This window comes from Stenotrophomonas sp. FW305-3-2-15-E-LB1, assembly GCF_058787375.1.
On record NZ_JBYSZR010000011.1, the window covers coordinates 1 to 57430 of the forward strand.

47 protein-coding genes and 6 tRNA genes (1 of these 53 cut by a window edge) are annotated in these 57430 nt (G+C 67.3%); 33 read left to right on the top strand and 20 right to left on the bottom strand.

Translation table 11 applies throughout. From position 1 onward, the window contains the following. Nucleotides 1–645: 645 nt before the first annotated feature. The 3 genes from prpE (at nt 646) to AC3WL7_RS10060 (ending at nt 4362) form a co-directional block, all read left to right on the top strand. The gene (gene prpE / locus AC3WL7_RS10050) at nt 646–2526 is read left to right on the top strand and encodes a propionate--CoA ligase (protein ID WP_079220772.1); all 1881 of its coding nucleotides are present in this window, start codon (nt 646–648) and stop codon (nt 2524–2526) included. A 226-nt stretch (nt 2527–2752) separates the two neighbouring features. Continuing rightward, nucleotides 2753–3256, top strand: coding sequence for a hypothetical protein (locus AC3WL7_RS10055; RefSeq protein ID WP_079220773.1), 504 nt, complete (start codon nt 2753–2755; stop codon nt 3254–3256). A gap of 50 nt (nt 3257–3306) precedes the next feature. Beyond that, a complete protein-coding gene (locus tag AC3WL7_RS10060; RefSeq protein WP_492750237.1) occupies nt 3307–4362 on the top strand; it encodes a suppressor of fused domain protein in 1056 nt (351 codons plus the stop codon). 78 nt (nt 4363–4440) lie between these two features. Here the strand turns inward: AC3WL7_RS10060 and AC3WL7_RS10065 are convergent, their stop codons facing one another. From AC3WL7_RS10065 to yczE, 4 genes are all read right to left on the bottom strand, one after another. After that, the gene (locus tag AC3WL7_RS10065) at nt 4441–5052 is read right to left on the bottom strand and encodes a glutathione S-transferase N-terminal domain-containing protein (protein ID WP_079220774.1); all 612 of its coding nucleotides are present in this window, start codon (nt 5050–5052) and stop codon (nt 4441–4443) included. An 85-nt stretch (nt 5053–5137) separates the two neighbouring features. Then, entirely contained in the window at nt 5138–5596 is a 459-nt protein-coding gene (locus AC3WL7_RS10070; RefSeq protein WP_004154513.1) for a cell wall hydrolase, read from the bottom strand. Between the two features lie 295 nt (nt 5597–5891). Then, the gene (locus AC3WL7_RS10075; protein WP_313420842.1) at nt 5892–7922 is read right to left on the bottom strand and encodes an oxidoreductase; all 2031 of its coding nucleotides are present in this window, start codon (nt 7920–7922) and stop codon (nt 5892–5894) included. A 105-nt stretch (nt 7923–8027) separates the two neighbouring features. Further along, nucleotides 8028–8669, bottom strand: coding sequence for a membrane protein YczE (gene yczE / locus AC3WL7_RS10080; RefSeq protein ID WP_492750175.1), 642 nt, complete (start codon nt 8667–8669; stop codon nt 8028–8030). A 556-nt stretch (nt 8670–9225) separates the two neighbouring features. Here yczE and AC3WL7_RS10085 point away from each other — a divergent pair. From AC3WL7_RS10085 to AC3WL7_RS10100, 4 genes are all read left to right on the top strand, one after another. Beyond that, complete coding sequence (locus AC3WL7_RS10085) at nt 9226–10320, top strand: OmpA family protein (protein WP_079220775.1); 1095 nt, start codon at nt 9226–9228, stop codon at nt 10318–10320. A 218-nt stretch (nt 10321–10538) separates the two neighbouring features. Then, on the top strand, nt 10539–11051 hold the full coding sequence (locus tag AC3WL7_RS10090; protein ID WP_079220776.1) for a hypothetical protein: 513 nt from the start codon (nt 10539–10541) through the stop codon (nt 11049–11051). Nucleotides 11052–11071: 20 nt separating this feature from the next. After that, the gene (locus AC3WL7_RS10095; RefSeq protein WP_492750176.1) at nt 11072–11881 is read left to right on the top strand and encodes a pseudouridine synthase; all 810 of its coding nucleotides are present in this window, start codon (nt 11072–11074) and stop codon (nt 11879–11881) included. A gap of 86 nt (nt 11882–11967) precedes the next feature. Beyond that, nucleotides 11968–12303 (top strand): hypothetical protein, encoded by a 336-nt coding sequence (locus AC3WL7_RS10100; RefSeq protein WP_108746030.1) that lies wholly within the window; start codon nt 11968–11970, stop codon nt 12301–12303. A 120-nt stretch (nt 12304–12423) separates the two neighbouring features. Here AC3WL7_RS10100 and kbl read toward each other — a convergent pair whose 3' ends face one another. Beyond that, the gene (gene kbl / locus AC3WL7_RS10105; protein ID WP_108758314.1) at nt 12424–13632 is read right to left on the bottom strand and encodes a glycine C-acetyltransferase; all 1209 of its coding nucleotides are present in this window, start codon (nt 13630–13632) and stop codon (nt 12424–12426) included. A gap of 196 nt (nt 13633–13828) precedes the next feature. On the opposite strand from kbl, the gene AC3WL7_RS10110 reads away from it, so the two are divergent. Beyond that, complete coding sequence (locus tag AC3WL7_RS10110; RefSeq protein WP_079220780.1) at nt 13829–14524, top strand: TorF family putative porin; 696 nt, start codon at nt 13829–13831, stop codon at nt 14522–14524. 93 nt (nt 14525–14617) lie between these two features. On the opposite strand, the gene tdh is transcribed toward AC3WL7_RS10110, so the two are convergent. Next, nucleotides 14618–15640, bottom strand: a complete 1023-nt coding sequence (gene tdh, locus AC3WL7_RS10115; protein ID WP_079225101.1) for an L-threonine 3-dehydrogenase — start codon at nt 15638–15640, stop codon at nt 14618–14620. Nucleotides 15641–16049: 409 nt separating this feature from the next. On the opposite strand from tdh, the gene AC3WL7_RS10120 reads away from it, so the two are divergent. The 7 genes from AC3WL7_RS10120 to AC3WL7_RS10150 all read left to right on the top strand — a co-directional run bounded on the left by AC3WL7_RS10120 (nt 16050) and on the right by AC3WL7_RS10150 (nt 24665). Continuing rightward, on the top strand, nt 16050–18212 hold the full coding sequence (locus AC3WL7_RS10120; RefSeq protein WP_492750177.1) for a S46 family peptidase: 2163 nt from the start codon (nt 16050–16052) through the stop codon (nt 18210–18212). A gap of 270 nt (nt 18213–18482) precedes the next feature. Continuing rightward, a complete protein-coding gene (locus AC3WL7_RS10125; RefSeq protein WP_079220782.1) occupies nt 18483–19127 on the top strand; it encodes a histidine phosphatase family protein in 645 nt (214 codons plus the stop codon). A 34-nt stretch (nt 19128–19161) separates the two neighbouring features. Further along, nucleotides 19162–20433 (top strand): bifunctional tetrahydrofolate synthase/dihydrofolate synthase, encoded by a 1272-nt coding sequence (folC, locus tag AC3WL7_RS10130; RefSeq protein ID WP_492750178.1) that lies wholly within the window; start codon nt 19162–19164, stop codon nt 20431–20433. A 79-nt stretch (nt 20434–20512) separates the two neighbouring features. After that, nucleotides 20513–21547: an SPOR domain-containing protein gene (locus AC3WL7_RS10135; RefSeq protein ID WP_200733261.1), complete on the top strand. Its 1035-nt coding sequence runs from the start codon at nt 20513–20515 to the stop codon at nt 21545–21547. A gap of 37 nt (nt 21548–21584) precedes the next feature. Beyond that, on the top strand, nt 21585–22334 hold the full coding sequence (locus AC3WL7_RS10140) for a CvpA family protein (protein WP_108746035.1): 750 nt from the start codon (nt 21585–21587) through the stop codon (nt 22332–22334). Nucleotides 22335–22364: 30 nt separating this feature from the next. Continuing rightward, nucleotides 22365–23831 carry an amidophosphoribosyltransferase gene (gene purF / locus AC3WL7_RS10145; protein WP_492750179.1) on the top strand — a complete coding sequence of 489 codons (1467 nt, stop codon included), beginning with the start codon at nt 22365–22367 and terminating at the stop codon, nt 23829–23831. A gap of 9 nt (nt 23832–23840) precedes the next feature. Next, complete coding sequence (locus AC3WL7_RS10150; protein ID WP_492750180.1) at nt 23841–24665, top strand: ferritin-like domain-containing protein; 825 nt, start codon at nt 23841–23843, stop codon at nt 24663–24665. Between the two features lie 110 nt (nt 24666–24775). Here AC3WL7_RS10150 and AC3WL7_RS10155 read toward each other — a convergent pair whose 3' ends face one another. Next, nucleotides 24776–26242: a T6SS phospholipase effector Tle1-like catalytic domain-containing protein gene (locus AC3WL7_RS10155; RefSeq protein WP_492750181.1), complete on the bottom strand. Its 1467-nt coding sequence runs from the start codon at nt 26240–26242 to the stop codon at nt 24776–24778. Nucleotides 26243–26469: 227 nt separating this feature from the next. On the opposite strand from AC3WL7_RS10155, the gene AC3WL7_RS10160 reads away from it, so the two are divergent. Continuing rightward, the gene (locus tag AC3WL7_RS10160) at nt 26470–27723 is read left to right on the top strand and encodes a zinc-dependent metalloprotease (RefSeq protein WP_492750182.1); all 1254 of its coding nucleotides are present in this window, start codon (nt 26470–26472) and stop codon (nt 27721–27723) included. 84 nt (nt 27724–27807) lie between these two features. On the opposite strand, the gene lpxH is transcribed toward AC3WL7_RS10160, so the two are convergent. The 10 genes from lpxH to AC3WL7_RS10210 form a co-directional block, all read right to left on the bottom strand. Then, nucleotides 27808–28554, bottom strand: coding sequence for a UDP-2,3-diacylglucosamine diphosphatase (lpxH, locus tag AC3WL7_RS10165; protein ID WP_492750183.1), 747 nt, complete (start codon nt 28552–28554; stop codon nt 27808–27810). A gap of 54 nt (nt 28555–28608) precedes the next feature. After that, on the bottom strand, nt 28609–29148 hold the full coding sequence (locus AC3WL7_RS10170; RefSeq protein ID WP_079220791.1) for a phosphatase PAP2 family protein: 540 nt from the start codon (nt 29146–29148) through the stop codon (nt 28609–28611). Further along, nucleotides 29129–30274 carry a glycosyltransferase family 4 protein gene (locus AC3WL7_RS10175; RefSeq protein ID WP_079220792.1) on the bottom strand — a complete coding sequence of 382 codons (1146 nt, stop codon included), beginning with the start codon at nt 30272–30274 and terminating at the stop codon, nt 29129–29131. The genes AC3WL7_RS10170 and AC3WL7_RS10175 overlap by 20 nt, the downstream gene beginning before the upstream one ends. A 123-nt stretch (nt 30275–30397) precedes the next feature. After that, nucleotides 30398–33349 carry a TonB-dependent receptor domain-containing protein gene (locus AC3WL7_RS10180; RefSeq protein ID WP_492750184.1) on the bottom strand — a complete coding sequence of 984 codons (2952 nt, stop codon included), beginning with the start codon at nt 33347–33349 and terminating at the stop codon, nt 30398–30400. A 326-nt stretch (nt 33350–33675) separates the two neighbouring features. Further along, a complete protein-coding gene (locus AC3WL7_RS10185; protein WP_492750185.1) occupies nt 33676–36594 on the bottom strand; it encodes a TonB-dependent receptor domain-containing protein in 2919 nt (972 codons plus the stop codon). Between the two features lie 348 nt (nt 36595–36942). Beyond that, nucleotides 36943–38469 carry an exopolyphosphatase gene (gene ppx, locus AC3WL7_RS10190; protein WP_079220795.1) on the bottom strand — a complete coding sequence of 509 codons (1527 nt, stop codon included), beginning with the start codon at nt 38467–38469 and terminating at the stop codon, nt 36943–36945. A gap of 165 nt (nt 38470–38634) precedes the next feature. Beyond that, entirely contained in the window at nt 38635–40722 is a 2088-nt protein-coding gene (gene ppk1 / locus AC3WL7_RS10195; protein WP_108746042.1) for a polyphosphate kinase 1, read from the bottom strand. Nucleotides 40723–40726: 4 nt separating this feature from the next. Beyond that, nucleotides 40727–42058, bottom strand: coding sequence for a phosphate regulon sensor histidine kinase PhoR (gene phoR, locus AC3WL7_RS10200; protein ID WP_492750186.1), 1332 nt, complete (start codon nt 42056–42058; stop codon nt 40727–40729). Nucleotides 42059–42162: 104 nt separating this feature from the next. Then, the gene (gene phoB / locus AC3WL7_RS10205; RefSeq protein WP_079220798.1) at nt 42163–42852 is read right to left on the bottom strand and encodes a phosphate regulon transcriptional regulator PhoB; all 690 of its coding nucleotides are present in this window, start codon (nt 42850–42852) and stop codon (nt 42163–42165) included. Between the two features lie 116 nt (nt 42853–42968). Continuing rightward, on the bottom strand, nt 42969–44615 hold the full coding sequence (locus tag AC3WL7_RS10210; RefSeq protein ID WP_492750187.1) for a M48 family metalloprotease: 1647 nt from the start codon (nt 44613–44615) through the stop codon (nt 42969–42971). A 142-nt stretch (nt 44616–44757) separates the two neighbouring features. On the opposite strand from AC3WL7_RS10210, the gene grxC reads away from it, so the two are divergent. The 6 genes from grxC to AC3WL7_RS10240 all read left to right on the top strand — a co-directional run bounded on the left by grxC (nt 44758) and on the right by AC3WL7_RS10240 (nt 49400). Then, nucleotides 44758–45048 (top strand): glutaredoxin 3, encoded by a 291-nt coding sequence (gene grxC, locus AC3WL7_RS10215; RefSeq protein WP_079225103.1) that lies wholly within the window; start codon nt 44758–44760, stop codon nt 45046–45048. Then, a complete protein-coding gene (locus AC3WL7_RS10220; protein ID WP_046986956.1) occupies nt 45045–45437 on the top strand; it encodes a carboxymuconolactone decarboxylase family protein in 393 nt (130 codons plus the stop codon). Before grxC ends, AC3WL7_RS10220 begins: the two co-directional genes overlap by 4 nt. Before the next feature lie 312 nt (nt 45438–45749). Further along, nucleotides 45750–46754 carry an isocitrate dehydrogenase gene (locus AC3WL7_RS10225; protein WP_079220800.1) on the top strand — a complete coding sequence of 335 codons (1005 nt, stop codon included), beginning with the start codon at nt 45750–45752 and terminating at the stop codon, nt 46752–46754. Nucleotides 46755–46920: 166 nt separating this feature from the next. Beyond that, a complete protein-coding gene (locus AC3WL7_RS10230) occupies nt 46921–47664 on the top strand; it encodes a cysteine hydrolase family protein (protein ID WP_492750188.1) in 744 nt (247 codons plus the stop codon). A 52-nt stretch (nt 47665–47716) separates the two neighbouring features. After that, on the top strand, nt 47717–48625 hold the full coding sequence (locus AC3WL7_RS10235; RefSeq protein ID WP_492750189.1) for a LysR family transcriptional regulator: 909 nt from the start codon (nt 47717–47719) through the stop codon (nt 48623–48625). A 25-nt stretch (nt 48626–48650) separates the two neighbouring features. Continuing rightward, nucleotides 48651–49400, top strand: a complete 750-nt coding sequence (locus AC3WL7_RS10240; RefSeq protein ID WP_200733271.1) for a sulfite exporter TauE/SafE family protein — start codon at nt 48651–48653, stop codon at nt 49398–49400. 3 nt (nt 49401–49403) lie between these two features. Here AC3WL7_RS10240 and AC3WL7_RS10245 read toward each other — a convergent pair whose 3' ends face one another. Together AC3WL7_RS10245 and AC3WL7_RS10250 are read right to left on the bottom strand one after the other, a co-directional pair. Next, complete coding sequence (locus tag AC3WL7_RS10245; protein WP_492750190.1) at nt 49404–50024, bottom strand: flavin reductase family protein; 621 nt, start codon at nt 50022–50024, stop codon at nt 49404–49406. 137 nt (nt 50025–50161) lie between these two features. Beyond that, the gene (locus AC3WL7_RS10250) at nt 50162–50920 is read right to left on the bottom strand and encodes a Bax inhibitor-1/YccA family protein (protein ID WP_492750191.1); all 759 of its coding nucleotides are present in this window, start codon (nt 50918–50920) and stop codon (nt 50162–50164) included. 180 nt (nt 50921–51100) lie between these two features. On the opposite strand from AC3WL7_RS10250, the gene AC3WL7_RS10255 reads away from it, so the two are divergent. From AC3WL7_RS10255 to AC3WL7_RS10285, 7 genes are all read left to right on the top strand, one after another. Next, nucleotides 51101–51177: transfer RNA gene (locus tag AC3WL7_RS10255), tRNA-Pro, on the top strand. 37 nt (nt 51178–51214) lie between these two features. After that, nucleotides 51215–51291, top strand: a tRNA-Arg gene (locus tag AC3WL7_RS10260). Nucleotides 51292–51422: 131 nt separating this feature from the next. Then, complete coding sequence (locus AC3WL7_RS10265; RefSeq protein ID WP_079220807.1) at nt 51423–52151, top strand: hypothetical protein; 729 nt, start codon at nt 51423–51425, stop codon at nt 52149–52151. Nucleotides 52152–52336: 185 nt separating this feature from the next. Next, a tRNA-His gene (locus AC3WL7_RS10270) sits at nt 52337–52413 on the top strand. Nucleotides 52414–52492: 79 nt separating this feature from the next. Further along, nucleotides 52493–52568: transfer RNA gene (locus AC3WL7_RS10275), tRNA-Lys, on the top strand. A 138-nt stretch (nt 52569–52706) separates the two neighbouring features. Next, nucleotides 52707–52782: transfer RNA gene (locus AC3WL7_RS10280), tRNA-Lys, on the top strand. Nucleotides 52783–53019: 237 nt separating this feature from the next. After that, a complete protein-coding gene (locus AC3WL7_RS10285) occupies nt 53020–53304 on the top strand; it encodes a hypothetical protein (protein ID WP_492750192.1) in 285 nt (94 codons plus the stop codon). A 21-nt stretch (nt 53305–53325) separates the two neighbouring features. On the opposite strand, the gene AC3WL7_RS10290 is transcribed toward AC3WL7_RS10285, so the two are convergent. Then, nucleotides 53326–53988 (bottom strand): DUF2306 domain-containing protein, encoded by a 663-nt coding sequence (locus AC3WL7_RS10290; RefSeq protein WP_492750193.1) that lies wholly within the window; start codon nt 53986–53988, stop codon nt 53326–53328. Nucleotides 53989–54110: 122 nt separating this feature from the next. Between AC3WL7_RS10290 and AC3WL7_RS10295 the strand changes: the two genes are divergently transcribed. The 4 genes from AC3WL7_RS10295 to clpX form a co-directional block, all read left to right on the top strand. Then, nucleotides 54111–54195 (top strand) — tRNA-Leu (locus AC3WL7_RS10295). Nucleotides 54196–54384: 189 nt separating this feature from the next. Next, nucleotides 54385–55680: a trigger factor gene (tig, locus tag AC3WL7_RS10300; RefSeq protein WP_079220810.1), complete on the top strand. Its 1296-nt coding sequence runs from the start codon at nt 54385–54387 to the stop codon at nt 55678–55680. Nucleotides 55681–55755: 75 nt separating this feature from the next. Beyond that, nucleotides 55756–56382, top strand: a complete 627-nt coding sequence (clpP, locus tag AC3WL7_RS10305; protein ID WP_079220811.1) for an ATP-dependent Clp endopeptidase proteolytic subunit ClpP — start codon at nt 55756–55758, stop codon at nt 56380–56382. A gap of 127 nt (nt 56383–56509) precedes the next feature. Next, a protein-coding gene (gene clpX, locus AC3WL7_RS10310; RefSeq protein ID WP_108758290.1) for an ATP-dependent Clp protease ATP-binding subunit ClpX crosses the window boundary here: on the top strand, nt 56510–57430 show its 5' portion. Its footprint extends 369 nt past the window's final position; only the first 921 of its 1290 coding nucleotides appear in the window; it begins with the start codon at nt 56510–56512; its stop codon lies beyond the right edge, outside the window.

A 57430-nucleotide genomic window follows, 5' to 3' on the forward strand; every position in this document is an offset into this window, starting at 1 on the left:
CGGCACATCTGTCAGATAGCGAATAAATCATCCACGCATGGCGTGGCTCTACTGTGTCGACTCCGACAGGCTGATGGCAGGTGTCGACCGTTGGTCGACACATCTGTCAGATAGCGAATAAATCATCCACGCATGGCGTGGCTCTACTGTGTCGACTCCGACAGGCTGCTGGTGGGTGCCGACCGTTGGTCGGCACATCTGTCAGATAGCGAATAAATCATCCACGCATGGCGTGGCTCTACTGTGTCGACTCCGACAGGCTGATGGTAGGTGTCGACCGTTGGTCGACACATCGGTCAGACATCGATATCCGACCCCGTGCCGACCAACGGTCGGCACCCACCAGAGCAGAGCGCCGTTCCATCAGCTCGCGGAGAACTGTCGAAGGCGGGGTGGGTCCGGTTGAGGGGGTGTGAGCGGCATGGATGCCGCGACCAAGCCCCCAGGGATGGGTTCACGGCGTCCCCCTCAACCGGACCCACCCCGCCATCCCTCAGCAGCCCCGCTTTTGACGTTGACGTTGCTTCTGCAGGTGCAGGGCGGCAGCCCTGCATGAAAAACCCCACCCCCTACCAAGGTAGGGCGGCCCGCGTGCCAGCGCGGGACTATCCTCGAATGCATGACTTTGTCTGGGAGGGCTGCGTCATGAATTACGAGGAAACCTACCGCCGCTCGATCGACGAGCCGGAGGCGTTCTGGGGCGAGGAAGCCAAGCGCATCTACTGGCATGTGCCGCCGAAGCAGGTGCTGGATTACAGCAATCCGCCGTTCCGCCGCTGGTATGTCGGGGGCGAAACCAACCTCTGCTACAACGCTGTCGATCGCCATCTCGTTGATCGGCCCGACCAGCTCGCGCTGGTGGCGGTCTCCACCGAAACCAACATCACCCGCGAAATCACCTACCGCCAGCTGTACCGCGAGGTGAACGACTTCGCCGCGGTGCTGCAGCGCCTGGGCGTCGGCCATGGTGACCGCGTGGTCATCTACATGCCCAACATGGCCGAAGCCGTGTTCGCCATGCTGGCGTGCGCGCGCATCGGCGCGGTGCATTCGGTGGTGTTCGGTGGCTTCGCCGCGCACAACCTGGCGCTGCGCATCGACGACGCCAAGCCGAAGCTGCTGATCGCCGCCGATGCCGGCATGCGTGGTGGCAAGGTCATCCCGTACAAGGCCATGGTGGACGCCGCCTGCGCCGAGGCGACCAGCCCGCCGCCGCACGTGCTGATCGTTTCGCGCGGCCTGGACCCGGCCGAGCCGCGCGTGCCCGGCCGCGATGTCGACTACGCCGCACTGCGCGCGCAGGTGGGTGAAGTGGACGTGCCGGTGAAGTGGCTCGAGTCCAGCGAACCCAGCTACCTGCTCTATACCTCCGGCACCACCGGCAAGCCCAAGGGCGTGCAGCGCGACGTGGGCGGCTATGCCGTGGCGATGGCGCAGTCGATGCAGACGGTGTTCGACTGCCAGCCGGGCCAGGTGATGTTCTCCACCTCGGACGTGGGCTGGGCCGTCGGCCATTCCTACAACGTGTATGGGCCGCTGATCGGTGGCTGCACCTCGCTGCTCTATGAAGGGCTGCCGACCAACCCGGACCCGGGCATCTGGTGGGCGCTGTGCGAGCAGTACAACGTGCGCACGATGTTCTCCTCGCCCACCGCCATCCGCGTGCTGAAGAAGCACGATGCCGACTTCATCCACCGCCACGACCTGGACGCGCTGAAGTACCTGTTCCTGGCGGGCGAGCCGTTGGATGAACCCACCGCGCACTGGATCAGCGAGGCGCTGGGCAAGCCGATCATCGACAACTACTGGCAGACCGAAACCGGCTGGCCGGCGCTGACGTTGTTGCCGGGGCTGGACATGAAGCCGGTACGCTTCGGCTCGCCGGGCTTCCCCAACCTCGGCTATCGCATGAAGGTGATCGACGAAAACACCGGCGAGGAAGTCGCGGCCGGGCAGAAGGGCGTGCTGGTGGTGACCCCGCCACTGCCGCCGGGCTGCATGAGCACGGTGTGGAACGACGATGCGCGTTTCATGCAGAGCTACTTCAGCCACTTCAAGGAACTGCTGTACAGCTCGCTGGACTGGGCCATCCGCGATGACGACGGCTACACCTTCATCCTCGGCCGCACCGATGATGTGATCAACGTGGCCGGGCACCGCCTGGGCACGCGCGAGATCGAGGAAGCCATCTCCGGCCACCCGCGCGTGGCCGAGGCGGCGGTGATCGGGGTCAAGGACGAGCTGAAGGGGCAGGTGCCGCTGGTGTTCGTCACCCTCAAGCAGGGGCTCAACGGCGAGGACCCGGCGCCGGTAGTGGCCGAGATGATGGCGGCGGTGACCGCCTCGCTCGGTGCGGTGGCCCGGCCGGCACACGTGCACGTGGTCAACGCGCTGCCCAAGACCCGCTCGGGCAAGCTGCTGCGGCGCTCGCTGCAGGCGCTGGCCGAGCAGCGCGACCCGGGTGACCTGTCGACCCTGGATGACCCCGGGGCATTGGAGGAAATCCGCCGCGCGCTGGGGCGGTAAGCGGTCTGGTAGCGCCGGGCCATGCCCGGCGAGCGCGAAGCGCGGAAAAGCCGCCAGGCATGGCCTGGCGCTACCCATCCGCCAAACATGCGCTAAGCTCGCCCTGTCATCGCTCTGCAACAGAGCCTGCGCTTCGGGGAAGCTGCGCCGGCGCTGACGATGGCGACCAAAGGGGGCGCGCCCGCCCGGGCGCGCAGATGAAGCGCATCAAGGATTGGGGGGATGCATGGCACTGCTGCACGCCAAGACGGCCGCTGGCCGCCAGGAGATCGAAGACCGTGGCCGGCGCCTGCCGGCGGGATTGCGTTCGATCCTGTTGATGGTCGATGGCCGCCGCGATGACAACGAACTGCGTGGCCTGCTCGAAGGCCTGCGCGCGCCGCCGGATGCGCTTCAGCAACTGGCGGCACTTGAGCTGATCGAAGTGGTCGGCGGCGCGGTCGAGCCGGTGGCCGCGCGTGCCCTCAGCAGCGGCCGCGAACAGGACCCGGCGCTGTACCAGCAGTTGTACGAGGCGATGAGCGAGGCAGTACGCCGCCATCTGGGCCTGAAGGGCTACTTCATGCAGCTGAAGATCGAGCGCTGCAAGGATGCGCTGTCGCTGGAGCGGCTGTGCCCGGAACTGCTGGATGCGGTGGCGAAGGCACGCAGCCCGGCACTGGCCCAGCGCTGGTGGCAGGAAACCCAGGTGCTGCTGTCGCCGGCGGCGGGCGAGGTCGTGCAGGCCTGACGTGGCGGGTAAAGTGGGCGGTGGATTCCACTGCCCTCGAGGATGCCTGCGTGCAGGACGAACACGACACCACCGACACGCCCGGTTGGGACGCCATCAATGCGGCGCTGGCACCGCTGTATGCCGGCCAGGAGCCGCGCCACTACGGCACTGCATTGCCCTACACGCTGGGTGGCCAGGATCCGCTGGACGGCATCAGCGTGTACTGGGCCGACGCCCCCGTGCCGCACTGGCACTACATCACCTACGGCTTCTCCGAGCTGTATGCGAAGGAAAGCAGTGATGCCGACACCAGCGGTTACGGCTTCGAGCTGACCTTCCGCCTGGCGGCCAGCGCCGGCGAGCATGCCGGCAGCACGCCGCCGGTGTGGCCGTTGAACCTGCTGCAGAACCTCGCCCGCTATGTGTTCGGCAGCGGCAACGTGTTCGAAGATGGCCACCATCTCGACGCCAACGGCCCGATCGCGCTGGAGACGGACACCCGGCTCTGCCATCTGGCCTTCATCGCCGATCCGCAGCTGCCGGCGCGCGATACCGCCAACGGGCACCTGCAGTTCCTGCAGCTGGTCGGCTTGACCGATGAAGAAATGGAGGCGATCCGGCGCTGGTCGACCCGCGGCGTGCTGCAGGCCCTGCAGCCGGCGATGCCGCTGTGGATTACCGACCTGCACCGCGGCAACCTGCTCGACGACCCCGCGTTGGCCGCGCAGGCACGGGAGGGCAGTGAGCGTGAAGGCTCGACCACCGGCATGCTGTTCATCGAGACCCTGGGGTGGCGGCAGGAGGCGGGCGTGACCACGCTGGTGCTGGGCGCCGGCCAGGTGCCAAGCGTGTCCGAGCTGCTGGGCCTGCGCCTGCGCCATGGCAAGCCGCTGGAGCTGGTCAGCCGCGAGCGGCAGTGGACGTTCGTTCCGGCCGATGGCGACAGCGTTGAAGAGATTGAAGGCGACAGCGCGTGCTGGATGCTGGATGAGGCGGGGCTGCAGGCGATGGCAGCCGTGCCGGCCGAACGCGGCCTGTACCCGGTGGGGTCAAGGCTGCGCATCGAGGTGGTGCCGACCCAGCTGCGCGACGGCAAGGGTGCCGTCATCCGCGAGATCGGCTGAGCACACCGGTGAAACCGCGGGGTCAGAGCCGTCTGCTGCGCAGACGGATCCGACCCCGCGTCTGGCCCCGTCCAGGCCTCAGGCCAGGCCTTCGGCCTTCAGCACGGCCTGCACGCCCGCGTCGGCTTCCATGCGGGTCTTGAACGCAGCCACGTTGTCCAGGCCGACCAGGTCGACCTTGGCGGCCGCAGCCCAGCGCAGGGTGATGTAGAAGTAGGGATCGGCGAAGCTGCGGAAGCCGGCCAGCCACGGCTTGTCGGCCAGCTGCTTGTCGGCGGTTTCGAACAGGCCGCGCAGGCGCTTGCGCGCAGCGGCGCGGATGGCGTCGAACTGGCCTTCATCGGCGATGAACTTGGCCGGCCCAAACAGCGGCGAGAACGCCGGGTGCACGTCCGAATTGACGAAGGACAGCCAGCGGGTGGCTTCGGCGCGCTGCTGTGCGCTGCCATCGCCGGCCAGGCCGGCCTGCGGGAAGCTGTCGGCGATGTAGCCCATGATGGCTGCGTTCTGCAGCAGGATGAAATCGCCATCGACCAGCGCAGGCACCGCGCCGGCCGGGTTGATCTTGAGGAAGTCCGGACCCTTCAGGGTGTCCTTGTCCAGCAGTTCCACTTCATAGGGCTGGCCGGTCCACTGCAGGGCGATGTGGTCGGCGGTGGAACAGGCACCAGGCTTGCTGTACAGCTTCATGGGGACTCCAGGCGGGTGTGGCGGGAAACGTCCACTATCCCAGAGCCTGCCGGCGTGCGGCAACGCTGCCGCCGGCAACAGATCGTTACGACTGGCGAGGCTTGAGGTTCTGCACCTTGTAGAAGGTGTGGTCGCCGATGGTCGCCACCTGGTAGGCATTGCGCCAGTTCGGGCTGGCAATGGACAGCGCGGCGAAGTGGCTGGCACCGGGGACGATCTCGCGGCGTTCGCCGGCCGGCAGCGCCCAGTTGCGCTCGGCGTCGAAGGCCACGTTCATCGCTTCGCTCCAGGCCGCGTCGTTGCCCAGCTGGGTGCCGGGGGAGACGATGGTCGGGGCGAACTGCTTGCGCGCGGTGACCACCTGGCACATCGAATCGCCCCACAGGCCGCTGTCGAGGCGGCGCAATGCGACTTCGGCGACGGCCTGCTGGCCGCGCAGGGTCTGGTCGCGGGCTTCCAGGTAAACGGTGGTGCTCAAACACAATGAATCAGCGGCCGGCTGCGGCAACAACTGCGACAGCCAGAGAATCCAGGCCAGTTTCATATAACTCCTTGCTCCGTGTGGGCCGCAGCCCGGGGTTCCAGCAGCGGGGGCTGCGGGCCGGGATACGACTTGGCGTCATGGGGAGGCGGCCATCGGGGCCGCCCCGTGGGCGGCCCCAAAAGAAACGATCATCCGATCGAGGGGGGCCGCGCCGGCTCACCGGGAACTGGCTGGTGAGCAGAAAGTCGGCGCAAGGTAGGGGGGGATTACCCAACGCATCCTGAATCGGCTTGCTTGACATTCAGGTTCGGGCGGAGGGACGGAAATCACATTCCGCCCCCCATTCAGGCCCGGACTACAGGGCAGCGGCCACCCGGCTGCCCTGATCGATTGCACGCTTTGCATCCAGTTCCGCAGCCACATCGGCGCCGCCGATCAGCTGCGCGGCGATGCCGGCGGCCTGCAGTTCGGCCTGCAGTGCGCGGTTCGGTTCCTGCCCGGCGCAGACCACCACATGGTCGACCGGCAGCAGCTGCTCACTGCCATCCACACGGATGCGCAGGCCATCGTCATCCACGCCCAGGTACTCCACGCCGCCGAGCATGCGCACGCCCTTGGCCTTCAGCGTGGCGCGGTGGATCCAGCCGGTGGTCTTGCCCAGGCGCGCACCGGGCTTGCCGGCGCTTCGCTGCAGCAGCCACAGCCGGCGCGGCGAGGCTTCCACCTGCGGGCTGGCCAGCGCGCCGCGGGCCTCGAAATGGCGGTCCACGCCCCATTCGGCCATCCAGCGCTGCGGGTCCAGTGAGGGCGAGGGGCCCGCATGGCTGAGGAACTCGCCGACATCGAAGCCGATGCCGCCGGCACCGATGATCGCCGCGTTGGGGCCGACGTCGACCCGCCCCAGCAGCACGTCCAGGTAGGTGACCACCTTGGCGTGGTCGGCACCGGGGAAATCGACCTTGCGCGGGGTGATGCCGGTGGCCAGCACCACCTCGTCGAAGCCGGCCAGGGCAGCCGCATCGGCGCGGGTATCCAGGCGCAGCTGCACGCCGGTTTCCTGCAGCTTGTGGCGGAAGTAGCGCAGGGTCTCGTGGAACTCCTCCTTGCCCGGGATGCGCTTGGCCACGTTGAACTGGCCGCCGATCTCCGCGCCGGCATCGAACAGGGTGACCTGGTGGCCACGCTCGGCGGCCACCGTGGCGCAGGCCAGGCCGGCCGGGCCTGCGCCGACCACCGCGATCTTCTTCGGCGCGGTGGTGGGGTGGTAGACCAGCTCGGTCTCATGCGCGGCACGCGGGTTGACCAGGCAGCTGGCCAGCTTGTTCTCGAACACGTGGTCCAGGCAGGCCTGGTTGCAGGCGATGCACGTATTGATCGCCTCGGCGCGGCCGGCACGGGCCTTGTTCGGCCACTGCGGGTCGGCCAGCAGCGGCCGCGCCAGCGACACCATGTCGGCGCCACCACCGGCCAGGATGCGCTCGGCCACTTCGGGCATGTTGATGCGGTTGGTAGCGACCAGCGGCACCTTCACGTGCGGCTTGAGCTTGGCGGTGACCCCGGCGAAGGCCGCGCGTGGCACCGAGGTGGCGATGGTCGGGATGCGCGCCTCGTGCCAGCCGATGCCGGAATTGATGATCGTCGCGCCGGCGGCTTCGATGGCCTGTGCCTGCTGCACGATCTCTTCCCAGTTGCTGCCGTCATCGACCAGGTCGACCAGCGAGAGCCGGTAGATGATGATGAAGTCCGGGCCGCAGGCCTCACGGATGCGGCGCACGATCTCCACCGCGAAGCGCATGCGCTGGCGCGCGTCGCCGCCCCAGGCATCGGTGCGCGTGTTGGTGCGCGGGGCGATGAACTCGTTGATGAGGTAGCCCTCCGAGCCCATCACTTCGACGCCGTCGTAGCCGGCCTCGCGGGCCAGCTTCGCGCTGCGGGCGTAGTCGGCGATATGGCGTTCGACGCCACTGGCCGACAGCGCGCGCGGAGTGAACGGGTTGATCGGCGCCTTCAGCTTGGACGGCGCCACCGACAGCGGGTGATAGGCATAGCGGCCGGCATGCAGCAGCTGCAGGCAGATCTTTGCGCCGTGCTGGTGCGCGGCGGCGGTGAGCTGCTTGTGCGGGCGCACTTCCCAGGGCCACGACAGCTTGCCGCCGAACGGCTTCAGCCAGCCAACCACATTCGGGGCGAATCCACCGGTGACGATCAGGCCGACGCCACCTTCGGCGCGTTCGGCGAAATAGGCGGCCAGGCGCGGGAAGTCGCGCGCGCGATCTTCCAGGCCGGTGTGCATCGAGCCCATCAGCACCCGGTTGCGCAGCTGGGTAAAGCCCAGGTCCAGCGGGGAGAACAGGTGCGGATAGGCGGTTTCGTTGGCTGGCGACATGGTCGATACGCTTGCGTACGGAAGCGCGCAGGGTGCCGCGAAACTGCGGCCGGGGCAAGGGCTGCCGCAGCGTCGGGTAGCGCCGGGCCATGCCCGGCGGCGCGGTCATCCGTGGCCGCGCTGCGCGCTCGCCGGGCGTGGCCCGGCGCTACCCCCCACCGGGCGGCCGATGCCGAACCAGCCCAACGTCAGGCCGCACAGCGGGCCGATCAGCACGGCGAAGGCCAGCGTGCCCAGGCCGATGTTGCCGCCCAGCCACCAGCCCACCGCGAGGGCACTGCCTTCGATGAGGGTGCGGACCTGCCAGATCGGCCGGCCGGTGCGCGCGTGCAGGCCGGTCATCAGCCCGTCGCGTGGGCCGGGGCCGAGGCGTGCGCCGATGTACAGGCCGGTGGCCAGTGCGATCAGCAGCAGGCCGGCGCAGAACAGCAGCAACTGCCAGGCCAGGCCGGCTGCCGGTGGCAGCAACCACAGGCCGAGCTGCGCGGACGGACCGATCAGCAGCACATTGAGCACGGTGCCCACGCCAGGCTTCTGCCGCAGCGGCCACCACAACAGCAGCACCACCAGACCGACCAGGTTGGTTACGAGGCCAAACGAAAGCGGCGAATGCAGGGTAATCCCCTGTGAAAGCACGTCCCACGGCGCCACGCCGATGGCCGCACGCACCATCAGGGCGATGCCGAATCCGTACAGGAACAGGCCGGTGACAAGCTGGAGCAGGCGCAGGGGGAGGGCGGTGGGCATGGGGGTTCCGGGGGAGGGGGAATCTGTTCCCACCGTAGTCCTGCTCTGGCCGTCGTTATAGATACAGATGCGGAGCAATGCACGTGTACAGCGGCAACGCGGCCAGTGACGTGAATGGCGTTAACCCGGACCCGCGGTTCACGACGCTGCAAAGGCCGGGGCGGGAAAGAAGAAAATCGCTCGACGCCGGGGCATTCACCCCTTGGCCTGCGAACTATGTGCCCGCCTCATTTGGTTCCTCACGACAATGGGCGCGCGCTGAATCTCCCGATGCAGCACTCCGGCAAACCCGTCGCTTACTCCCCTTAATCCCCTCCAAACCCTTGTCGCACGGGGGTCTTGCGGATTTTCATGATCCTGTATAGGGTTTCAATGTCGGACCGGTGGCTGGTCGGGTGCGACGCTTCACATGTTACGGGACTGTTAACATGACCTTCACCCGCCTGAGCATAATGTTCGCGGCGGTGGCGTGCTGAATCGGCTGTCGAACATCGACGCAGTAGTGCTGGCCCATGCCTCTACCGGTTTCATACCCCCGAAATAGGAGCTGTACTCAATGAACAAGAAGATCCTTACTGCCGCGCTGCTGGGTGGTCTGGCTTTCGCCCAGGCTGCGTCCGCGCAGGAGTTCGATGACCGCTGGTACCTGACCGGTTCGGCCGGCTTCAACTTCCAGGACAGCGACCGCCTGACCAACGATGCTCCGTTCGTCACCCTGGGCCTGGGTAAGTTCATCAGCCCGGAGTGGTCGCTGGACGGTGAGCTGAACTACCAGAACCCGAATTTCGATGCCAACCAGGATCTGAACTGGTCGCAGTACGGCATCTCGTTCGACCTGCGTCGCCACTTCATCAAGGAAGGCCGCGGCTGGAACCCGTACATCGTCGGTGGCCTGGGCTACCAGAAGTCGGAAGAAGAGTACGCAGCCAACAGCCTGAACGGCCCGCGTGAGCGTAAGGACGGCAATGCCGCTGCCAAGCTGGGCTTCGGCCTGCAGACCACCTTCGAAAAGCGCGTTGCTGTCCGCGCCGAAGTGGCCTACCGCGCTGTCTTCGACGACCAGAGCGTTGCTGCTCCGAACGAAGACTGGTTCGGCGACGTGCTGGCTTCGGTCGGCGTCGTGATCCCGCTGGGCCCGGCCCCGGTGGCTGCTGTTGCCCCGGCTCCGGCTCCGGTTGCCCCGAGCTGCGCCGACCTGGATGACGACGGTGACGGCGTCAACAACTGCGACGACAAGTGCCCGAACTCGCAGCCGGGCCAGACCATCGGTCCGGACGGTTGCCCGGTGCCGGTGTCGATCGACCTGAAGGGCGTGAACTTCGACTTCGACAAGTCGAACCTGCGTCCGGACGCTGTGGCCATCCTGTCGGAAGCTTCGGAAATCCTGAAGCGTTACCCGGACCTGCGCGTTGAAGTCGCCGGTCACACCGACTCGAAGGGTACCGACGCTTACAACCAGAAGCTGTCCGAGCGTCGCGCCACCGCCGTGTACAACTACCTGACCCAGAACGGTGTGGACGCTGGCCGTCTGCAGGGCCCGATCGGCTACGGCGAGAGCCGTCCGATTGCCCCGAACACCAACCCGGATGGTTCGGACAACCCGGAAGGTCGCGCCAAGAACCGTCGTACCGAGCTGAACGTCCAGAACTAAGTTCTGACGCTCTGCCAGTAAGACACAGCAGGACCCGGCTTCGGCCGGGTCTTGTTGTTTGTGGGCCCTGGAACGCGGGTCGCTCCCGCTGTTGGCAACCGTTCGTCGGTATTTTGCCCGCAAAACCAATGAGTTGCCGTATTCATTGAAAGTGGCGCTTGAAAGCTGTCGCGGCATTGCTAAACTCGCCGCGTCACTTCCTTTCGTGGATGCCCCTCATGCTGCGCTCTGCATCGGCCGCCGTCCTGGCGCTGGCCCTGGTTCCCGTCGCCCACGCGGCGGTCGATTGCTCGGTCAACACCAGCGCCTCGCCGCTGCCCCTGCCGGCCACGGCCATCGCGCCGGTGGCCGATGAGCTGTACATCCGCGGTACCCAGCTGGGCATGTCTGCCGGCGTGCTGGGCAGCAGCTACGATCCCTCGCAGTCGCTGGACCAGGTGCTGCAGCGCCTGCGCATCGATGGGTGCCAGAACATCGCCAAGGCCATCCCCAGCGCACCGGCGGTGAAGCCCAACGATCCGGCCGCCTACAAGCCGCAGACCGAGTTCGACAACACGCCGTGGCGCTTCGACATGAGCCAGAACGGCAAGCGCATGACCGCTGAAGAGTTCGACGCCTGGATGAAGGCGCGTGGCGTGCGCGTGGTCAAGGCGCGCCCGGCGCCGGCTGCCGCTGCCGTCCCGGCCACCACCGAAGCACCGGCTGAGACCAAGCCGGGCGAGAAGAAGTAAGCCGCGCGGGGAGCAGAGGCTTGCGCACGCGCCGCCCTCCTGCCACCCCCGCCGCCCGCTCCCACGCCCCGCGTGGGCGTGCGAAGCCCGCTGCCGCACCCGCCGGTGTCCGCCATGGCCTGGCGCGCGTGCTGTCCAAGGCAGGCGTCTGCTCGCGCACCGAAGCCGCACGCTGGATCGCCGATGGCCGCGTGCGGGTGTCCGGGCGCATCGTCCGCGATCCCGAATTCCCGATCGCGCAGCCTGCACCGCCCATTGACGTGGACGGCCAGCCGCTGGGCGCGCCCAAGCGCCTGTACCTGATGCTCAACAAGCCGCGCGGGGTGGTGACCACCGCGCAGGACGAGCGCGGCCGCGACACCGTCTACCGCTGCTTCGATGGCGCCGGGCTGCCCTGGATCGCACCCGTCGGGCGGCTGGACAAGGCCAGCGAGGGCCTGCTGCTGTTCAGCAACGACCCGCAGTGGGCCGCGCGCCTCACCGACCCGCAGACCGGGCCGGACAAGACCTACCACGTACAGATCGACCGCCTGCCGGACGAGGCCACGCTGGCCGCGCTGCAGGCCGGCATCGACGACGAGGGCGAGTTCCTGGTCGCCCGGGCCGTGCGCGTGCTGCGCAGCGGCGACAAGACCGCATGGCTGGAGGTGGTCCTCGAAGAGGGACGCAACCGCCATATCCGCCGCCTGCTGGCGGCCTTCGACCTGCAGGTGCTGCGCCTGGTCCGGGTTGCGATCGGCGGGCTGGCGCTCGGCGATCTCGGCAAGGGCCAGTGGCGGGTACTGGAGGTCAGCGACCAGCAGCGGCTGGGGGCCGCTGCACCGGGCTGATGTCCGGCCCACGGCCGGCAGCCGCCGGCCACCGTTCCAGGCGTAGGGGGCGCCTGGTTTTCGATTTACTTGAACGGAGCGTGCCCATGTACCCGACCCTCGACCGAACCCTGCGCTGCGCCGGCCTGTTGCTGCCGCTTGCGCTGCTGGCCGCCTGCAGTGGCCACAAGAAAGTGGCCAAGGCCGAAGTCCCGGTGGAAACGCCGGTGGTGGAAGTGAAAACCCCGGAACTGGACGGCCGCGGCAGTTACCGCTTCATGATGAGCGACGGCGACCACAAGATGACCGCCGATGAGTTCGATGCCTGGATGAAGGCCAACGGCATCCGCGTGGCCAAGGGCAATGCGCAGGACGCCGCCGCCAAGCCGGTGGTGGTGGCCAGCAAGGACGAGCCCAAGGACAAGAAGAAAAAGAAGAAGTGACGCGCGTTGTGCGTCACGCCGGTAGCGCCGGGCCGTGCCCGGCGAGCGCGTAGCGCGGACATCGGGAAACCGCCGGGCATGGCCCGGCGCTACCCTGTGGCGATCCGCCCCCGGTTCTGATCAGCCCTTGATGACGCCCAGTTCCAGGCCGATGCGGGTGAACGCATCGATGGCGCGGTCCAGGTGTTCGCGCGTGTGTGCGGCGCTGATCTGGGTACGGATGCGTGCCTGGCCCTTGGGCACGACCGGGAAGAAGAAGCCGATCGCGTAGATGCCTTCTTCCAGCAGGCGCTGGGCGAACTTCTGCGCCAGCGGTGCGTCGTACAGCATCACCGGGCTGATCGGGTGCACGCCCGGCTTCACGTCGAAACCGGCGGCAACCATCTTTTCGCGGAAGTAGCGGGTGTTTTCCACCAGGGTGTCGCGCAGGTCATCGGCGGCGGCCAGCATTTCGAAAGCCTTGATGCCGGCGGCGACCACGTGCGGCGGCAGCGAGTTGGAGAACAGGTACGGGCGCGAGCGCTGGCGCAGCAGCTCAATCACTTCGGCGCTGGCGCAGGTGAAGCCGCCCAGGGCGCCGCCCATGGCCTTGCCCAGGGTGCCGGTGATGATGTCGATCTTCTCCAGCACGCCCTTCACTTCGGCCGAGCCGCGGCCGCTGGCACCGAGGAAGCCGGTGGCGTGGCATTCGTCGATGTGCACCAGGGCGTTGTACTTCTTCGCCAGCGCGGTGATCTCGTCCAGCGGGGCGATGAAACCGTCCATCGAGAACACGCCGTCGGTGGTGATCAGCTTGGTCTTGCAGCCGGCGGCGTCAGCGGCCTGCAGCTGCGCTTCCAGATCGGCCATGTCGCAGTTGGCGTAGCGGAAGCGCTTGGCCTTGCACAGGCGCACGCCATCGATGATCGAGGCATGGTTCAGTGCGTCGGAAATGATCGCGTCGTTCTCGCCGAGCAGCGGCTCGAACAGGCCGCCGTTGGCATCGAAGCAGGCCGCATACAGGATGGTGTCCTGCTTGCCGAAGAAGTCGGCGATCTGCTTTTCCAGCTGCTTGTGCAGGTCCTGGGTGCCGCAGATGAAGCGCACCGAGGCCATGCCGAAGCCGTGGGTATCCAGGGCGTCCTTGGCCGCCTGGATCAGGTCCGGGTGGTCGGCCAGGCCCAGGTAGTTGTTGGCGCAGAAGTTGAGCACGGTGCGGCCATCGTCGAGGGTGATCTCGGCCGACTGCGGGCTGGTGATGATCCGCTCGGACTTGAACAGGCCCTGGGCGCGGATGGCGTCCAGTTCCTCGGCGTAGTGGCGGGTCAGGGCAGAGGAGGTCTCGGTCATGGCGTGGGCACGGCTCAGCACGGGAAACCGCTGATTCTACCGGGCAACGGTGGCCGGCAGCCGTCCGCAGCGGGCCATCGCCATGGCCGGCACATGTTGCATCGCAATATCAAACAGGTTAAAAAACCGTGAACCGGTAGCGATGCCGCCGGCCGCGCCCCCCGCCTCCCCCCGCCACCGCCATCCGGAGATGCACATGAAGCCTGCCCGCAGCTGCCTCGCCCTCGCCGCCGCCCTCTGTCTCGCCCCCTTCGCCGCCAGTGCCCAGGATGAGGCCGCATCGCCGTACAGCTGGAACGTGACCGGCGTGTCCGACTACGTGTTCCGTGGCGTCTCCCAGACTGATGAAGATCCCACCCTGCAGGCTGGCTTCACCTATACCAGCCCGGTTGGCCTTTACGCCGGTGTGTGGGGATCGGGTGTCGATTTCGGGCCGGGCGACCCGAACGTCGAGCTGGACTACCTGATCGGCTACGGCATCGACGTCAGCGACAAGGTCAACTTCGACGTGCTGCTCAACCGCTACACCTATCCCGGTGCCAGCGAACTGAACTACAACGAGTTGATCACGACCACCACGTTTGCTGAGCAGTACAAGCTTACCGTGGCCTACACCAACGACCTTTCTGGTTCGGATACCAAGAGCTGGTACTACGCCGTTGGCGGGGAGTGGGGCCTGCCGCAGGACTTCACGCTGAGCGCCAACGTCGGCCGCACCACGCTTGAAACGGATTACGGCAAGGATTACACCGATTTCAACGTCGGCGTATCCCGTCAGTTCGGCATGTTCAACCTGGGCGTGGCCTACCACGGCACCGATGGCGCAGGCCGCGACAACAACGGCAAGCTGGCCGACAACCGCGTCGTGTTCACCGTCGCGATCGGCAACTGATCCGGCGCTGCTGTTGCCCACGAAAAAGGCGCCCGATGGGCGCCTTTTTCTTTGCCGCAACGCCGGGCATGGCCCGGCGCTACCGTATGGCGGTCAGTTCCAGCTCAGCACGACCTTGCCGGCCTTGCCTTCTTCCATCAGGTCGAAGCCCTTCTGGAAATCGTCGATCGGCAGCTGGTGGGTCATCACCTTGCCCAGCGGGAAACCGGACAGCACCAGCTGGGTCATCTTGTACCAGGTCTCGTACATCTTGCGGCCGTAGATGCCCTGCACGGTCAGGCCCTTGAAGATGATCTTGTCCCAGTCGCAGCCGGCGCCCCTGGGCATGATGCCCAGCATGGCGATCTTGCCGCCGTGGTACATGCAGTCGAGCATGTCGTTGAAGGCGCGCGGGTTGCCGCTCATTTCCAGGCCCACGTCGAAGCCCTCCATGTGCAGTTCCTTCATCACGTCCTTCAGCGACTGGTTGGCGACGTTGACCACGCGGGTGGCACCCATGTCGGCGGCCAGCTTCAGGCGGAAGTCGTTGACGTCGGTGACCACCACGTTGCGTGCGCCGATGTGCTTGCAGATGCCGGCGGCGATGATGCCGATCGGGCCTGCGCCGGTGATCAGCACGTCTTCGCCGATGACGTCGAATTCCAGCGCGCAATGCGCGGCATTGCCGTACGGGTCGAAGAAGGCGGCCAGTTCCGACGGGATCTGGTCCGGGATCGGCCACAGGTTGCTGGCCGGCATCACCATGTATTCGGCGAAGGCGCCGTTGACGTTGACGCCGATGCCGACGGTGTTCGGGCACAGGTGCGGGCGGCCGCCGCGGCAGTTGCGGCAGTGGCCGCAGACGATGTGGCCTTCGGCCGAGACGCGCTGGCCGACTTCATAGCCGGTGACGGCCGAGCCGAGTTCGGCGATGCGGCCCACGAACTCGTGGCCGATGGTCAGGCCCGGCTTGATGGTGCGCTGGCTCCAGTCGTCCCACAGGTAGATGTGCAGGTCGGTACCGCAGATGGCGGTCTTTTCCAGCTTGATCAGGACCTCGTTCGGACCCGGCGTCGGCACCGGAACCTCTTCGAGCCAGATGCCCTTGGCTGCTTCGCGCTTGACCAGGGCCTTCATCGTTTGCTGCGCCATCGGGTGGAACTCATCAGGGGGAAAACGCGGATTATAGAGGCCCGGGCGGAATTCCCATGTTGCGCTGCGGGTGCGTTGGCGGAACGAAAGGCCGGGGAGCACGGGCGTTTCGAACGCAGCGCGAACGGCGGCGCCTGCCTTCTTCTGGGGGAGGGCGCGCGGCCACCCTGGCCAGGACACGCAAAATCCCCTCCATGGTGCTCGATGGCGCCATCCATGGCGCCAATGGTCCCGGCCAGGGTGGCCACGCGCCCTCTGGACGCTCCCCGCGAGCGCGGAGATCACCGGCCGGGAGAGGGCGCGAAGCGGCCAGGCGCGGCCCATGACTTCCGGGCATCGGGGCGGGGCAGGGGGCTGGGCTACACTCGGCGGTTCTTTCACCAGGGGCCGCTCGATGCGCTCGAACCTGCTTGCATTCTCCGTCGTCGCCAGCCTCGGGCTGGTCCAGGTCGCCCATGCCGCCGAAGGCATGTGGGTGCCGCAGCAGCTGCCGGAGATTGCCGGCCCGCTGCAGAAGGCCGGCCTGAAGCTGTCCCCTGAACAGCTGGCCGACCTGACCGGCGACCCGATGGGTGCGGTGGTTGCGCTGGGTGGCTGCACCGCCAGCTTCGTCTCCCCGCAGGGCCTGGTGGTCACCAACCACCACTGTGCCTACGGCGCCATCCAGCTCAATTCGACCGCGCAGAAGAACCTGATCAAGGACGGCTTCAACGCGCCGACCCGGAAGGACGAACTGAGCGCCGGCCCGAACGCCCGCGTGTTCGTGCTCGACCAGATCACCGACGTCACGGCCCAGGCCAAGGCCGCCATCGCCGCCGCCGGCAAGGATCCGCTGGCCCGCAGCCGCGCCCTGGATGCCTTCGACAAGGCCCAGGTGGCCGCCTGTGAAGCCGACGCCGGCTTCCGCTGCCGCCTGTACTCGTTCAGCGGCGGCAACACCTACCGCCTGTTCCGCAACATGGAAATCAAGGACGTGCGCCTGGTCTACGCGCCCCCGGGCAGCGTCGGCAAGTTCGGCGGCGACATCGACAACTGGATGTGGCCGCGCCACACCGGCGATTTCTCGTTCTACCGCGCCTACGTCGGCAAGGACGGCAAGCCGGCGGCGTTCTCGGCCGACAACGTGCCCTACCAGCCCAAGCACTTCCTGAAGTTCGCCGACCAGCCGCTGGGCGCCGACGACTTCGTGATGGTGGCCGGCTACCCGGGCCGCACCAACCGCTACGCCCTGGCCGGTGAATTCAACGAGACCGCCAGCTTCACCTACCCGACCATCGCCCGCCATTACAACGCGGTGCTGAAGATGATCGACGAGGCCGGCAAGGCCGACCCGGACGTGAAGGTGAAGTACGCCGCCACCGCTGCCAGCATGAACAACGTGGCCAAGAACTACCTGGGCCAGCTGGAAGGCTTCAAGCGCATCGATGCCGCTGGCCAGAAGCAGGCCGAGGAAGCGGCCGTGCTGGCGTGGCTGAAGAAGCAGGGCACCGCCGGCAAGCCGGCCCTGGCCGCGCACGCGCAGCTGCTCCAGCACCTGGACACCAGCAAGGCCACGCGCGAGCGCGACCTGTTCGTGTCGCAGTTCAACAACACCTCGGCGGTCAGCGCCGCCATCACCCTGTACCGCCTGTCGATCGAGCGCGCCAAGCCGGACGCCGAGCGCGAAGCGGGCTACCAGCAGCGCGACCTGACCACCATCGAAGGTGGCCTGAAGCAGATGGACCGCCGCTACGTGGCGAAGATGGACCAGCAGCTGCAGACCTACTGGCTGGACCAGTACGTGGCCCTGCCGGCCGCGCAGCGTGACAACGCAGTGCTGAACACGTGGCTGGGCGGCAGCAACGAGGCCGCCGTGAAGTCGCTGGTGGGCAAGCTGTCGGGCACCGAGCTGGGCAACCTCGACACGCGCCTGAAGTGGTTCAACGCCGACCGCGCCGCCTTCGAAGCCAGCACCGATCCGGCGATCCAGTACGCGGTGGCCGTCATGCCGGCGCTGCTGAAGCAGGAAGAACAGCGCAAGATCCGCGAAGGCGAATCGCTGACCGCGCGTCCGCTGTACCTGCAGGCCGTGGCCGACTACAAGAAGAGCAAGGGCGAGTTCGTCTACCCGGACGCCAACCTGTCGCTGCGCATCACCTTCGGCAACGTCATGGGCTACGGCAAGGACGGCGTGCAGTACACCCCGTTCACCACCCTGGAAGGCGTGGCGGCCAAGGAAACCGGCGAAGACCCGTTCGATTCGCCGAAGGCGCTGCTGGATGCGGTCAAGGCCAAGCGTTACGGCGGCCTGGAAGACAAGCGCATCGGTTCGGTGCCGGTGAACTTCCTGTCCAACCTGGACATCACCGGCGGCAACTCCGGTTCGCCGGTGCTGGACGCGCACGGCAAGCTGGTCGGCCTGGCCTTCGACGGCAACTGGGAATCGGTCAGCTCCAACTGGGTGTTCGACCCGGTGATGACCCGCATGATCGCCGTGGACAGCCGTTACATGCAGTGGATCATGCAGGAAGTGGCGCCGGCGCCGCAGCTGCTGAAGGAACTGAACCTGGCCAGATAAGGTAGTGCCGGCCACTGGCCGGCAACTCCACCGGGCGGATCATCCACGCATGGCGTGGATCTACTGACCTGGCCAAATAAGGTAGTGCCGGCCGCTGGCCGGCAACGCTGGCGGTAACCGTCTGCAACCTGAAACCCCGCGACCCCGGTCGCGGGGTTTTTTCATGCCCGACCGGCCGGGTCCGCCGAACAGGTATCATCCCTGTTCCGCGTACTTCACAGGATGTGAACGAAACGCGGAAACCTCCTCCCCCCAGGACCCCTTGTTCGCATGCGCATCCTGCTTGCCCGTCACGGCGAAACGCCGTGGAACGCCGAAGGCCGCTACCAGGGCCAGATCGACATCCCGCTTTCGCCCATCGGCGAAGCCCAGGCCCAGGCCCTGGGCGCCCGTCTCGCTTCGGTGGACATCACCCGTGCCGTGGCGTCGCCGCTGTCGCGCGCCCAGCTGACCGCCCAGCTCGCCCTCGGCGCCGACCGCGCCGGCATGCTGCAGACCGAACCGGACCTGCAGGAAATCGCCCACGGTGAGTGGGAAGGCCTGCTGGCCAGCGAGATCAACGAAAAAGACCCGTCGCGCCTGAAGGCCTGGCGCGAGGAACCCGATACCGTGCTGATGCCCGGCGGCGAATCGCTGCGCCTGGTGCTCGAGCGCAGCTGGCGCGGCCTGGCCCGTGCCGCCGAAGGCCTCGGCGAACATGACACCCTGCTGGTGGTCGCCCATGACGCGGTCAACCGGGTGATCCTGTGCAAGGTGCTGGGCCTGCCGATTTCCCGCCTGTGGACCTTCCGCCAGGCCCCGACCACCCTGAACCTGCTCGAAGGCGCCGACCTGGACAGCCTGGAGGTGGTGCGCCTGAACGACTGCGCCCACCACACGCCGTTCTTCGGCGAAGCCAAGCACCGCGCGCTCTGATCCCGAACCATCTGCTTCTGCTGGAACCCCTGCCGTGACGAACACCCCGACCACCCTGGCCGACTGGCTGGACTACATCGAACGCCAGCACCCGGCGACCATCGACATGGGCCTGGAGCGCGTGCGCGCCGTGACCACCGCGATGGGCCTGGGCGCGCCGGCCAAGCGCACCATCGTGGTCGGTGGCACCAACGGCAAGGGTTCCACGGTAGCGTTCATCGAGGCCATCGGGCGTGCGGCCGGTTGGAAGGTCGGCGCATACACCTCGCCGCACCTGCTGCGCTACAACGAGCGGGTGCGCATCGATGGCCAGGACGTGGACGACGCCGCGCTGGTCGCGGCGTTCAACACGGTGGAAGCGGCGCGCGGTGACATCACCCTGACCTATTTCGAGTACGGCACGCTGGCCGCGCTGCAGCTGTTCGCCGATGCCGGGCTGGACCTGGCCGTGCTCGAAGTGGGCCTGGGCGGGCGCCTGGATGCGGTCAACATCATCGATGCCGATGTTTCGGTCATCACCACCGTGGACATCGACCATGCCGAGTGGCTGGGCGAGGACCGCGAGGCGATCGGCGCCGAGAAGGCCGGCATCATCCGCGGCTGGAAGCCGGTGATCCTGGGCGAGACCGACCCGCCGTCCAGCGTGCTGGCACGCGCCTACCTGGTGGGCGCCAATGCCATCCGCGGCGGCAGTGATTATTTCTATGAGCCGATCGACGCCCAGCGCTGGCGCTGGCGCGATGTCGGCCTGCGCATGGAACTGCCGACCCCGTCGCTGGCCGCTCCGATCCAGCTGGCCAATGCCGGTGCTGCCATCGCCGCACTGCGCGCGCTGGACCGGCCGGTGCCGCGTGCGGCCTGGGCCGCCGGCATCGCCGCCGCGCGCATCGCCGGCCGCATGCAGGCCTTCGAGCGCGATGGCGTGCAGATCCGCGTGGACGTCGGCCACAACCCGCAGGCCGCGGGCCAGCTGGCCCGCGCGCTGAACGCCGAAGTGGCGCCCGGCCGCACCCTGGCGGTGTACGCGGCGCTGCAGGACAAGGACGCCGCAGGCGTGGTGCAGGCGCTGCAGGACAGCGTCGCGCAGTGGACCCTGGCCGGGCTGGAAGGCCCGCGTGGGCAGACCGCGCAGCAGTTGCAGGCCCGCCTGGCCGATACCCCGGCCGCGACGGCCGCGCTGGCCGACAGCGTCGAGCAGGCGCTGCAGCAGGCATTGGCCCAGGCCGAGCGCGGCGACCGGGTGCTGGTGTTCGGTTCGTTCCACACCGCAGCGGCAGCGTTGCAGTGGCTGCAGGACCACCCCTGATCCACGTTCAGCCAGCGCCGACGCCGTCCGCTCCGGCACCCGTATAATCGACCCATCTCCAGCCTGTCGCCTGCCTCACGTGGATACGCCCCTGAAACAGCGTCTGATTGGTGCCATCGTCCTGGTGGCCTTGGCCGTGATCTTCCTGCCGATGCTGGTCAAGGGGCCTGCCCCGGACAGCGGCGTGGCCAACGTGCCCATCGCCGCGCCCGACGCGCCGGCCGATGGCCAGTTCGAAACCCGTGAGCTGCCGCTGGTCGCCCCGGCCGGTGGCGCCACCGGCCTGCAGAGCGGCCAGGCCAAGCCGGTCGAGGACGCCGCTGCGCCGGCGACCCCGCCCACCGTGGATACCTCGCCAGCCGTTGCCGCCGGCAACTACGCCGTCACCTTCGGTGCCTACGGCAGCCAGGCCGATGCGGATGCCGTGATCGCCTACCTGAAGCGTTCGCAGCTGCCGGGCTTCACCGAAACCGCATCGATCAATGGCCGCCCGGCCTGGCGCGTACGCGTGGGGCCGTATGCCGACCGCGCGCAGGCCGAAGCCGCGCGCCTGCAGGCGGTGAAGGTCCGTGGCGACGTCAAGGCAGAAGTCATCACCCTGGATGCCAGTACCGCGCCGTCTTCGGCCGTGGCTGCCACCCCGGCCGCGCCCAGCGCGAGCACGCCGGTTGCTGCACCGTCGCCGTCGGCTGCCGCCAACCCGGTACGCAGCGAAAGCCTGCCGGCCAGCACCCCGGCCGCCGCCACGCCGCCGGCCCCCAAGCCGGAAGCCCCCAAGCCGCAGCCCAAGCCTGAACCGGCCAAGCCGCAGCCGAAGCCGGAAGCAACGGCCAGCAAGCCCGAGGCCCCGGCCACGCCAGCAGCCCCGGCTGCCAGCGGCATCGGCTTTGCCGTGCAGCTGGGTGCATTCGGCCAGGCCAACGATGCCAATGCGCTGCGCGACAAGGTCCGCGCCGCCGGTTTCAGCGCCTTCGTCGAGCAGGTCCGCACCGAGAAGGGCACCCTGCATCGCGTGCGCGTCGGGCCGGTGGCCAACCGCGCCGACGCCGAGCAGCTGAAGGCGCAGGTCGCCGCCAAGGTCGGCGTGGCCGGCATGGTGCGACCACACCCATGATCCGGCCGATCGCCCGCCGTAAGCAGGAGGGGGCGACGTGATCGACATCGTGCTGGGCGTGCTGATTGCCGCCTCGGTGCTGTTCGGCCTGATGCGTGGCTTCATCGGCACCGTCGTCGCCCTGCTGTCCTGGCTGCTTGCGGCCTGGGCCGCCTTCACCTTCGGCAGTGAGGCCGCACACGCCTGGGCCGCGCCGCAGCCGCCCGGCAGTGGTCACTACCTGGCCGGTTACCTGGGCGTCTTCATCGCAACGGTGGTGGTGGTCGGCCTGCTGGGCCTGCTGCTCAAGGCTGCCATCAAGCTGACCCTGCTGGGCGGCGTGGATCGCCTGCTCGGCGGTGCGCTGGGCCTGCTGCGCGGGCTGCTGCTGGCCAGCGTGCTGCTGCTGCTGGCGGGCTTCACTGCGTTGCCGGGCGAGCCGTCGTGGCAGCAGTCGCAGCTGCGGCCGCTGCTGCAGCCGGCCGTCGCCTGGATGCAGGCGCAACTGCCGGCCTGGGGGGAGGGCCTGCCGCTGGATGGCCTGCTGCCCGACCATCTGCCCTTGCCCCTGCCGGAAAACGCCCCATCTGCTGTGCAGGTGTTGGGCAAGCCGGTCATCACAGGCGATAATGGCGTCCTCAACGAGGTAGTGGCGGGCGGCGGATGGCCGCGGCCCGTGGACGCACAGCAGGAGCCCGTCGCGGCTTCGGCACTGCCCAGCAGCATCGAGCCGGCGCCCGAGCGTCCGGCACGGCCCGCGCCCGCTGCGGGCGGAACCCCAGGCCAGGTACGGCCACCTTCCTTGTAACTGGGCACGGCCCAGCGGAGACCTCGCACCATGTGTGGCATCGTCGGAATCGTCGGCAACCAGAACGTCGCCGGGCAGTTGTATGACGGCTTGACCGTCCTCCAGCATCGCGGCCAGGACGCGGCAGGCATCGCCACCGCCAGCGGCAGCCGCCTGCGGGTGCAGAAGGCCACCGGCCTGGTCCGCGACGTGTTCGACGCCCGCACCATGTCCACCCTGGAAGGCAACATCGGCATCGCTCACGTGCGTTACCCGACCGCGGGTTCGGAAGGCATGGACGAAGCGCAGCCGTTCTACGTCAATTCGCCCTACGGCATCGCGCTGGCCCACAACGGCAACCTGATCAACACCGAGGACCTGCGCCGCCAGGTGTTCGAGCAGGACCGCCGCAACGTCAACACCGATTCGGACAGCGAAGTGCTGCTGAACGTGTTTGCCTACGAACTGGAACAGCAGCGCCAGCTCAGCCCGGAAGCGGCGATCCGTGCCGTGGCCGGCGTGCACCGCCGCTGCAAGGGCGGCTATGCGGTGGTCAGCGTGGTGCTGGGCCTGGGCCTGGTCGCCTTCCGCGACCCGCATGGCATCCGCCCGCTGGTGCTGGGCAAGCGCAGCCACGCCGAAGGCGACGAATACATCGTGGCGTCCGAATCGGCGGCGCTTGACGTGCTGGGCTTCCAGCGCGTGCGCGACGTGCAGCCGGGCGAAGCGCTGGTGATCACCGCGCGCGGCGAGCTGTTCTCGGAAATCTGCGCCGATCCGGCCGAGCACACCCCGTGCATCTTCGAATACGTGTACTTCGCACGCCCGGATTCGATGATCGACAACGTCTCGGTGCACAAGGCGCGCATGCGCATGGGCATCAAGCTGGGCGAGAAGATCCTGCGCCTGCGCCCGGACCACGACATCGACACCATCATCCCGATCCCGGACACCTCGCGCGATGCCGCGCTGGAAATCTCCAACGTGCTCGGCGTGAAGTACCGCGAAGGCTTCATCAAGAACCGCTACATCGGCCGCACCTTCATCATGCCGGGGCAGGGTGAGCGGGTGAAGTCGGTGCGCCGCAAGCTCAACCCGATCCACCTGGAGTTCCGCAACCGCGTGGTGCTGCTGGTGGACGACTCGATCGTGCGCGGCACCACCAGCCAGCAGATCGTGCAGATGGCCCGCGATGCGGGCGCGCGCAAGGTCTACCTGGCCAGCGCCGCGCCGCCGGTGCGCTTCCCGAACATCTACGGCATCGACATGCCGGCGGCCGAGGAGCTGGTGGCGCACAACCGCACGGTGGAAGAGATCGAAGCCCACCTGGGCTGCGACTGGCTGATCTACCAGGACATCGAGGACATGGAAGCGGCGGTGAGCGAGGGTAATCCGGCGCTGCGCAATTTCGATTCGTCCTGCTTCAACGGCCATTACCCGACGGGCATCGAGCCGGGCTACTTCGAGCGCATCCAGCAGCTGCGTTCGGACGACGCCAAGCACAAGCGCCGCGCCTGAGGTACAGCCGTGGTCGATGTGCCCGACGTCGGTGGCGACCTGCTGCGCGCTGCGCAGAAGTGCCTGGCCGAAGCCCACCCGCTGCGCAAGGTGGCGCTGACCCAGGCCTACGCGGCGGCGTTCCGCGCCGGGCGCCTGAAGGTGGCCGCCGACGCGCCGCCGCCTGAAGCGATCCGCATGCCCGGCCGCCCCGCGCGGCTGGTGCTGGTGCACCCGCGGCAGGTGCCGCGGCGTGGACTGGGCGGAGTGGAAGGCCGCGCCGCCTTCATCCACGCCATTGCCCACATCGAACTGAACGCGATCGACTTGGCCTGGGATGCGGTGTATCGCTTCCGTGGCCTGCCCGCGGCGTTCCATGCCGACTGGGTGAGCTGCGCCGACGACGAGTCGCGGCACTTCCTGCTGCTGCGCGAGCGGCTGCAGGTGCATGGCCACGAGTACGCCGATTTCCCCGCGCACAACGGCCTGTGGGAGATGTGCGAGAAGACCGCGCATGACGGTCTGGCGCGCATGGCGCTGGTGCCGCGGGTACTGGAAGCGCGTGGGCTGGACGTGACGCCCGGCATGATCGAGAAGCTGCGCAATGTCGGCGACGCTGAAACCGCCGATGTGCTGGAAGTGATCCTGCGCGAGGAAGTCGCGCATGTTGCTGCCGGTTCGCGCTGGTACCGCTGGTACTGCGAACGCGCCGGCGTCGAGCCGCGCGCACGCTTCAAGGAACTGCTGCTGGAATATGCCGGCGGCTACCTGCACGGTCCGTTCAATCTGGAAGCGCGCCTGCTGGCAGGCTTCGACGCCGACGAGTTGGCCAACCTGATCGAACAGGCGGGTTGATCACGCCGCTGGCGTCATCCACGCATGGCGTGGATCTACTTCAGGTACCGGGCCGCGATGCACGTAACGCGTCGGGTCGCGGGTTGATCCACGCCATGCGTGGATGCGCGTCACGCGTTGGGCAACACCACGCGCTTGCCGTCCACCGTCGGCCGGTTGATGTAGAACAGGCCGGGCCCGGGCCGGTACGGCAACTCGCTCACGCCGGCATCGGCCGCGTAGGTCAGCGCGGTGTCGCCCAGTGCATCGAAGTTCCAGTGCGCCGACTGCATCAGGTAGCGGCGGCGCAGCAGTGCTTCCTGGGTCGGGGTCAGTGCCTGTCCCTCCAGCAAGCGCCGTGCGATCGGCTGCAGGTTGGCAGGCAGCGCCCAGTCCGCCACGTCGGCCGCCGCGGCCGTCCACTGCACGCCGGCTTCGCTGGCCTGCCGCTGCATCACCTGCAGGCCGATCAGCTGGTAGCGCCAGTCGATGGGCCGGCGCAGCACCACCGCTGCGGTCACGTACAGCACGGGGCTCAGCAGTACGCTGCGGCTGCCGGCACGGCGCTGCTGCTGCCACTGGTGCCAGACATCCACCCACACCTCTTTCTCGTCCAGGCCCAGCTGCTGCCGCCAGCGTTCGGCATCGGCCTGCGCTTCGGCGTAGACCGTGGTCGCCTGCAGCTGCGCCAGTGAGGGCGTCTGGTAGTCGGGCACCGGTGGGCGTCGCAGCTGCTGCCGGTGCGGCCGGCTCAGCAGTTTCGGCCCTTCCTCGGTCTGGTCGTAGCCGCCGCCGATGTTGGCATGCACGCCGGGCAGCACGATCTCGGCATGCGTCGGTGCCACCGTGGTCAGCGGATAGTGCTGGCGGTGTTCATCGCGGGCCACCAGCTGCACCACGCGGCCGGCGATGCCGGCAGGCAGGGCCAGCTGCGGCCGCTCATCGGCACGGCCACCGCTGACCGCCACCACGGTGTCGAACAGGCCGATGAAGCGCAGCGCCGGGCGCTGTACCGCGAAATCCACCGCGCACACGAGGCCCGCCTGCTGCAGCAGCTGTCGCCAGCGCGCGCCGTCCCAGCCGTGCAGCTGGTTGGCGACATCGCGTGCGGCGGCCGCGCCACGCGAGTAGCCGAACAGGTCCACCTGCACGCTGTGCAGCGGGGTACGCCGCTGCGCGGCAAGCGCGGCCAGGGCCGCCGGCAGCAGCACCTGCAGCGCGCGCTGGACCTTGGCGCGCACGCCGCTGGCACCCGCGCCGAAGGCCAGCCCGATCAGGTCGTCCTCGGCGTCATCGCGGGTGCCGACACCTTCGATGTAGATCGCCAGCGACGCACCGACGCCGGGCGTGCGCCGGCTGTCCGGGTACAGCTGGTACAGCCGCGTGATGTTGGTGGTGCCGTTGTCGTAGCTGCTGGTCAGCCGGCTCTGGTAAGTCGAGTCATCGTCGGCGCGCAGCAGGGCAGGGCGTGGCTGCGGCGACTGCGGCCGGCCGCGCGCGAGGTTGTGCGCATTGTTGCGGGTGCCGTCGAAGAACAGGCCAATGCGCAGCACGCCGGGATCGGCGTACGCATCTGCCTGGTGCTGTCCTGGTGCCATGTGCGTTTCCCGTCGTGGCCGCGTCACGGTGGCGCGAACGCCATGTGTTGGCGAAGTGTACTGGCGTTTTTGACCTGCCTGAACGCCGAGGCCGTGGATCACAGATCCGGATGCCGACGCCTGTCCTCTATTGAATTCACATGCGCTGGACAGGCCGAATGGCCAGACCCGGCAAACCGGGTCGTGATGCATCAAGGCTGTCCACCTCACTTCCAGGAGCGACCAGAATGATGTCCAGATCGATGGGTAGAACGGCGGTTGGCGTGTTGTTGGGCCTTTCGGTGGCGGCGGCGGCCAGTGCCGCGCCGTTGTTTGAACCGGTGACCATCCTCAGCCGTGCTTCGGCCGGCAGCGATCCCGCACTGGCCCGGCTGCTGTCCACGCCGTCCACGGCCACGGTACAGGAAGTGCGCATCGACGCGGCTGCCACCGCGCAGCCGCAGCTGGAATTCGAACTGCTGGGGCAGAAGGTGCAGGCGATCCGCAGCAGGGTCGAGGCGCTGCCTGACGGTGGCAGCATCTGGTACGGGCAGATCCGCACGCCGTCGGACCGCCTGCAGAAGGCGACCTCCAATGGCCAGGACGATCCGGGCAATTCACTGATCGTGGTGCGCTCGGGCAACACGCTCACCGGCTCGATCCGCAAGGACGGCAAGCTGTACCGGCTGCGCCCGCTGGGCGATCGCCACATCCTGGTGGCGGTGGATGAAACGCGGATGCCTGCCGACCACCCGGCCGACTACAACCAGCTGCCGAAGATTCCGATGGCGGACCAGGATCGCATCGGCATCGCCCAGGCATCGTCGGGCACGCCCGCGACCATCCGCGTGCTGGTGGTGGCCACCAATGCCGCCGTGGCGGCCTATGGCGGCAACATGCAATCGCTGGTGCAGCTGGCGGTGGCCGAATCCAACCAGGGGTATGCCAACAGCAATGTCGGCATCACCATGCAGCTGGCCGGGTATGAAACCACCAGCTATACCGAGTCGGGCAACTTCACCACCGACCTGGCCCGTTTCCGCACGACCAGTGACGGCTACATGGACAGCATCCATGCCAGCCGCAACAGCACGACGGCCGATGTCGGCGTCCTGCTGATCAACAACACCAGCTACTGCGGCCTGGCGTCGGGCATCGGCTCGACGGCGGCCACGGCGTTCGCAGCGGTGTACTGGGACTGCGCGACCGGGTACTACTCCTTCGCCCACGAGATCGGCCACCTGCAGAGTGCCCGGCATGACATCGCCAACGATCCGAGCACCTCGCCGTATGCCTTCGGCCACGGCTACCGCTACGAGCCGGCCACTGGTACCGGCTGGCGCACGATCATGGCCTATGACTGCACCCGCGGCTGCCCGCGCCTGAACTACTGGTCCAACCCGAACATCAGCTACAACGGCATTCCGATGGGCATTGCCAGTTCAGCCGACAACCAGCGCGTGCTGGTCACCACCAAGCACACGGTGGCCGGCTTCCGCTGAGGCAGGAAACGGGTAGATGCCAACCTCGGTTGGCACACGCGGAAGGAAGGCGCCGACCTCGGCCGGCGCCTTCCTGGCACGCCATCATTCGCGCTTGAGCGAATCCAGGCGCCAGCCGTCGGCATCCACGCGCAGCACCGAACCCTGTTCGTACCAGTCGCCCAGCACGATGCGGGTGCAGCTGCGGCCACCGGCCTGCAGCGTGTGGATGGCCGGGCGGTGGGTGTGGCCGTGGATCATCGTGTCCACGCCGTGGCGCACGAAGGTGGCCTCGACTTCGGCCGGGGCCACGTCGGTCACCGTCTCGAACTGCGCGCGGTCACCCTGTTTCATTTCCGACTGGCGTGCCTGGCTGGCATCGCGCGCCTTCTGCGCGAACGCAATGCGTGCGGCCAACGGGTGCGACAGGAACTGGGCCTGGAACACCGGGTCGCGGGTCTGCGCGCGGAACTGCTGGTAGGGGATGTCGTCGGTGCACAGCAGGTCGCCGTGCTGCAGCATCACCGGGCGGCCGTACAGCTCGATCACGCACGGGTCGGGCAGGATGCGCAGGCCGGCGCGGCGCGCATAGTCCTCGCCCAGCAGGAAGTCTCGGTTGCCGCGCATGAAGAACACCGGCACGCCGCTGTCGGACAGCACCTTCAGCGCATCGGCCACCGCATCGGCGGCCGGCGAGGGCGTGTCATCGCCGATCCAGGCTTCGAACAGATCGCCGAGGATGTACAGCGCGTCCGCGCCGGGCGCGTCCTCGCGCAGGAAGCGCAGGAACAGGTCGGTGATGGCTGGACGGCTGGGGTCCAGGTGCAGATCGGAAATGAACAGCGTCGTCATGCAGGCATTCTAGGGCATCGGCTCGCCGGGCATGGCCTGGCGGGCGCGACCGCGTCAAACCGGCAGCGGCAGCCAGGCCAGGCTGGCCGAGGCCAGCAGCGCGGCGATGCCGGTGGCCGCCAGCACGTCGCTGGGGTAGTGCAGGCCCAGCACCACGCGCGACAGGCCGACGCCGAAGGTGAACGGCACCAGCAGCGGCGCCAGCCACGGGTAGTACGCCAGCGCCACGATGGTGAAGGACACCGCATGCAGGGTGTGGCCGGAGGGGAAGCTGAACTCGTCCAGCGGTGCCACCCAGGCGCGGATGCGCAGGTCGGCCGCATATGGCCGCGGGCGCCGGGTCCAGCGCTTCAGGCCCTTGTAGAGCAGCAGTGCGGCCAGGCCGGTGGCGGCCATGTGCACCGATGCGCGCAGGCCGTCGAAACCATCGACCAGAACCAGCGCGCCCATCAGCACGTACCAGAAGACACCATCACCCAGGCGGCTGATGATCGAGAACAGGCGACGCACGCGGCGGCGCCGGCAGTAGTGGTTGGCCCGGCGGCACAGCCGCGCTTCGCGGCCAGCCAGTCCTTCAAGCGGCGTTGTGCGCATGTCCGGTCCTCCGTGCCTGGGCCAGTTCGGCCAGCAGCGTTTCGAATTCGGCCACCACCTGCTGCGGGTGCAGGCGCTTCATCGCGCGGGCGGCGTTGCTGCCCAGCTCGCGGCGCAGCGCATCGTCGCTGGCCAGCTGCACGGCCGCTTCGATGAACTGTTCGTCGGTGTCCACGGCGGCCCCGTTCTCGCCGTTGCGCAGGTACTCGCGCGCAGCGCCGTAGTCGAAGGCCACGGTGGCCAGGCCGCAGGCCATGCTTTCAAGGGTCACGTTGCCGAACGTCTCGCTGCGGCTGGGGAACAGGAACAGGTCGCCGCTGGCGAAATGTCGGGCCAGGGCGTCGCCGCGCTGGATGCCGCAGAAAATGAAATCGGGATTCTCGTGGGCCAGCTTCTCCCGTGCCGGGCCGTCGCCGACCCACACGAAGCGTGCCTTCGGCCGCACCTGCTGCAGGCGGCGGAATGCCTTAACTGCCAGCCCGAGGTTCTTCTCGGCGGCGATGCGGCCCACGTAGATGGCGACCAGTCCGTTGCCGTCCACGCCCCATTCCTCGCGCAATGCGGGATCGCGCCGGCTGGGATCGAACTGCTGGCTGTCCACCGCGCGCGCCAGCAGGCGTACGCGCTCGAAGCCCTGGTCGGTGAGGAAGTGCTGCAGTTCGCGGGTCGGCACCAGGGTGGCATCGGCCTGGTTGTGGAAGCGGCGCATCCAGCGCATCGCTGCCGTCTGCAGCCAGGCCACACCGTAGTCGGGCAGGTATTCGTCGAAGCGGGTGTGGAAGCCGGTCGCCACCGGAATGCCGAGGCGGCGGGCGGTGCGCAGCGCCGACCAGCCCAGCGGGCCTTCGGTGGCGATGTACACCGCGTCAGGCCGCTGCTTCTGCCAGTGGCGGCCCAGGCGGATCGGCGCAGGCAGGCCGAAGCGCAGGCCCGGGTAGCGGGGCAGGGCGGCGCCCGGCACCAGCAGCGTGCCGGGCGCCGATTCCAGTGCTTCACTGGCCTGTCGTGGACGGATCAGGTCGACCTCATGGCCGGCCGCACGCAGTCCCAGTTCCAGGCCCTGCACGGTGAGTGCGACGCCGTTGACTTCCGGCGGATAGGTCTCGGTGACAATGGCATGGCGCATGGCGGGCCTCCGGTTTTCCGGCATGCTCGGGCCTGCCCATGTAGTGCCTGTTACCGCTTTGCGACCGTCGGATGACGGCCGCGCCGTACGCAGAAGCACGGCCCCGAAGGGCCGTGCCGTGGATCAGAAGCGCTGCTGGTACTTCATGTAGATGAAGCGGCCGATGTCGTAGCCGCCGTAGTAGGAGAAGTTCGCGCTCGGCTGGGTGTACATGATCGGGCCGTACTTCTCGAACACGTTGTTCGCACCCAGCGATACCGTGGCGTCCCACGGCAGGCTGTAGCGCACCTGCACATCGTGGAAGGTGGTCGAGCCGCGGCGGTTGTAGTTGCGCACGCCGCTGTACCACGGGGCCTGCTGGCCCGGGTGCGAGCATTCGTCGGCATGCAGGCGCGGGCTGAAGCACTGTTCCTTCACTGCCGAGTAGTAGCGCACGCCCCAGTTGATGCCGAAATTGCCACGCTCCCAGTCCAGCGACAGGTTGGAGCGGGTGCGGAAGCCGATCCCGCCCGCGCTGGCCAGGCCGTTGCCGGGTGTTGGCACCACGCCGGCGTCATTGGTGCTGCGTTCCAGCGACGACACCACGTAGGTGCTCTTCCAGTCGGTGCGCAGGGTGCCCCAGTCGGTTTCCCAGCGATGGCTCAGTTCCAGGTCATAGCCTTGCGTTTCGCGGAAGCCGCTGTTGCGCACGCCGTACTTCAGCTGGTTGACGATGCCCAGCGCCGGGTCGCGGGTGAAGCCGGCGCAGCGCTCGGCGATGCCCAGTTCATAGCAGTCGCGCAGCATGTCGTTGGGATGGTCGGCCACGATGGTGTCGTCGATGCGGATCTTCCACCAGTCCAGCGCGATGTTCAGGCCGGGCGCGAAGCCCGGGCTCCAGACCACGCCCAGGGTGCGGCTGGTTGCGGTTTCCGGCTGCAGGTCGGGGTTGGAGCCATTGGTGAACGGCAGCGGGGTCTGGCCACTGCTGCTTTCAATGGGCACGTTGCCCTGGCCCAGCTGGCGGTAGCTGTCGGCATTGGCGATGTCGGCCGCGCAGCGCGCACGCACCTCCGGGCTGCTAGCCGCCGCGCCGTACACGGTATCGCAGGGGTCGCGGAAGCCCGTGGTGAAGGTCTGCGAGCCGCCGCCATAGAGGTTGGCGATGGTGGGCGAACGGAAGCCCTGCGCCCAGGTGCCGCGCAGCAGGACCTGTTCGATCGGCCTCCAGGTGAAGCCGAATTTGCTGTTGAGGGTGTCGCCGAAGGTGCTGTAGTCCGAATAGCGGGTGGCCGCACTGACGGTGAGCTCGTGCGCCGCGGGCAGGTCGCGCAGCAGCGGCACGCTCAGCTCCAGGTACGCTTCGTCCACGCGGTAGCCGCCGCCGGTCGGCCCTGCGGCGAGGTTGGTGGTGGCGCCGGTCTGGGCCAGCGGATCGGGAATGAAACGGCCATCCTCGCGGCGGCTCTCCACGCCGACGGCCATGCCCAGGTCGCCGGCCGGCAGGGTCAGCACGGTGCCACTTACCGTGGCGAACAGGTTGCGGCTGGTGGTGCGGCCACGGCTGATCTCCTCGGGGAACAGCCAGTCCATCAGTGCCGGGTTGCCGGTCAGGCCATTGGGGTCGTGCTGGCCATAGGGCACCAGTGGGTTCCACGGCATGCAGCCTGCGATCGGCGCACCCGGTGTGCCGCATTCGACCTTGCCGGTGGCGGCGTTGTAGAACGAAGGGCCGGTGGCGTCTTCGACGCGCTGTTTGTGCAGATTGCCGGTCGCGCGCTGGGTCAGTTCGCTGCGGTTGTACTGGTAGCCCGCTTCCCAGTCGAAGCCGTGCGCGCCCAGCTCGAAGCTGCCCTCGAAGGCGGCCACGCCCTGCCAGGTGGTGAGGTCGCTGACGCTCACGCGAGGGACTTCCCAGAGGCGCCGGTTCCAGTTCACGTCGCTGGGAGCCTGGTAACCGTGGTGGCTGCCAAACGGATTGAACCAGCTGTCCTTCGACATCGGGTTGATGCCCGCGGCGCCGGACTGGAACGGATAGCCGGCGATCTGCCGGGTCGTCTCGCGTCGGTTGTAGGCCAGCTGGGTGTTGAAGTGCAGCGCATCGGTCAGCGCGACGCGGCCATCGACGAAGATCGAATCACGCTTGATCGGTGTCTGCACGTGCATCTGCTGGTTGGTGTTGCTGACATCGCCGGTGAACGGCGTGTCGTCGCTCAGGTGGACGCTGTCGGGGCCACCGGGCGCCACGCCACGATCCAGCGAGTAGCTGCAGCCGCGGCTGTTGCTGCAACCCGGGCCATTGAAGCCGGTGATGCGGCCCCACTGGCCCACCGTGGTCCAGCCATCGGCAGGATGGCGGTCGGTGTTGGTGTAGGCGCTGAACCAGCGGTCGCGCGCCCAGACGCCTTTCTCCTCGACGTGTTCGGCAGCGAAGCTGATCGAGGCGCGGTCGTTGGACCAGCCGCCCACCACGTCGTACTGCGTGCGGTCGCCATCGCCCTGGCTGTACTGGCCCTGGTAGAGGCTGGCGTTGATGCCCTCGACGTTGCGGCGGGTGATGATGTTGACCACGCCGGCCATCGCATCGGACCCGTAGATGGCCGATGCGCCATCCTTGAGCACTTCCATGCGTTCGACGGCGGCGGCGGGCAGGGTGGAAATGTCCTGCAGCCCGCCGGTGGTCATGCCCATGCGCTTGCCGTTGACCAGCACCAGGGTGCGCTGCGCGCCCAGCCCGCGCATGTCCACGAAGCTGCCGCCGGCCGACTCGCCTGCTGACAACGGACTGGCGCGGCTGGCGGCGGGGCTGCCCATCGCGGTCAGGTTCTGCAGGATATCGGCCACCGAGTTGAAGCCCTGCCGTTCGATGTCGGCGCGGCTGATGGTCAATACGGGCTGTGCGGTTTCCAGATCGACCTGGCGGATGCGCGAACCGGTGATCTCGATACGGTCCAGCGTGGTCGGGGCGTGGGAATTCTGGGCCAGTCCGGCCGTGGCGGCGGAATCCTGCGCCAGTGCGGGCAGGGCGGCCGCGGTGCCGGCGGTGGCCAGCGCGCAGCGGATCGCCCAACCCAACGGGGAGGTGCTCGGCGTCATGCGGTTTCTCTCTCTGATGTGCGGAAACGGACGCCCGAAGCGCGGGCTTGTCCGGCCGCCACGACCTGCGTCGCGACGGCACGCCACTAACGCGCAGCGTTCAAATTCCGTAAAGGCAGAAAGCGACCGGTGGCTGCATCTGCGCTGTCGTATTCCGCGTTACCTGCGGAGGTTCAAGAACTTGTGTGCGTTGCAGTGCAGAACGAGAGAGCGCCTGAAGACGCCACGCCATCGCTTTGGCGCGGCCGCCTTCTGTTCATTAGCGACAAAAAAAACCACGGCCCCGAAGGGCCGTGGTTGTTCAACAGATGCGGCGGCGCGATGGATCAGAAGCGCTGCTGGTACTTCATGTACACAAAGCGGCCGATGTCATAGCCACCGTAGTAGGAGAACACCGAGTTCGGCTTGCTGTACATGTTCGGGCCGTACTTCTCGAACACATTGTTGGCACCGACCGAAACGGTGGCATCCCACGGCAGGTTGTAACGGAACTGCACGTCGTGGAAGGTGACCGAGCCGCGCTCGTTGTAGTTGCGCGAACCCGGGTACCAGGGGGCACGCACGCCCGGATCGGAGCATTCGTCCGCGTGCTTGACCGCGTCCAGGCACTGTTCCTTCACGCCGGAGTAGTAACGCGCGGTCCAGCTGATACCGAAGTCGCCCAGATCCCAGCCCAGGGTCAGGTTCGAGCGGACGCGGAAACCGCTGACGGTGTTGGTGGCGATGCCGTTGATCGGCGTCGGCACCACTTTGCCGTCGTTGGTCGAGCGGAAGACGTTGGAGCTGACGTAGGTGGTCGACCAGTTGGTGGAGAAGGTACCCATCGAGTCGGTTGCCAGACGATGGGTCAGGTCCATGTCGTAACCTTCGGTTTCCAGGAAACCGGCGTTGCGATTGCCGTAGGTCAGCTTGTTGACGATGCCCAGCGCCGGATCACGGGTGAACTGCAGGCAGCGGGTGTCGATGCCCTGCTCGTAGCAGTCGATCAGGATCTGGTTCGGGCTGTCGGCGATGATGGTGTTGTCGATGCGGATCTTCCACCAGTCCAGCGAGACGTTGAAGTTCTGGATGAACTGCGGGCTCCACACAACGCCCAGCGTCTTGCTCTTGGAGGTCTCCGGCTGGAGGTTCGGGTTCGAGCCGTTGGTGAACGGCACCGGCGTCTGGTCAGTACTGCTGGTGATCGGTACCAGGCCCTGCTTCAGCTGGCGGTAGGTATCGGCGTTGGCGATGTCGCGAGCGCAACGTGCGCGTACTGCTGCGCTGTCCTTGGACGGGCCGTAGACGGTATCGCAGGGATCGGCGTAGCCGGTGGTGAAGGTCTCCGAACCGCCGCCGTACAGATCGTTGATGGTCGGGGCGCGGAAGCCCTCCGCCCAGGTGCCGCGGACCAGCAGCTGGTCGATCGGACGCCACTTGAAGCCGAACTTGCTGTTCAGCGTGTTGCCGAAGGTGTCGTAGTCGGAGAAGCGCGTAGCGGCGTTGAAGCTCAGTTCCTTGGCGCCCGGCAGGTCCGCCAGGACCGGGACGTTGAGCTCCAGGTAGGCTTCCTTCACCTTGTAACCACCACCGGTCGGGCCAGCGGCCAGGTTGGTGGTGGCGCCGGTCTGGGCCAGCGCGTCGGGAATGAACTCACCGGTTTCCTTGCGGTTTTCCAGGCCGAACGCAAAGCCCAGGTCACCGGCCGGCAGAGTGACGATGCTGCCGGCGATGGAGGCGAAGAAGTTCTTGCCAACGGTCTTGCCGGTGGAATTCTCAGCCGGCATCAGGTAGTCGATCAGGGCCTGGTTGCCGGTCAGACCGTAAGGATCAACCACGCCTGCAGCGATCAGCGGATTCCAGACCATGCAGTTGGCGATCGGCGCAGCGGCAGTACCGCATTCGACCTTGCCGGTGGCCGCGTTGTAGTACGACGGGCCGACGGCATCCTTGACGCGCTGCTTGTGCAGGTTGCCGGTGGCGTGCTGGCGCAGCTCGTTCTTGTTGTACTGGTAGCCCACTTCCCAGTCGAAGTAGCGTTCGCCGATATCGAACGAGCCGCCGAAGGCGGCCACGGCGCGATAGGTCTTCAGCGAGCTGTCGCTGACGCGCGGCACTTCCCAGGTGCGGTGGTTCCACGCCACGGCGGTCGGGGTGGCATAGCCGTGCTGGCTGCCGAACGGGTTGAAGTAGCTGTTGACCGACATCGCACCGATACCAGCGGTGGACGACTGCAGCGGATAGCCGGCGATCTGGCGGCTGGAATCACGCTTGTTGTAGCCCAGCTGCGTGCTGAAGTGGATCGAATCGGTGATGTTCACGCGGCCATCGACGAACACCGAGTCCCGCTTCAGCGGATAGTTCAGGTGCATCTGCTGGTTGGTGTTGCTGACGTCGCCGTCGGGGGCACTGGCGTTGGTGATGTGGTAGTTGGCCGGGTTCAGCGGATCGCTGCCGCGGTTGAGCGAGTAGCCACAACCTGCAGCGGCACAACCCGGGCCCTTCAGGCCGGTGATCTGGCCGTACTGGCTGACCGTGGTCCAGGCTTCGGTCGGGTGGCGGTCGGTATTGCCGAAGGCGCTGAACCCGCGGTCCTTGGCCCACACGGCCTTTTCTTCGGAATGCTCCGCAGAAATGGTGATCGAGGCACGGTCGTTGGACCAGCCGGCGACCACGTCGAAGCGGTCACGGGCGCCGTCACCCTGGCTGTACTGGCCGTGGTAGACGTTGGCGGTCACGCCGTTTGCATCATGGCGGGTAATGATGTTGACCACGCCGGCCATGGCGTCCGAACCGTAGATGGCCGAGGCGCCATCCTTCAGGACTTCGATGCGCTCCACCGCCGACACCGGCAGGGTCGACACGTCCTGGTAGCCGGAGGTGCTGATGCCCAGGCGCTTGCCGTTGACCAGCACCAGGGTGCGCTGAGCGCCCAGGTTGCGCATGTCGATGTAGGTACCACCCGCATTTTCGCCCGCGCTGAGCACATTGGCGCGGCTGATCGCAGGGCTGCCCATGGCGGTGACGTTCTGCAGGATGTCCGACACCGAGCTGAAGCCCTGGCGCTCGATATCGGTGCGCGAGATCGCCAGCACCGGGTTCGCGTTCTCCACGTCGACCTGGCGGATGCGCGAGCCCGTGATTTCGATGCGGTCCAGGGTCGTAGGGGCGCCGTCCTGGGCGAATGCAGGCAGCGCAATCGTTGCGGTGCCGACGATCAGGGCGTGGCGGATCGCCTTGCCCAGCACGGTGGTGCGTGAAGTCATCGCGTCTCTCTCTCTCAGAAGCTTCGGGTGCAGGGCCAAAGGAGCCCCGGCAAATGTCGGCTCGCATCAAAGCGATTGAGCCGGCGACTTCGATTTATTCTCGTTCGTTAACGGGATGTAAAGGGGTTGCAGCAAAATATGTCGAAAGTTGTCGGCTGAATTTCATCTAAATTTAATAAAAGCAAGGCCTTAGCGTCATGGTGAAATCGCCAGATTCGGCACAGTGTCGAAGCCTGAACGCCCGTTCATTTTCCAGAATGCGCAAACGCGCACGCGAAAACGGCCCCGTTAGGGGCCGTCGTCAGGGCAGGCAGCGGCGGCTGGCCGGGGGGCTCCCGGCAGCGCGGATCAGGCCACGAAGGGGCGGAACTGGATGCCCAGCCCGGCCAGCCCCTCCGTCTCGCCGATCAGGTCGGCGCGCAGCAGCGGCCGCGGGTCGATGAACGCCTGCGGCACGATCAGCGACAGGCGGGTGTCGTCGGCGGTCAGTTCAAGCGCCGGCAGCGGCGCGTCTTCATGCGCGCGGTTGAGCAGCACGGCCAGCCGCAGCAGGGCGGTCAGGCGGCGCGCGGTCAGCAGCAGGCGCTCAGGCAGGGCATCGAAGGCCGACTTGCCCACGCTGCGCCGATGGCTGCGCACCAGTGCGGCCAGCATCTGCTGTTCCTGCCGCGAGAAACCGGCGATGTCGGAGTTCTCCAGCACATAGCTGCCGTGCACGTGGTAACCGCTGTGGGCGATCATCAGGCCCAGCTCGTGCAGGCGCGCGGCCCAGCCGAGCATGCGGGCGTCGTCGGCATCCAGTTTCCAGCGCTCCTGCACCTGCTCCAGCAGCGACAGGGCGGTGTCCTGCACGCGGTCGGCCTGCACGGTGTCGATGCCATAGCGCTGGGTCAGCGCCGCCACCGACTCGTCGCGCGGATCGTTCTCGCCGGCGCGGCCGACGATGTCATACAGGATGCCTTCGCGCATGGCTGCCTTGCTGACCAGCAGCTTCTCCAGGCCCAGGGCCTGGAAGGCGGCTTCCAGCACCAGGATGCCACCGGCGATGATCGGGCGGCGGTCGGCGGACAGGCCGGGCAGCACGATGTCGTCGATCTTCTTGGCCTTCAGCAGTTCGTCGCGCAGCTGCGGCAGGGCCTCGGCGGTGATCGCGCCCTTGCTCAGCTTCATCGTGGCGCAGATTTCGCTGATTGCCTTGTGCGTGCCGGACGAGCCAAGGGCTTCCTGCCAGCCCAGCGCGCGGTACTTGCTGGCAAACGGCTGGAACTCACGGCCGATCTCGGCCAGTGCGTCCTTCCAGCGCTTGCGGCTGAGCTTGCCGCCGGGGAAGAAGCGGCGCGTGCTGGCAATGCAGCCGGCCTGCAGGCTTTCGCGCTCCAGCGTCTGCATGCCCTTGCCGATGATGAATTCGGTGGAGCCGCCACCGATGTCGATCACCAGGCGGCGCTGGTCGGCCTTGGGCGGCTGTGCATGGGCCACGCCGAGGTAGATCAGTCGCGCTTCTTCACGGCCGCTGACCACTTCGATGGCGTGGCCCAGCGCGGTTTCAGCCGGCACCAGGAAGGATTGCGGCGAACGCAGCTGGCGCACGGTGTTGGTGGCCAGGGCGCGCACGCGGTGCGGGGGCACGTTGCGGATGCGCTGGCCGAAGCGGGCCAGGCATTCCAGCGCACGCTGCCGTGCGGCGCTGGACAGGCCGCCCTTGCCATCCAGGCCATCGGCCATGCGTACCGTTTCGCGCAGGCGGTCGATGACCCGCAACTGGCCGAGCGTGTAGCGCGCGATGACCATGTGGAAGCTGTTGGAGCCAAGGTCGATGGCGGCCAGCAGGTCGCCATCCTGCAATGCGGGCGGAGTCGTGGTGGTATGCGGCATGGACGAATGTTAGCCGAAGGGGCGGTGTGCTCGTCACCGCATCGCCTTCACATTTTGTAGGGGGAGTTCCGCGGGGGGCGGAGTGGGCCGCTGCCGTTGGTGGGTGCCGACCGTTGGTCGGCACTGCTCGTGTCCCGACCCACGGTCGGGACCCACCGGGGCGGCCTACAGGCCCTGCATCAACGCCATCTGGGCCGAATGCGGCGCTTCGTCGTGGGCCGGGGTGCGCTTGTGGTAGATGCCCTCGGCATCCAGCTCCCAGGCGTTGAGGTTGTCGTCCAGGTAGTTCTGCAGCACTTCGCGGTACACGCGCTTGGCCAGATCCGGGTCGAGGATCGGGAAGCAGGTCTCGACCCGGCGCAGCAGGTTGCGTTCCAGCCAGTCGGCGCTGGCGCAGTACAGCTCCGGCGCACCGTCGTTGCCGAACCAGTACACGCGGCTGTGTTCCAGGAAGCGGCCGACGATCGAGCGCACGCGGATGTTGTCCGAGACGCCAGGCACGCCCGGGCGCAGGGTGCAGGCGCCGCGGATGATCAGGTCGATCTGCACCCCGGCCTGCGAGGCGGCGTACAGCGCACGGATCACCTGCGGCTCGTTCAGTGCGTTCATCTTGGCGATGATGCGCGCCGGGCGGCCGGCAGCGGCGATGCGCGTCTCGCGTTCAATGCGCGCGAGGATGCCGGTGTGCAGGGTGAACGGCGACTGCAGCAGGCGCTTGAGCTTCATCTTCGAGGCCAGCCCGGACAGCTGCTGGAACAGCAGGTGCACGTCATTGCCGATGTCCGCATCGGCGGTGATCAGGCTGATGTCGGTGTACGCGCGGGCGGTGCCGCTGTGGTAGTTGCCGGTGCCCAGGTGCACGTAGCGGCGCAGCTTGCGGCCTTCGCGGCGCACGATCAGCAGCATCTTGGCGTGGGTCTTGAACCCGACCACGCCATACACCACCTGCACGCCGGCTTCCTGCAGGCGGTCGGCCAGGCCCAGGTTGGCTTCTTCGTCGAAGCGCGCGCGCAGCTCGACCACCACCGTCACGTCCTTGCCGTTGCGTGCGGCCTGGATCAGCGCATCGACAATCAGCGAATCCTTGCCGGTGCGGTACAGGGTCTGCTTGATGGCCAGCACGTTCGGGTCCACCGCCGCCTGCTTGATCAGGTCCAGCACGGCGGTGAAGGCATCGAAGGGATGGTGCAGCAGCAGGTCCTGGCGCCGGGTGATCTCGAAGATGCCGTCGCTGTCGCGCAGCGTGCGCGGGTTCATCGGCGGGTACTTCAGGTCCGGCTGCGGCACCAGGTCGTACAGCTGGATGATGCGGTTGAGGTTGACCGGGCCATCGATGCGGTACACCGCGTTTTCGGTCAGGCCGAAGTTCTGCAGCAGGGTGCGCACGATGTCCTTCGGCGTGTCCTCGGCGATCTCCAGGCGCACCGCCGGCCGGTAGCCGCGGTCGACCAGTTCATCGCGCAGGGCCAGGGCCAGGTTCTCCACTTCTTCCTCGTCCACCACCAGCTCGGAATTGCGGGTGACGCGGAACTGGTAGGCCCCCTGGACTTCCATGCCGGGGAACAGCTCGTCGACGAACGCCGACAGCACCGAGGACAGGAACACGAAGTTCTGCCCGCCGCCCAGGCTTTCCGGCAGCTGGATGATGCGTGGCAGCGAACGCGGCGCGCGCACGATGGCCAGGTGGCCGGCGCGGCCGAACGCATCGGTGCCCTTCAGCACGACGACGATGTTCAGCGACTTGTTGAGGATCTTCGGGAACGGATGCACCGGGTCCAGGCCCAGCGGCGACAGCACCGGCATGATCTCGTTGCGGAAGTACGCGCGCAGCCAGCGCTTCTGCCGGTGGTTCCAGGAATGGCGGCCGAGCACGCCGATGCCGGCCTCGGCCAGCGCCGGGCGCAGCGTCTCGTTCCAGCAGCGGTACTGCTGGTCCACCAGTTCGGCGGCGCGGTCGTGGATGGCGTTGAGAATGGCCTGCGGGCTCATGCCGTCCGGGGCCGGCGGCAGGCCGAATTCCTGCGCGTGGCGCACGGCGGCGGCGCGGATCTCGAAGAACTCGTCCAGGTTGGTGCAGGAGATGCACATGAAGCGCAGGCGCTCCAGCAACGGCACTTGCGGATCCATCGCCTGTGCCAGCACGCGGAAGTTGAAATCCAGCTGGGACAGTTCGCGGTTGATGTAGAGCGCCGGGTCACGCAGTGGATCGTTGTCCGGGCTCACGGGGAGGGGGAGGGATCCGAGGCTGCTCATGGCTTCATTCTTCGATGGAGGTCAGGGGGGCGGACTCGCGCGGGCGCACGTGGTCGGCATCGAAATGACAGGAGAACACCGAGCCCTTGCCCACTTCGCTTTCGATCTCCAGCCGTGCGTGGTGCAGGCCGAGGATGTGCTTGACGATGGACAGGCCCAGTCCGGTGCCACCGCTCTCGCGCGAGCGGCTGCTGGACACCCGGTAGAAACGTTCGGTCAGGCGCGGCAGGTGGGTGGCGGGAATGCCGTAGCCGCTGTCACGCACGGCCAGCACGACGCCGTCGCCTTCGCGGCGGAACTCCACGGCGATGCGGCCCTCGGCCGGGGTGTAGCGCACCGCGTTGGTGACCAGGTTGGAAAACGCGCTGTGCAGTTCCTTGGTGGAGCCCAGCAGGTCCACGCCGGCCAGGTCGTCGATGCTGATCTGGTGGCGGCCCTGGCTGTGCGCTTCGGCTTCGCGGCGCAGGGTGGCCAGCATCGGCTGCATCGCCACGGTCTCCGCTTCGCTGTGTTCCTGCGATTCCAGCCGCGACAGGGTCAGCAGGTCTTCCACCAGCTGGGCCATGCGCTGGCTCTGCTTGCGCATTTCTTCCAGCATCGGGCCGGTGCCGGGGAAGTCTTCCGGATCCATCATGTCCAGGTAGCCGTGCACCACGGTGAGCGGGGTGCGCAGTTCGTGGGAGACGTTGGCCACGAAGTCGCGGCGCACCTGTTCCAGGCGCAGCAGCTTGCTGACGTCGCGGGCGATCAGCAGCCAGTAATCGGAAGAATACGGAATCAGGCGCAGGTTCAGCCGGATTGCCGGATCCACCGGCGAAGGCACGTCCAGGATCGGTTCGGCATTGCGGCCGCCGGCCAGCCAGTGCGCCAGCGGCATCGGCTGCAGGCGCTCGACCAGGGCTTCGCCCAGATCGCCGGGATGATGCAGGCCGAGCAGGGCGGTGGCCGCTTCGTTGAACCACTGCACGCGCTGGCTGTTGCGGTCCAGCACCACCACTGCATCAGGCAGGGCCGCAGCAGCGGCGCGGTAACTGCGCAGCATGTCCAGAAGGCGGCGCTTGCGCACGCGCATTTCCACCTGGTTGCGGTACAGCAGGCGGTCCAGCTCGTTCCACACGCCGGACCCTTCCTCGGCGGTTTCCCAGCGCTGGCGCGCGGTCAGCCGGCGCAGCACGCGGCGCAGGCGCCAGTAATGCCAGGCCAGCGTGCCCAGTGCGGCCAGCGCGATGCACAGCCACAGGTGACCACTGAACCACCCGACCACGCCGGCCAGCACCAATACCGCTGCCACGGAGGCCAGCGTCTTCAACCAGGCGGAGCGGATGTGGCGGGGCATTGCGGTCTCGTCGTTGGAGGCGGCGGTTCACGCGGTGAACCGAGGGTTATAGCAGAGTTGCCGACACCGGCACCGGCAGGTGCGCGGTGCCGGCACGACGAGGCTCAGGTTGCGGTGGAGAAGCGGTAACCGGCGCCGCGCACGGTCTGCACCATGTTCTCGGCATTGAACGGCTCCAGCGTCTTGCGCAGGCGGCGGATGTGCACGTCGATGGTGCGTTCTTCCACGTACACGCTGCCGCCCCACACATGGTCCAGCAGCTGGGCGCGGGTGTAGACGCGCTCGGGGTGGGTCATGAAGAAGTGCAGCAGGCGGTATTCGGTCGGGCCGATCGGCACCGGCTGGTCGTTGGCGAACACGCGGTGGGCGGCGCCGTCGATGCGGATCGGGCCGACCGCCACGCTGCCGTCCTCGTCATCGTCACGGGCGCGGCGCATGACGGCGCGGATGCGGGCCAGCAGTTCGCGTGCCGAGAAGGGCTTGACCACATAGTCGTCGACACCGGCTTCGAGGCCGCCGACGCGGTCATTCTCTTCGCCGCGCGCGGTCAGCATGATGATCGGCACTTCGCGGGTCAGGGTTTCCTTGCGCCAGCGGCGGGCCAGGTCCAGGCCACTGGTGCCGGGCAGCATCCAGTCCAGCAGGATCAGGTCGGGGACGCGGTCGGCGATCGCGGTCTGGGCCTCGCGGGCATCGCCGGCGTGGACAGGTTCGTAATCGCCCTTGCGCAGGGCGAAGGCGACCATTTCGCGGATCGCGGGCTCGTCATCGACGATCAGGATGCGTTTCTGCACGAGGACACCGTAGGGCTCGGTTACTGGAGTGGTGCCAGTAGACTACGGTTTGATGACATGTTTGTGACTGCCTGGCCGGGATCGGCGCTGATTGCCATGCCCCGGTCATGCGGCGCTCAGCGCCGGTCCAGCTCCGGGTCCTGCACACCCTGGCGGCGCAGCTCCAGTACGGTCGGGGTGATCGTCTCGATGCGGGCGTCCACCCGCGCGCGGCCGACATAGTCCAGCTCGGGATTGCGCTTGAGCGCCTGCAGCTGCATCAGCGCCTGCTCCGGACGGCCGCCGAGGAAGGCCGCCTCGGCATAGGCCTCGCTGGCCCGCACGCTGTCCCCGGCCAGTTCGCTGGCGCGGGCGTAACGCTGCTGGAATACCGGATCGTTACCGCTTTGCGACAGCAGCGGCCGCAGCATCGCCTGCGAGCGCTGGCCGGCCTCGCGACCGCCCTGTTCATTCAGTATCTCGGCATAGGTCAGCGCCACCGGGCGGCTGTTGGGGTGCTCGCGCAGCATCTGTTCGAACCGCGCGTTGGCCTGGACCGGCTGGCCGGCACGGGATTCGGCTTCACCCAGGGCCAGGGCCACGAACAGGCTGTCCGGATGGGTCTGCAGCAGGCTGGCCAAGGCCTGCCGGGCCTGGTTGGCGCCGCTGCGGCCGCCGCGCATGGCAGCCAGGGCCTGGCCATAGCGCTGGGCGTCGGTCAGGCCATCCTTCTGGCGCCGGGCCAGGTCGGCGTACTCGCGCTCCAGATCCGGCGTGGTGTCGGCGCTGAGAACCCGCAGGCGCTCGCGGGCCCAGTCGAAATCACCGCTGGCGCCGCGGCTTAGCTGGCCGATCGGCAGGCGCAGCACGGTGCTGGGCAGCAGCGGATTGCTGCCACGCAGCAGCGGCTCGCCCAGGCTCGGGTCGGCCGGGTTCACCCGCTCCTTGCGCTCGCCGGTGGGGGTGCTGGTGGTCAGCAGCACAGTGTCCTTCTTCATCTGCTGGGCGCGCGCCTTGGCCTCGCTGATGCGGGTGGTGTTGACCGGGTGGGTCTGCAGGAAGTCCGGGGCCTGGTAGCCGCCGTCGTTGCCGCGCATGGCCGCCGACATCCGCTCGAAGAAGCCGGCCATGGCGTCCACGTCGTAGCCGCTGCGGGACAGGGTACGGATGCCCAGCCGGTCGGCCTCCGATTCGTTGGAGCGGGTGTAATTGATCTGCCGCTGCTGCATCAGGCCCATGCCCGAGCTGATCGCGGCCATGGTCGCGTTGCCGGAGGAGGTGCTGTTGCTGGCCTGGGCGGCGACCACTGCCGCCAGCATGCCCAGCAGGATCGGAATCTGGTCGCGCTGGGCGCGCTCGACCCCGCGCAGCACGTGCTGCTGGGTGACGTGGGCGATTTCGTGGGACAGCACCGCTGCCACCTCGTCCTCGCGCTCGGCGGTCAGCACCAGGCCGGCGTTGACCCCGATGTAGCCGCCCAGGGTCGCGAAGGCGTTGATCTGGCGGTCCTTCATGATGAAGAACGTATAGGGCTGGCGGGGCTGGTCGCTGTTGGAACCTAGGCGGGTACCCATGGTCTGCAGCCAGTCGTTGACCAGCGGGTCATCCAGCAGGTAGCCGTAGTTGCGCAGCTCGCGCAGCATCATCGCGCCGTACTCGGCCTGCCGTGCCGGGGTCAGCAGCTCGCCGGCCGACGAGCCGATGTCCGGCAGCTTCTCCTGGGCCTGGGCCAACGGCATGGCCAGGGCCAGGGTGACGGCGGTAGACAGCAGCAGGGCTCGCAAGCGGGAGGTCCTCGGGCAGGGCGCGCCAAGCGTGGCAGGGCAGGGGGCAACCATTCGTTAATCCACAGTGTTGCGGTCGTGGCGTGGAAATTCCAGCACACCGGTACCATATATGGACCGTCGATCCATCGTGGAGTTTCCCGTGACAGCCCAGCCCGCTGGCGGTTCGCCCGCCATCACCATCTATTCCACCGCCGTCTGCCCGTACTGCGTGGCCGCCAAGAACTTCCTCAAGAGCAAGGGCCAGCAGTGGACCGAGGTCCGCATCGACCTGGACCCGGTCGAGCGCGAGAAGATGATGTCCCTGACCCGCCGCACCAGCGTGCCGCAGATCTTCGTCGGTGACGTCCATGTCGGCGGCTACGACGACATGATGGCCCTGCATCGCGAAGGCAAGCTCGAGCCGCTGCTGGCCGGGCAGGGCCAGGCATGAGCGCGGCCGACGACGGCAGCAAGGACCGCATCGCCGAATTCACCGATTTCCGCAAGCGCATGAACGAGCGCATCCTGGGCGAGCCGAACCAGGTGGTGCGGCGCTTCTTCGCCCTGGACACGCAGACCTACCAGGCCGGCGCGCTGGACGTGAAGACCAAGGAACTGCTGGGCCTGGTGGCCTCGATGGTGCTGCGCTGCGACGACTGCATCAGCTACCACGTGGCCCAGTGCAAGGACGCCGGCGTGACCCGCGAGGAGTTCTTCGAGACCTTCTCGGTCGGCCTGGTGGTCGGCGGTTCCATCGTGATCCCGCACCTGCGCCGCGCGGTCGACTTCCTCGACCAGCTTGAAGGCGGCGCCGCCGCCCCGGAAGCGCACGAGCACTGAGGTAGCGCCGGCCGCTGGCCGGCGGACACCTGAACAAACGGCCGCCGGGCATGGCCCGGCGCTACCGGACGCGCGCAGGGGCCTTTACCGCGATCTATCAGCCCAGGAGCCCCTTCTTGTTGAAGGGGCGCGCCGACAGGCGGGGGTAGAGGAGGAATGCGCGGGCAATTCTGCCTGAGCCGGGGAGTGGGACCATGGTCTATTTGGGACCTCGGCCCCGGCTCAGGCATAATTGCGGGTGAAACTTCCTTAGCGCCGGCGTTTCCGGGCACGTCCGGACGGCGTATTCCCCCCTGTTCGGAACATCGATCAATGACGCAGAAAATTACGGTCATCCGCGGCGACGGCATCGGCCCGGAAATCATGGACGCCACCCTGTTCGTCCTCGACCAGCTCAACGCTGGCCTGGAGTACGAAGATGCGGACGCCGGCCTGGCGGCCCTGGAAAAGCACGGCGACCTGATGCCGGCGGTGACCCTGGAATCGATCGCGCGCAACAAGGTCGCGCTGAAGAGCCCGCTGACCACCCCGGTCGGTGGTGGCTTCACCTCGATCAACGTCAGCCTGCGCCGCCACTTCGACCTGTACGCCAACGTGCGTCCGGCCCACACCTTCCCGAACACCAAGTCGCGCTTCGACAAGGTCGACCTGATCACCGTTCGTGAGAACACCGAAGGTGCGTACCTGGCCGAAGGCCAGGAAGTCTCGGCTGACGGCGAGACCGCCTTCTCCGGCACCCGCATCACCCGCAAGGGCTCCGAGCGCATCGTGCGCTACGCCTTCGAGCTGGCACGCAGCGTCGGCCGCAAGAAGGTCACCGCCGTGCACAAGGCCAACATCATCAAGTCGACCTCGGGCCTGTTCCTGAACGTCGCCCGTGAAGTGGCCGCGCAGTACCCGGAGATCGAGTTCCAGGAAATGATCGTCGACAACTGCTGCATGCAGCTGGTGATGCGTCCGGAACAGTTCGACGTGATCGTCACCACCAACCTGTTCGGCGACATCATCTCCGACCTGTGCGCCGGCCTCGTCGGCGGCCTGGGCCTGGCTCCGGGTGCCAACATCGGCAAGGACGCGGCGATCTTCGAAGCCGTGCACGGCACCGCGCCGGACATCGCCGGCCAGGGCAAGGCCAATCCGTGCGCGCTGCTGCTGGCGGCCGCACAGATGCTGGACCATATCGGCCAGCCGGAAAACGCCGAGCGCCTGCGCAAGGCCATCGTGGCCACCATGGAAGCCAAGGATTCGCTGACCGGCGACCTCGGCGGCACCGGGACCACCATGAGCTTCGCCCAGGCCATCGCCAGCCGCCTGTAAGCGGCCGGCCAACCTCGGTTGATCCACAGCGGGGCGCCTTCGGGCGCCCCGTTGCGTTTATGGGCAGCGGTGCGTTTCCCGCACAGATCATGTGCCCGGAGGCGGCTGGTTCGTGCGCCATCCGCTCCGCATCCTGTGCCTGCTTCCCACCGCACAGGAGTTGCCCATGAACCTTTCCGCCTTCGGCCTGGCCAGCCTGATCGGCATGGCCGCCACCGCACCGGTCGCCGCCGCCGAGCCGGCCCATCCCACCATCCGCCACATGGCCGGTGCCCCCTCGACCACATCTCTCGATGCGGCGAAGACCGCGCTGCTGGTCATCGATTTCCAGAACGAATACTTCGATGCCAGCGCCGCGCCGGGCTTCGCCGGTGGCCGCATGGTCATTCCCGATGGCGTGGCTGCACTGCACCAGGCCGCGCGCGTGGTGCAGTTCGCCGACGCCCATGGCATCCGGGTGATCCACGTACAGCACGTGCTGCCGGCCGGCGCGCCGCTGTTCGCGCAGGACAGCGTCAATGCCGCCTTCCATCGCGATCTGCAGCCGCGCCAGGGCGAGACGGTGGTGCAGAAGGACAATGTCAGCGTGTTCGCCGGGGCTTCGGCCACCGTGCTCGACACGGTGCTGCAGGACGCCGGCATCGATACCTTGATCGTCACCGGCCTGCAGACCCATGCCTGCGTGGTGGGTGCAGCGCGCGATGCCGCTGCGGCGCCGCGCGGTTACCGGGTGATCGTGGCCGGCGATGCCACCGCCAGCCGCGACCTGGATCTGGCCGGCGGCCAGCGCATCGGTCATCGCGCGCTGCACGAAGCATCGCTGGCACAGATCGAAGATGCCTTTGGTGAGGTCATCAGCACCGAGGCGCTGCTGGCGCTGCCGGTGCGCAGGGCCGGCGACGGCGCTTGATAAGCTGGCGGGGCCCGCAGATCGCGGGCTCCGCTACCGGGAGCTGCCCTCGATGGATCACTTCGCCGCCCTGCGCGCGCTGCGCACCATCGTCGAAGCGGGCAGTTTCACCGCCGCCGCCGAGCGCCTGGGCACCACCCATTCGGCGATGTCGCGGCAGCTGCGGCAACTGGAAGAACACCTGCAGGTGCGCCTGCTCGACCGCAACAGCCGCCGCCTGTCGCTGACGGAAGCCGGGCGTGACTACTACCGCGATGCCGTGGGCCTGCTTGATTGCCTGCAGGCCGCCGATGACCGCGCGCGTGCTGGGCAGGCCGAGCCCAGTGGCCGCCTGCGCATCAGCGTGCCGCAGGTGGTGGCCAGCCAGGAACTGCCGCACTGGCTGCCCGGTTTCCTCGCCCGCTACCCGCAGGTCTCGCTGGACCTGTCCGCCGACGATCAGCTGGTCGACGTGGTCGGCGGTGGCTTCGACCTGGCCCTGCGCATTGCGCCGTCACTGCCGGACAGCCAGCTGGTGGCGCGCGAGCTGGCCCGTTGCCCGCGCATCCTGGTTGCGGCACCGGCCTATGTGGCCCGGCACGGCCTGCCGCGGCAGGCGGCGGACCTGCAGCAGCACACGCTGCTGGGCTTCAGCCCGACCGCCGCCAGTGCGCCGTGGCAGCTGCAGGGTCCGCGCGGTGCCAGCGCCAGCATCGAGGCCGGCCAGCGCCTGCGCGTTGATGCCACGCCGGCCTTGCACGCAGCGGTGATGGCCGGCATGGGCATCAGCCTGTTCACGGCGTTGACCGTGCAGGAGGACCTGCGCGCCGGCCGCCTGATCCGCGTGCTGCCGGCCTGGAATGCCGGCCAGCGCTGCTACTTCGCGCTGTACCCGCATGCCCGTGCACTCGCACCGAAAGTGCGCGCGCTGGTCGATCACCTGGCGGCGCACTACGCTGCATGGACGGGCGCGGCAGAGTAGCCACGCCGCGGCAACGAGGAACGTGATGGATCCGGTCTATCTGCTGGTGGCGATTGGCGCGATCGTCGCGGGTTTCGTACAGGGGCTGTCCGGGTTCGCCTTCGGGATGGTGGCGATGTCGTTCTGGGCATGGGGATTGGACCCGCGCCTGGCTGCGGCGCTGTCGGTATTCGGTGCGCTCACCGGCCAGTTGCTGGCGGTGTTCACCGTGCGGCGCGGCTTCAACCTGCGCCTGCTGCTGCCGTTCGTGCTGGGCGGCCTGGCCGGTATTCCGCTGGGCGTGCTGGTGCTGCCGCAGCTGGACATGGCCTGGTTCAAGGCGCTGCTGGGTGGTTTTCTGGCGGTCTGGTGCCCGGTGATGCTGGTGGTGCGCCGGTTGCCGCCGATCACGGTCGGTGGGCGCATCGGCGACGCGGTGGCCGGCATGGCCGGTGGCGTGCTCAGTGGCATCGGCGGGTTCGCCGGGCCGGTGCCGACGCTGTGGAGCACGTTGCGCGGCTTCGGCAAGGACGAGCAGCGCGCGGTCATCCAGAACTTCAACCTGGCCATGCTGGCGGTGACCATGGCCACCTACGTGGGCAATGGCATGGTCACCCGGCAGATGCTGCCGTACTTCGCCATCGTGGCCCCGGCCATGCTGGTGCCGACCCTGCTGGGCGCGCGGCTGTACATCGGCATCAGCGAGGCGCGCTTCCGGCAGATCGTGCTGGGCCTGCTGACCGCGTCCGGCATCGCCCTGCTGTGCTCGGCGCTGCCGGTGTTGCTGTCGCGCTGAGGCTCAGGCCGGGCGGAACATGCGGAAGCGCTGTTCGGCGCTGACCCGGAAGTAATCGGCCGGGCCGCCACCGCGCAGGATCGGGTCGGCAGCGGCGGTGTCATAGATGCCATCGACCAGCAGCCGCGCGTCGATATGTACTGCCACCACCTCGCCCAGCACCAGCCAGCCGTTGGTGTCCTGGCCGGCGGCATCGCGCAGGCGCACGATCTGCGTGCAGCGGCATTCCATGCTGACCGGGCTCTGCGCCACGCGCGGCGGGCGTACCTGGGTGGATGCCAACGGCGCCAGCCCGGCCAGGCTGAACTCATCGACCTCCGGCGCGACCGCGCGGCAGCTTTCGTTCATCGCCTCGGCCAGGTCGAAGGTGGCCAGGTTCCAGACGAATTCGCCGGTGGCCTCGATGTTGTGCAGCGAGTCTTTGCGGCCCTGGCTGGAGAAGCCGATGATCGGCGGGGTGTAGTTGAAGGCGTTGAAGAAGCTGTACGGCGCAAGGTTCAGGGCGCCGTCGGCATCGCAGCTGGAGATCCAGCCGATCGGGCGCGGGCCGATGATTGCGTTGAACGGATCGTGCGGCAGGCGGTGGCCTTCGGCCGGGCGGTAGCTGTGGAATGTGTCGGACATGGGGTGGGGGTTCCGTAGAGTCGAGCTTGCTCGACTGGATCGGAGGCAGTCGAGCAAGCTCGACTCTACCGCGTGAGACCCACGAAAAAGCCGCGACCCTTGCGGATCGCGGCTTGTCGTTTACGGCTTGATTGGACTCAGCGCTGCTGGATCTTCGACAGCAGGCGCAGGAATTCCACGTACAGCCAGACCAGGGTCACCATCAGGCCGAATGCGCCATACCACTCCATGTACTTCGGCGCACGCTGGGCCACGCCGGTCTCGATGAAATCGAAATCCAGCACCAGGTTCAGCGCGGCCACCACCACCACGAACAGGCTGAAGGCGATGCCCAGCAGGCTGGCGTCATGGATCATCGGCACGTTGATGTTGAAGAAGCTCAGCACGAACGAGGCCAGGTAGAGCAGAGCGATGCCACCGGTGGCGGCGACCACGCCCAGCTTGAAGTTCTCGGTGACCTTGATCAGGCCGCTGCGGTAGGCGAGCAGCAGGGCGAACAGGGTGCCGAAGGTCAGCAGCACGGCCTGGAACACGATGCCCGGGAACTTCATGTTGAACAGGGCCGAGATGGCGCCCAGGAACAGGCCTTCCACCAGCGCGTACATCGGCGCGGTGACCGGCGACCATTCCTTCTTGAAGGAGGTCACCACTGCCAGCACCAGGCCGCCGATCGCGCCGCCCATGGCATACAGCTTGGCGCCGGCCATCACCTGGCCGTAGTCGTTGATCGACTGGTTCCAGGCGAAGGCGGCGGTCAGCACGGTCAGCAGCAACAGGATGCCGGTCTTGTTGACGGTGCCGTTGAGGGTCATCGCCTGGTCGGGGTGGGTCACCACCGAGCCGCTGGCCAGATCGAGGAAAGTCGACTCGGAAAGAGCCGGGTTGCCGCTGCGCATGCGAGATCTCCGTGCGAAAGGGGTGGTTACGGCCATCCGGCCGATTGCCGCGAGCATAGCCCATGGCCGGGCAAGGTGGCGTGGCGGCGGCACGTGGCCGGGCCCGCTGCGTTGACAGGCTGCGCTGCGCTTGTTCACAATGACCAGCTCCCCGGGCCCTGCCCGAGGGGATTGCAGTGCCGGGGTATAGCGCAGTCTGGTAGCGCGCCTGCTTTGGGAGCAGGATGTCGGGGGTTCGAATCCCTCTACCCCGACCAATCCCACTACGTCGGATTGGACGCCGTTCCGGTTCGGGCGCCCGTAGCTCAACTGGATAGAGCACCGGCCTTCTAAGCCGGCGGTTACAGGTTCGATTCCTGTCGGGCGCGCCATTGCAGGGAGGCTTTCCTGACTTCCGGCGCATGGCCCTCTTCATGTCCCCCCGTTACAGTCATTGCTCGGACAAGGCCGTCCGGGGCAGCGCGTTGTCCGCATTTCGTGCCCCATCAAAGGAGTGAGACGCATGACGGAACAGGCAGCCCGGGACAACGACCTCGCCGCGGAAGTGCAGCGCCTGCGCAGCAGCCAGCGGCGGCTTTCGCTGTACTGCGGCGGCGTCACCCTGCTGGCGGTGGCCGGCCTGCTGATGGGTGCCAGCGCCCATCGCGATGCCTCGTTCGATGTCATCGATGCGCAGCGCATCAACATCCGCGAACCTGACGGCACCCTGCGCCTGGTCGTGTCCAATCGCACGCGTTTCCCCGGTGGCTTCATGAAGGGCGAGGAGATCACCGCGCACAAGCGGCCCATGGCCGGCATGCTGTTCCTCAATGACGAGGGCACCGAGAACGGTGGCCTGATCTTCAACGGTGCGCTGGGCAAGGACGGGCGCCCGGACAGCGGGATGAGCCTCACCTTTGATCGTTACCAGCAGGACCAGCAGCTGCAGTTGCTGGGGCTGGACGGTCCGGAGGGCAGTTTCGCGGGGCTGATGTTCAACGACGTGGCCGATGGCCTGAAGCGCCCGATTTTTTCGGCCGATGACGAACGCCTGGCCAAGGCGGGCGAGGCGGCGATCACCCGTCGCGTCTTCCTCGGCAAGTCCGGTTCGCGCAACGCGATGCTGCAGTTGCTGGATGCAAAGGGGAATCCGCGCCTGCAGTTGCAGGTCACGCCGAAGGGCGAGGCGACGCTGGCGTTCCTGGATGAAGCAGGCGAAACGACCCGGGTCATCTCGGCCAGCGATCCCTGAGTGGCGGGTGCCGTCGGCCCCGGGCGGGCCCCTGCACATCAATGTGAAGAAGTGCTTGCAATTCCCGCGCGACTCCCGGAAAATGCCGGACTCGCTTCGGGGACGGAACTTCTGCTTCCGCCCACTCAAGGCAACGTATCAGGCTCCAGCGCCAGCCGCATCGGCGATGAAGCAAAGTTTCAGTGGTGGCTGTAGCTCAGTTGGTTAGAGTACCGGATTGTGATTCCGGTGGTCGGGGGTTCGAATCCCCTCAGCCACCCCACTGTTTCAACCGCATCGGCAACGCCGACACGGTATTGCAATAAACAGAATGCACGCTACAATGTGCGTCTGGGTTTTACGGGCTGTTAGCTCAGTTGGTAGAGCAGTTGACTCTTAATCAATAGGTCCAAGGTTCGAATCCTTGACAGCCCACCAAGACGGAAGCCACCTGGTATGCCAGGTGGCTTTTTTCTTCAGATAGTGCGGTACCCGGAGCAGCGCCGACGTCAACGATGTTGAACGAAGTGCTTGCATCCCCCAGGCGGATGGGGTCATAATTCGCGCCCCGATTTCGGGCTGTTAGCTCAGTTGGTAGAGCAGTTGACTCTTAATCAATAGGTCCAAGGTTCGAATCCTTGACAGCCCACCAGACGAAAGCCACTTGGTTCGCCAAGTGGCTTTTTTCTTGGCCGCGATCCAGCGATCAAAGGTGGCGCGCATCCACGCATGGCGTGGATCTACTGAAGCGATGCTTAAAACTGGGTTACATGCGTCATCAGTGTTTTCAATGCTGTGCACTGCATCTCACCGATCGCACTTCGCATCATTCCCAATGAATGTTCCGCGCCAGTGGCGCATGCAGGTGGAGTGAGTGTTGATGATTGCAATGAAACCGAATGCAGGGCTGATCGTGTCTGGCGCGCTGCTGCTTGCGCTGGTGGGCTGCACGGCGGGCGAGCCGCCTGCGACCGCCGAAGATCACGCGCAGACGGTGGAGCGCGGTGCGGGTACGGACATGGTGCCGGGGAAGCCGGCAGTGCCATCGGAAGATGGTGCAGCGGCCGAGCCGGTCGAGGTCACCCGCGCAGCGGACGGTTCCTCGGTCGAGCTGCGTAAAGCCGATCCTGCAGCGGCGCCGTCCTCGTCTGCACCGGCCCAGCCAGCGCAGTAATCCCACCGGGCCCGCGGTGGCTCAGGCCATCCGGGCCCGGACCGGTGCCGCACGCAGTCGCGGCAGGCGGCGTCCCGTTTCGTACGCCAGCAGCGGCAGCGCCCAGCTCAGCACCAGCAGGCTGGGCACCATCACCAGCGGCGATGCCAGCTGCATTAATGCCGGTACCAGCAGGAACAGGCGGAAAACCGCCGGCGACAGGGTCACCAGGTAGCTGCGCAGCATCCAGCGCCGATGGGCGTCGATCTCGCCGCGGCGGATCGTGCGGTAGCCGCGCAATGACGTGATCAGCCAGGCAAGGCCGGTGGCAGCAAACGCGAGCTTCAGTGCCAGCCAGCCCTGGGTCGTGACGAGCAGCCCGACCACGGCAGCACTGCCCAGCAGGATGCCCAGCAGATAGGTGCGCCCCAGCCAGCGGTGCAGGGTGGGCCAGCGCCGGCGCAACGCCGCCACGAACTGGCTGGCCCCCGCCAGCATGGCCAGGCTGCCGCCGGTAATGTGCAGCCACAGCCAGCTGCGCCGGTCCCAGAACATGCCGTAGGCCTCGGGCGTCACCTGCACATAGCGCTGCGCGGTGGCCCACAGGAAGTGCCCGGCCACGGCCAGGCCGAGCAGCCAGAAAACTGCCTTCCACCTGGCGTTCCAGGCGCGCGCGGAGGGCGGGGTGGGGGCGGTGTGCTCCATCAGGATGTCCAGCCGTGGCAGTCCGGCGAGTCTGCGCGAAATGCGTCGATCTGCACATTCAGCTTTGTCACGCCTTCCGCTTTGCAGCCCCACCTGCGACAATGAACCTCTGTGCCGGCCACGCGAAAGTGGCGGAATTGGTAGACGCCCTGGATTTAGGTTCCAGTGTCGCAAGGCGTGGGGGTTCGAGTCCCCCCTTTCGCACCAGTGCCGGCCTGTCCCCGCCCTGATCGGGCTCCCTGCGGCCCCTTGACCGCCACGCGCTGGCAGTGCAGGCCGAATTGGGCGAAACTAAAGGGCTGCGGCAAGCAGGCGCGTCCCAGACGTCGTGTCCTTACAACCGTTTCATCCCAATCATCGAGCCGGGGGCGTGGGCCACCGGTGGCAGGAGTCAACATGCAAGCTTCGATCGAAACCATCGGCAACCTGGAACGCCGCCTGAGCTTCTCGCTGCCGGAAGACCGTCTGCAGAGCCACATCAACGGCCGCCTGGGCGAAATCGCCCGTACCACCCGCATCAAGGGCTTCCGTCCGGGCAAGGTGCCGGCCAAGGTGATCGAGCAGCGCTTCGGCGCGCAGGTCCGTGGCGAGGCGCTGGACGGCCTGCTGCGCGAAACCTTCGATGCCGCCGTGCGCGAGCACGACCTGCGCATCGTCGGCAGCCCGCGCATCGACAAGGGCGAGGAAGGTGAATTCTCCTTCGTGGCCACCGTCGAAGTGGTGCCGGACTTCGGCGACATCGACGTCAGCAAGCTGACCGTGGTGCGCCACACCGCTGAGATCACCGACGCCGACATCGACCAGATGATCGAGAACCTGCAGAACCAGCGTCGCACCTGGGCCCCGGTCACCCGTGGCGCGCAGGACGGCGACCTGGTCGCGCTGGAAACCTGGTCGCAGGCCGGCGAAGAGCGCCTGCCGGCCGAAGGCACCGAGAAGGGTTCGATCGTGCTCGGCCAGGGCATGATGTTCGAAACCATCGAAAAGGGCCTGGTCGGCCTGGCCAAGGGCGAAGAAAAGACCCTGGACGTCGAGTTCCCGGCTGACTGGCGCGTGCCGGTGCTGGCGGGCAAGACCGTGCAGGTCACCGTCAAGGTCGTCGAGCTGTCCGAGCCGGTCGTGCCGGCCGTCGATGAAGCCTTCATCAAGAGCTTCGGCGTGAAGGGCGGCGACGTCGAGCAGTTCCGCAGCGACATCCGCGCCAACCTGGAGCGCGAGCTGAAGGGCGCCCTGATGAACCGCCTGCGCCGCGAAGTGGGCGAGCAGCTGATCGCCGCTTACGCGTCGGTGGAAATGCCGCCGCGCCTGGTCGAGAACGAAGCCCGCGCCATGCTGGCCCAGCAGGTCGAGCAGGCCCGCCGCAACGGCCAGAACGTCGGTGACGTCCCGGCCGATGCCCACGAGGGCTTCAAGGATGCCGCCGCCAAGCGCGTGCTGGTCGGCCTGGTGGTGGGCGAAGTGGCCCGCACCAACGACCTGCGCCTGGAACCCAAGCGCCTGAATGAAACGATGCGTCTGATCGCTTCGACCTACGAAGAGCCGGAGCAGGTCATTGAGATGTACCGCAACGACCCCCAGCTGATGTCTGGCCTGCAGAACCGCGTGATGGAAGAGCAGGTGATCGACTGGATCGCCGAGCGTGCCCAGCACACCGAAGAAAAGCTGTCGTTCCAGGACGCGATCCGCCAGTAATACGGGGCGGATCACCCCATACCCCGCGCCTGCCCTGGCGCGGGGGTGTTTCCCCCAAGACAGGTACCTCACGAAATGGACAACCGGACCAAAGCCCTGAACATGGTTCCCATGGTGGTCGAGCAGACCAGCCGCGGCGAGCGTGCCTACGACATCTATTCGCGCCTGTTGAAGGAGCGCCTGATCTTCCTCGTGGGCCCGATCGATGATCACATGGCCAACGTGGTGGTGGCGCAGCTGCTGTTCCTGGAAGCGGAAAACCCGGAAAAGGACATCAGCATCTACATCAACTCGCCGGGTGGCGTGGTCACCGCCGGCATGGCGATCTACGACACCATGCAGTACATCAAGCCGGACGTGAGCACCATCTGCGTCGGCCAGGCCGCCTCGATGGGCGCCCTGCTGCTGGCTTCGGGTGCTGCCGGCAAGCGTTATGCGCTGCCGAACTCGCGCGTGATGATCCACCAGCCGCTGGGCGGCTTCCAGGGCCAGGCCACGGACATCGACATCCATGCCCGTGAAATCCTGACCCTGCGTTCGCGCCTGAACGAAGTGCTGGCCAAGCACACCGGCCAGTCGCTGGAGACGATCGCCCGCGACACCGAGCGCGACAACTTCAAGAGCGCGGTCGACTCGGTGGCCTACGGCCTGGTCGACCAGGTGCTGGAGCGTCGTCCGGAAGAGTCGATCCAGGCCGGTTGATCGGCCTACACGGGGCCAGGGAGGCCCCGTTCCTGCAGGGTCGGACCGGGACTGGTGTCCCTCCGGCCCTGTGCTATTCTCGAATCGAACCCCCGTTCAGCGGGTGGGGTAACTGGGTAAGCGAAGCATGAGCGAAGACCGCCAAGGTCGTTCCACGGACACCGGCAAGATCCTCTACTGCTCTTTCTGCGGAAAGAGCCAGCATGAAGTGCGCAAGCTGATTGCCGGTCCGAGCGTGTTCATCTGCGATGAGTGCGTGGAGCTGTGCAACGACATCATCCGTGAAGAACTCGAGGAAAAGGCGCAGTCGGCGCGCAGTTCGCTGCCCAAGCCGCGCGAGATCCTCGAGGTGCTCGACCAGTACGTGATTGGCCAGAACCGGGCCAAGCGGACCTTGGCCGTGGCCGTCTACAACCACTACAAGCGCATCGAGAGCCGGCAGAAGAACGATGAGGTCGAACTGGCCAAGTCGAACATCCTGCTGGTCGGCCCGACCGGTTCGGGCAAGACCCTGCTGGCCGAAACCCTGGCCCGCCTGCTCAACGTGCCGTTCACCATGGCCGACGCCACCACGCTGACCGAAGCCGGTTATGTGGGCGAGGACGTGGAGAACATCATCCAGAAGCTGCTGCAGAAGTGCGACTACGACGTCGAGAAGGCGCAGCAGGGCATCGTCTACATCGATGAAATCGACAAGATCTCGCGCAAGAGCGAGAACCCGTCGATCACCCGCGATGTGTCCGGTGAAGGCGTGCAGCAGGCCCTGCTGAAGCTGATCGAAGGCACCGTGGCCAGCGTTCCGCCGCAGGGCGGCCGCAAGCACCCGCAGCAGGAATTCCTGCAGGTGGACACCAAGAACATCCTGTTCATCTGTGGCGGCGCGTTTGCCGGCCTGGACAAGGTGATCCAGCAGCGTTCCAACGACGCCGGCGGCATCGGCTTCGGTGCCAAGGTCAAGAGCGCCGAGCGCAAGGTGGAAGTGGGCAAGGTGCTGGCCGAAGTCGAGCCGGAAGACCTGATCAAGTTCGGCCTGATCCCCGAGTTCGTC

What these genes read in the sequence shown, in the direction of transcription:
- AC3WL7_RS10180 (WP_492750184.1), bottom strand. Translation starts at nt 33,349, where the DNA reads ATGACGCCGAGCACCTCCCCGTTGGGTTGGGCGATCCGCTGCGCGCTG.
- AC3WL7_RS10075 (WP_313420842.1), bottom strand. Translation starts at nt 7,922, where the DNA reads ATGTCGCCAGCCAACGAAACCGCCTATCCGCACCTGTTCTCCCCGCTG.
- AC3WL7_RS10065 (WP_079220774.1), bottom strand. Translation starts at nt 5,052, where the DNA reads ATGAAGCTGTACAGCAAGCCTGGTGCCTGTTCCACCGCCGACCACATC.
- AC3WL7_RS10265 (WP_079220807.1), top strand. Translation starts at nt 51,423, where the DNA reads ATGACGGAACAGGCAGCCCGGGACAACGACCTCGCCGCGGAAGTGCAG.
- AC3WL7_RS10185 (WP_492750185.1), bottom strand. Translation starts at nt 36,594, where the DNA reads ATGACTTCACGCACCACCGTGCTGGGCAAGGCGATCCGCCACGCCCTG.
- AC3WL7_RS10155 (WP_492750181.1), bottom strand. Translation starts at nt 26,242, where the DNA reads ATGGCACCAGGACAGCACCAGGCAGATGCGTACGCCGATCCCGGCGTG.
- purF (WP_492750179.1), top strand. Translation starts at nt 22,365, where the DNA reads ATGTGTGGCATCGTCGGAATCGTCGGCAACCAGAACGTCGCCGGGCAG.
- AC3WL7_RS10175 (WP_079220792.1), bottom strand. Translation starts at nt 30,274, where the DNA reads ATGCGCCATGCCATTGTCACCGAGACCTATCCGCCGGAAGTCAACGGC.
- phoR (WP_492750186.1), bottom strand. Translation starts at nt 42,058, where the DNA reads ATGCCCCGCCACATCCGCTCCGCCTGGTTGAAGACGCTGGCCTCCGTG.
- AC3WL7_RS10170 (WP_079220791.1), bottom strand. Translation starts at nt 29,148, where the DNA reads ATGCGCACAACGCCGCTTGAAGGACTGGCTGGCCGCGAAGCGCGGCTG.
- AC3WL7_RS10220 (WP_046986956.1), top strand. Translation starts at nt 45,045, where the DNA reads ATGAGCGCGGCCGACGACGGCAGCAAGGACCGCATCGCCGAATTCACC.
- AC3WL7_RS10110 (WP_079220780.1), top strand. Translation starts at nt 13,829, where the DNA reads ATGAAGCCTGCCCGCAGCTGCCTCGCCCTCGCCGCCGCCCTCTGTCTC.
- tig (WP_079220810.1), top strand. Translation starts at nt 54,385, where the DNA reads ATGCAAGCTTCGATCGAAACCATCGGCAACCTGGAACGCCGCCTGAGC.
- AC3WL7_RS10250 (WP_492750191.1), bottom strand. Translation starts at nt 50,920, where the DNA reads ATGCGCAGCGGCAACCCGGCTCTTTCCGAGTCGACTTTCCTCGATCTG.
- prpE (WP_079220772.1), top strand. Translation starts at nt 646, where the DNA reads ATGAATTACGAGGAAACCTACCGCCGCTCGATCGACGAGCCGGAGGCG.
- AC3WL7_RS10290 (WP_492750193.1), bottom strand. Translation starts at nt 53,988, where the DNA reads ATGGAGCACACCGCCCCCACCCCGCCCTCCGCGCGCGCCTGGAACGCC.
- lpxH (WP_492750183.1), bottom strand. Translation starts at nt 28,554, where the DNA reads ATGACGACGCTGTTCATTTCCGATCTGCACCTGGACCCCAGCCGTCCA.
- AC3WL7_RS10235 (WP_492750189.1), top strand. Translation starts at nt 47,717, where the DNA reads ATGGATCACTTCGCCGCCCTGCGCGCGCTGCGCACCATCGTCGAAGCG.
- AC3WL7_RS10285 (WP_492750192.1), top strand. Translation starts at nt 53,020, where the DNA reads ATGAAACCGAATGCAGGGCTGATCGTGTCTGGCGCGCTGCTGCTTGCG.
- AC3WL7_RS10125 (WP_079220782.1), top strand. Translation starts at nt 18,483, where the DNA reads ATGCGCATCCTGCTTGCCCGTCACGGCGAAACGCCGTGGAACGCCGAA.
- AC3WL7_RS10245 (WP_492750190.1), bottom strand. Translation starts at nt 50,024, where the DNA reads ATGTCCGACACATTCCACAGCTACCGCCCGGCCGAAGGCCACCGCCTG.
- AC3WL7_RS10225 (WP_079220800.1), top strand. Translation starts at nt 45,750, where the DNA reads ATGACGCAGAAAATTACGGTCATCCGCGGCGACGGCATCGGCCCGGAA.
- AC3WL7_RS10120 (WP_492750177.1), top strand. Translation starts at nt 16,050, where the DNA reads ATGCGCTCGAACCTGCTTGCATTCTCCGTCGTCGCCAGCCTCGGGCTG.
- AC3WL7_RS10160 (WP_492750182.1), top strand. Translation starts at nt 26,470, where the DNA reads ATGATGTCCAGATCGATGGGTAGAACGGCGGTTGGCGTGTTGTTGGGC.
- AC3WL7_RS10230 (WP_492750188.1), top strand. Translation starts at nt 46,921, where the DNA reads ATGAACCTTTCCGCCTTCGGCCTGGCCAGCCTGATCGGCATGGCCGCC.
- yczE (WP_492750175.1), bottom strand. Translation starts at nt 8,669, where the DNA reads ATGCCCACCGCCCTCCCCCTGCGCCTGCTCCAGCTTGTCACCGGCCTG.
- AC3WL7_RS10090 (WP_079220776.1), top strand. Translation starts at nt 10,539, where the DNA reads ATGCTGCGCTCTGCATCGGCCGCCGTCCTGGCGCTGGCCCTGGTTCCC.
- tdh (WP_079225101.1), bottom strand. Translation starts at nt 15,640, where the DNA reads ATGAAGGCCCTGGTCAAGCGCGAAGCAGCCAAGGGCATCTGGCTCGAA.
- AC3WL7_RS10100 (WP_108746030.1), top strand. Translation starts at nt 11,968, where the DNA reads ATGTACCCGACCCTCGACCGAACCCTGCGCTGCGCCGGCCTGTTGCTG.
- AC3WL7_RS10085 (WP_079220775.1), top strand. Translation starts at nt 9,226, where the DNA reads ATGAACAAGAAGATCCTTACTGCCGCGCTGCTGGGTGGTCTGGCTTTC.
- kbl (WP_108758314.1), bottom strand. Translation starts at nt 13,632, where the DNA reads ATGACCGAGACCTCCTCTGCCCTGACCCGCCACTACGCCGAGGAACTG.
- AC3WL7_RS10070 (WP_004154513.1), bottom strand. Translation starts at nt 5,596, where the DNA reads ATGAAACTGGCCTGGATTCTCTGGCTGTCGCAGTTGTTGCCGCAGCCG.
- ppk1 (WP_108746042.1), bottom strand. Translation starts at nt 40,722, where the DNA reads ATGAGCAGCCTCGGATCCCTCCCCCTCCCCGTGAGCCCGGACAACGAT.
- AC3WL7_RS10055 (WP_079220773.1), top strand. Translation starts at nt 2,753, where the DNA reads ATGGCACTGCTGCACGCCAAGACGGCCGCTGGCCGCCAGGAGATCGAA.
- ppx (WP_079220795.1), bottom strand. Translation starts at nt 38,469, where the DNA reads ATGCCGCATACCACCACGACTCCGCCCGCATTGCAGGATGGCGACCTG.
- clpP (WP_079220811.1), top strand. Translation starts at nt 55,756, where the DNA reads ATGGACAACCGGACCAAAGCCCTGAACATGGTTCCCATGGTGGTCGAG.
- AC3WL7_RS10240 (WP_200733271.1), top strand. Translation starts at nt 48,651, where the DNA reads ATGGATCCGGTCTATCTGCTGGTGGCGATTGGCGCGATCGTCGCGGGT.